At 68.7% G+C, this 57104-nt stretch carries 55 protein-coding genes and 2 pseudogenes (2 of these 57 only partly in view); 25 read left to right on the top strand and 32 right to left on the bottom strand.

Annotation, left to right across the window (positions count from 1 at the left end; translation table 11 throughout):
* Both IPN02_01420 and IPN02_01415 read left to right on the top strand, forming a co-directional pair.
* On the top strand, nt 1-163 hold the end of the coding sequence (locus IPN02_01420; GenBank protein ID MBK9295539.1) for a hypothetical protein. The gene continues 1748 nt to the left of window position 1, outside the view; the window shows 163 of its 1911 coding nt (coding positions 1749-1911); its start codon lies off the left edge, out of view; the stop codon is at nt 161-163.
* Nucleotides 164-225: 62 nt separating this feature from the next.
* Complete coding sequence (locus IPN02_01415) at nt 226-588, top strand: DUF971 domain-containing protein (protein ID MBK9295538.1); 363 nt, start codon at nt 226-228, stop codon at nt 586-588.
* Between the two features lie 125 nt (nt 589-713).
* On the opposite strand, the gene IPN02_01410 is transcribed toward IPN02_01415, so the two are convergent.
* Both IPN02_01410 and IPN02_01405 read right to left on the bottom strand, forming a co-directional pair.
* A complete protein-coding gene (locus IPN02_01410) occupies nt 714-2483 on the bottom strand; it encodes an alpha-galactosidase (GenBank protein MBK9295537.1) in 1770 nt (589 codons plus the stop codon).
* 116 nt (nt 2484-2599) lie between these two features.
* Nucleotides 2600-4684 carry a DEAD/DEAH box helicase gene (locus IPN02_01405; protein ID MBK9295536.1) on the bottom strand — a complete coding sequence of 695 codons (2085 nt, stop codon included), beginning with the start codon at nt 4682-4684 and terminating at the stop codon, nt 2600-2602.
* A gap of 613 nt (nt 4685-5297) precedes the next feature.
* On the opposite strand from IPN02_01405, the gene IPN02_01400 reads away from it, so the two are divergent.
* On the top strand, nt 5298-5657 hold the full coding sequence (locus tag IPN02_01400) for a pyridoxamine 5'-phosphate oxidase family protein (GenBank protein ID MBK9295535.1): 360 nt from the start codon (nt 5298-5300) through the stop codon (nt 5655-5657).
* Nucleotides 5650-6870, top strand: a complete 1221-nt coding sequence (locus IPN02_01395) for an AI-2E family transporter (protein MBK9295534.1) — start codon at nt 5650-5652, stop codon at nt 6868-6870. Before IPN02_01400 ends, IPN02_01395 begins: the two co-directional genes overlap by 8 nt.
* A gap of 128 nt (nt 6871-6998) precedes the next feature.
* Here IPN02_01395 and IPN02_01390 read toward each other — a convergent pair whose 3' ends face one another.
* Entirely contained in the window at nt 6999-7802 is an 804-nt protein-coding gene (locus IPN02_01390; protein MBK9295533.1) for a dienelactone hydrolase family protein, read from the bottom strand.
* A 134-nt stretch (nt 7803-7936) separates the two neighbouring features.
* Here IPN02_01390 and IPN02_01385 point away from each other — a divergent pair, with 134 nt between their 5' ends.
* The gene (locus IPN02_01385; protein ID MBK9295532.1) at nt 7937-9199 is read left to right on the top strand and encodes a cytochrome P450; all 1263 of its coding nucleotides are present in this window, start codon (nt 7937-7939) and stop codon (nt 9197-9199) included.
* Nucleotides 9200-9222: 23 nt separating this feature from the next.
* On the opposite strand, the gene IPN02_01380 is transcribed toward IPN02_01385, so the two are convergent.
* From IPN02_01380 to IPN02_01360, 5 genes and pseudogenes are all read right to left on the bottom strand, one after another.
* Complete coding sequence (locus tag IPN02_01380; protein MBK9295531.1) at nt 9223-9957, bottom strand: sulfite exporter TauE/SafE family protein; 735 nt, start codon at nt 9955-9957, stop codon at nt 9223-9225.
* Between the two features lie 32 nt (nt 9958-9989).
* Nucleotides 9990-10706, bottom strand: a complete 717-nt coding sequence (locus IPN02_01375; protein MBK9295530.1) for a carboxylesterase family protein — start codon at nt 10704-10706, stop codon at nt 9990-9992.
* A 127-nt stretch (nt 10707-10833) separates the two neighbouring features.
* A pseudogene (locus IPN02_01370) lies at nt 10834-11490 on the bottom strand (carboxylesterase family protein).
* 179 nt (nt 11491-11669) lie between these two features.
* Nucleotides 11670-12242, bottom strand: a complete 573-nt coding sequence (locus IPN02_01365; GenBank protein ID MBK9295529.1) for a thioredoxin family protein — start codon at nt 12240-12242, stop codon at nt 11670-11672.
* A 57-nt stretch (nt 12243-12299) separates the two neighbouring features.
* Complete coding sequence (locus IPN02_01360) at nt 12300-12704, bottom strand: hypothetical protein (protein MBK9295528.1); 405 nt, start codon at nt 12702-12704, stop codon at nt 12300-12302.
* Between the two features lie 189 nt (nt 12705-12893).
* Between IPN02_01360 and IPN02_01355 the strand changes: the two genes are divergently transcribed.
* The 4 genes from IPN02_01355 (at nt 12894) to IPN02_01340 (ending at nt 15808) form a co-directional block, all read left to right on the top strand.
* The gene (locus IPN02_01355; GenBank protein ID MBK9295527.1) at nt 12894-13355 is read left to right on the top strand and encodes an RNA pyrophosphohydrolase; all 462 of its coding nucleotides are present in this window, start codon (nt 12894-12896) and stop codon (nt 13353-13355) included.
* A gap of 122 nt (nt 13356-13477) precedes the next feature.
* Nucleotides 13478-13873 (top strand): PLDc N-terminal domain-containing protein, encoded by a 396-nt coding sequence (locus IPN02_01350; GenBank protein MBK9295526.1) that lies wholly within the window; start codon nt 13478-13480, stop codon nt 13871-13873.
* A 36-nt stretch (nt 13874-13909) separates the two neighbouring features.
* Complete coding sequence (locus IPN02_01345; GenBank protein MBK9295525.1) at nt 13910-14815, top strand: 5'/3'-nucleotidase SurE; 906 nt, start codon at nt 13910-13912, stop codon at nt 14813-14815.
* A gap of 120 nt (nt 14816-14935) precedes the next feature.
* Complete coding sequence (locus IPN02_01340; protein ID MBK9295524.1) at nt 14936-15808, top strand: mycofactocin-coupled SDR family oxidoreductase; 873 nt, start codon at nt 14936-14938, stop codon at nt 15806-15808.
* A 139-nt stretch (nt 15809-15947) separates the two neighbouring features.
* On the opposite strand, the gene IPN02_01335 is transcribed toward IPN02_01340, so the two are convergent.
* Nucleotides 15948-18491, bottom strand: a complete 2544-nt coding sequence (locus IPN02_01335) for an FtsX-like permease family protein (protein MBK9295523.1) — start codon at nt 18489-18491, stop codon at nt 15948-15950.
* Between the two features lie 275 nt (nt 18492-18766).
* Here IPN02_01335 and IPN02_01330 point away from each other — a divergent pair, with 275 nt between their 5' ends.
* Nucleotides 18767-19666: an SMP-30/gluconolactonase/LRE family protein gene (locus IPN02_01330; protein MBK9295522.1), complete on the top strand. Its 900-nt coding sequence runs from the start codon at nt 18767-18769 to the stop codon at nt 19664-19666.
* Between the two features lie 47 nt (nt 19667-19713).
* On the opposite strand, the gene IPN02_01325 is transcribed toward IPN02_01330, so the two are convergent.
* Nucleotides 19714-20493, bottom strand: a complete 780-nt coding sequence (locus tag IPN02_01325) for an FKBP-type peptidyl-prolyl cis-trans isomerase (GenBank protein MBK9295521.1) — start codon at nt 20491-20493, stop codon at nt 19714-19716.
* Nucleotides 20494-20759: 266 nt separating this feature from the next.
* On the bottom strand, nt 20760-21944 hold the full coding sequence (locus tag IPN02_01320; GenBank protein MBK9295520.1) for a phosphotransferase family protein: 1185 nt from the start codon (nt 21942-21944) through the stop codon (nt 20760-20762).
* A 200-nt stretch (nt 21945-22144) separates the two neighbouring features.
* Here IPN02_01320 and IPN02_01315 point away from each other — a divergent pair, with 200 nt between their 5' ends.
* Together IPN02_01315 and IPN02_01310 are read left to right on the top strand one after the other, a co-directional pair.
* Complete coding sequence (locus tag IPN02_01315) at nt 22145-22519, top strand: NrdH-redoxin (GenBank protein MBK9295519.1); 375 nt, start codon at nt 22145-22147, stop codon at nt 22517-22519.
* 589 nt (nt 22520-23108) lie between these two features.
* A pseudogene (locus IPN02_01310) lies at nt 23109-23309 on the top strand (hypothetical protein).
* A 149-nt stretch (nt 23310-23458) separates the two neighbouring features.
* On the opposite strand, the gene IPN02_01305 reads toward IPN02_01310, so the two are convergent.
* The 4 genes from IPN02_01305 to IPN02_01290 form a co-directional block, all read right to left on the bottom strand.
* A complete protein-coding gene (locus IPN02_01305; GenBank protein ID MBK9295518.1) occupies nt 23459-24370 on the bottom strand; it encodes an SDR family oxidoreductase in 912 nt (303 codons plus the stop codon).
* 143 nt (nt 24371-24513) lie between these two features.
* Entirely contained in the window at nt 24514-25326 is an 813-nt protein-coding gene (locus IPN02_01300) for an SDR family oxidoreductase (protein ID MBK9295517.1), read from the bottom strand.
* A gap of 64 nt (nt 25327-25390) precedes the next feature.
* A complete protein-coding gene (locus IPN02_01295; GenBank protein ID MBK9295516.1) occupies nt 25391-26629 on the bottom strand; it encodes an acyl-CoA dehydrogenase family protein in 1239 nt (412 codons plus the stop codon).
* 77 nt (nt 26630-26706) lie between these two features.
* Nucleotides 26707-27546 (bottom strand): enoyl-CoA hydratase/isomerase family protein, encoded by an 840-nt coding sequence (locus IPN02_01290; protein MBK9295515.1) that lies wholly within the window; start codon nt 27544-27546, stop codon nt 26707-26709.
* Nucleotides 27547-27643: 97 nt separating this feature from the next.
* Here IPN02_01290 and IPN02_01285 point away from each other — a divergent pair, with 97 nt between their 5' ends.
* Entirely contained in the window at nt 27644-29092 is a 1449-nt protein-coding gene (locus tag IPN02_01285; GenBank protein ID MBK9295514.1) for an NAD(P)/FAD-dependent oxidoreductase, read from the top strand.
* A gap of 183 nt (nt 29093-29275) precedes the next feature.
* Here the strand turns inward: IPN02_01285 and IPN02_01280 are convergent, their stop codons facing one another.
* Entirely contained in the window at nt 29276-31633 is a 2358-nt protein-coding gene (locus tag IPN02_01280) for a CocE/NonD family hydrolase (protein MBK9295513.1), read from the bottom strand.
* A gap of 209 nt (nt 31634-31842) precedes the next feature.
* Between IPN02_01280 and IPN02_01275 the strand changes: the two genes are divergently transcribed.
* Entirely contained in the window at nt 31843-32532 is a 690-nt protein-coding gene (locus IPN02_01275; protein MBK9295512.1) for a DsbA family oxidoreductase, read from the top strand.
* A 19-nt stretch (nt 32533-32551) separates the two neighbouring features.
* Here the strand turns inward: IPN02_01275 and IPN02_01270 are convergent, their stop codons facing one another.
* From IPN02_01270 to IPN02_01255, 4 genes are all read right to left on the bottom strand, one after another.
* Entirely contained in the window at nt 32552-33280 is a 729-nt protein-coding gene (locus tag IPN02_01270; protein ID MBK9295511.1) for a TlpA family protein disulfide reductase, read from the bottom strand.
* Complete coding sequence (locus IPN02_01265) at nt 33277-33771, bottom strand: disulfide bond formation protein B (GenBank protein MBK9295510.1); 495 nt, start codon at nt 33769-33771, stop codon at nt 33277-33279. Before IPN02_01265 ends, IPN02_01270 begins: the two co-directional genes overlap by 4 nt.
* Before the next feature lie 229 nt (nt 33772-34000).
* Entirely contained in the window at nt 34001-35152 is a 1152-nt protein-coding gene (locus IPN02_01260; GenBank protein MBK9295509.1) for an acetyl-CoA C-acetyltransferase, read from the bottom strand.
* A 202-nt stretch (nt 35153-35354) separates the two neighbouring features.
* Nucleotides 35355-36572: an ammonium transporter gene (locus IPN02_01255; GenBank protein ID MBK9295508.1), complete on the bottom strand. Its 1218-nt coding sequence runs from the start codon at nt 36570-36572 to the stop codon at nt 35355-35357.
* Nucleotides 36573-37118: 546 nt separating this feature from the next.
* On the opposite strand from IPN02_01255, the gene IPN02_01250 reads away from it, so the two are divergent.
* A complete protein-coding gene (locus tag IPN02_01250) occupies nt 37119-38825 on the top strand; it encodes a molybdopterin-dependent oxidoreductase (protein MBK9295507.1) in 1707 nt (568 codons plus the stop codon).
* Between the two features lie 49 nt (nt 38826-38874).
* On the opposite strand, the gene IPN02_01245 is transcribed toward IPN02_01250, so the two are convergent.
* Nucleotides 38875-39261, bottom strand: coding sequence for a nuclear transport factor 2 family protein (locus IPN02_01245; protein MBK9295506.1), 387 nt, complete (start codon nt 39259-39261; stop codon nt 38875-38877).
* 101 nt (nt 39262-39362) lie between these two features.
* Here IPN02_01245 and IPN02_01240 point away from each other — a divergent pair, with 101 nt between their 5' ends.
* Nucleotides 39363-39617, top strand: a complete 255-nt coding sequence (locus tag IPN02_01240; protein ID MBK9295505.1) for a hypothetical protein — start codon at nt 39363-39365, stop codon at nt 39615-39617.
* A gap of 173 nt (nt 39618-39790) precedes the next feature.
* On the opposite strand, the gene IPN02_01235 is transcribed toward IPN02_01240, so the two are convergent.
* The 4 genes from IPN02_01235 to IPN02_01220 form a co-directional block, all read right to left on the bottom strand.
* Nucleotides 39791-39991, bottom strand: a complete 201-nt coding sequence (locus IPN02_01235; protein ID MBK9295504.1) for a hypothetical protein — start codon at nt 39989-39991, stop codon at nt 39791-39793.
* 169 nt (nt 39992-40160) lie between these two features.
* Complete coding sequence (locus IPN02_01230; protein MBK9295503.1) at nt 40161-40379, bottom strand: antitoxin; 219 nt, start codon at nt 40377-40379, stop codon at nt 40161-40163.
* 93 nt (nt 40380-40472) lie between these two features.
* Nucleotides 40473-41522 (bottom strand): acyl-CoA/acyl-ACP dehydrogenase, encoded by a 1050-nt coding sequence (locus tag IPN02_01225; GenBank protein ID MBK9295502.1) that lies wholly within the window; start codon nt 41520-41522, stop codon nt 40473-40475.
* A gap of 60 nt (nt 41523-41582) precedes the next feature.
* A complete protein-coding gene (locus tag IPN02_01220) occupies nt 41583-42746 on the bottom strand; it encodes an acyl-CoA dehydrogenase family protein (GenBank protein MBK9295501.1) in 1164 nt (387 codons plus the stop codon).
* Nucleotides 42747-42940: 194 nt separating this feature from the next.
* On the opposite strand from IPN02_01220, the gene IPN02_01215 reads away from it, so the two are divergent.
* Together IPN02_01215 and IPN02_01210 are read left to right on the top strand one after the other, a co-directional pair.
* Nucleotides 42941-44203, top strand: coding sequence for a DUF4349 domain-containing protein (locus IPN02_01215; GenBank protein MBK9295500.1), 1263 nt, complete (start codon nt 42941-42943; stop codon nt 44201-44203).
* An 18-nt stretch (nt 44204-44221) separates the two neighbouring features.
* Complete coding sequence (locus IPN02_01210; protein ID MBK9295499.1) at nt 44222-44488, top strand: hypothetical protein; 267 nt, start codon at nt 44222-44224, stop codon at nt 44486-44488.
* Here the strand turns inward: IPN02_01210 and IPN02_01205 are convergent.
* The 7 genes from IPN02_01205 to IPN02_01175 are packed head-to-tail and all read right to left on the bottom strand — an operon-like array spanning nt 44466 to nt 50286.
* Complete coding sequence (locus IPN02_01205; GenBank protein ID MBK9295498.1) at nt 44466-45725, bottom strand: beta-lactamase family protein; 1260 nt, start codon at nt 45723-45725, stop codon at nt 44466-44468. The genes IPN02_01210 and IPN02_01205 overlap by 23 nt on opposite strands.
* 40 nt (nt 45726-45765) lie before the next feature.
* Entirely contained in the window at nt 45766-46314 is a 549-nt protein-coding gene (locus IPN02_01200; GenBank protein ID MBK9295497.1) for a hypothetical protein, read from the bottom strand.
* Entirely contained in the window at nt 46311-46652 is a 342-nt protein-coding gene (locus IPN02_01195) for a hypothetical protein (GenBank protein ID MBK9295496.1), read from the bottom strand. Before IPN02_01195 ends, IPN02_01200 begins: the two co-directional genes overlap by 4 nt.
* A 51-nt stretch (nt 46653-46703) precedes the next feature.
* Nucleotides 46704-47813 (bottom strand): nitronate monooxygenase, encoded by a 1110-nt coding sequence (locus IPN02_01190; protein MBK9295495.1) that lies wholly within the window; start codon nt 47811-47813, stop codon nt 46704-46706.
* Between the two features lie 22 nt (nt 47814-47835).
* Complete coding sequence (locus IPN02_01185) at nt 47836-48618, bottom strand: CoA-transferase (GenBank protein MBK9295494.1); 783 nt, start codon at nt 48616-48618, stop codon at nt 47836-47838.
* Nucleotides 48615-49478, bottom strand: a complete 864-nt coding sequence (locus tag IPN02_01180) for a CoA transferase subunit A (protein MBK9295493.1) — start codon at nt 49476-49478, stop codon at nt 48615-48617. Before IPN02_01180 ends, IPN02_01185 begins: the two co-directional genes overlap by 4 nt.
* 49 nt (nt 49479-49527) lie before the next feature.
* A complete protein-coding gene (locus tag IPN02_01175) occupies nt 49528-50286 on the bottom strand; it encodes an enoyl-CoA hydratase family protein (GenBank protein ID MBK9295492.1) in 759 nt (252 codons plus the stop codon).
* Nucleotides 50287-50462: 176 nt separating this feature from the next.
* Here IPN02_01175 and IPN02_01170 point away from each other — a divergent pair, with 176 nt between their 5' ends.
* From IPN02_01170 to IPN02_01140, 7 genes are all read left to right on the top strand, one after another.
* Nucleotides 50463-51293 carry an SDR family oxidoreductase gene (locus IPN02_01170; GenBank protein ID MBK9295491.1) on the top strand — a complete coding sequence of 277 codons (831 nt, stop codon included), beginning with the start codon at nt 50463-50465 and terminating at the stop codon, nt 51291-51293.
* A gap of 44 nt (nt 51294-51337) precedes the next feature.
* The gene (locus IPN02_01165) at nt 51338-52114 is read left to right on the top strand and encodes a DUF4349 domain-containing protein (GenBank protein MBK9295490.1); all 777 of its coding nucleotides are present in this window, start codon (nt 51338-51340) and stop codon (nt 52112-52114) included.
* A 120-nt stretch (nt 52115-52234) separates the two neighbouring features.
* Nucleotides 52235-52738 carry an OB-fold domain-containing protein gene (locus tag IPN02_01160; GenBank protein ID MBK9295489.1) on the top strand — a complete coding sequence of 168 codons (504 nt, stop codon included), beginning with the start codon at nt 52235-52237 and terminating at the stop codon, nt 52736-52738.
* On the top strand, nt 52735-53931 hold the full coding sequence (locus tag IPN02_01155; protein ID MBK9295488.1) for a lipid-transfer protein: 1197 nt from the start codon (nt 52735-52737) through the stop codon (nt 53929-53931). The genes IPN02_01160 and IPN02_01155 overlap by 4 nt, the downstream gene beginning before the upstream one ends.
* Before the next feature lie 57 nt (nt 53932-53988).
* Nucleotides 53989-55227 (top strand): 8-amino-7-oxononanoate synthase, encoded by a 1239-nt coding sequence (locus tag IPN02_01150; protein ID MBK9295487.1) that lies wholly within the window; start codon nt 53989-53991, stop codon nt 55225-55227.
* Nucleotides 55224-55964 (top strand): dethiobiotin synthase, encoded by a 741-nt coding sequence (locus IPN02_01145; protein ID MBK9295486.1) that lies wholly within the window; start codon nt 55224-55226, stop codon nt 55962-55964. Before IPN02_01150 ends, IPN02_01145 begins: the two co-directional genes overlap by 4 nt.
* A gap of 9 nt (nt 55965-55973) precedes the next feature.
* Nucleotides 55974-57104 carry the 5' portion of a saccharopine dehydrogenase NADP-binding domain-containing protein gene (locus IPN02_01140; protein ID MBK9295485.1) on the top strand. Its footprint extends 108 nt past the window's final position, so 1131 of the gene's 1239 nt are visible here — the first part of the coding sequence; its start codon is at nt 55974-55976; the stop codon falls past the right edge of the window.

Genomic DNA, 57104 nt, shown 5'->3' with positions numbered 1-57104 from the left:
GCAGCAACTGGTCGACGCATTCCCCACCGTGTCCAAGGCGTCGATGACAAACAAGGCCACCACCGTCCGAGCCTGGCTGAACGCCGACGGCTCCGGCCGATTCCGTTACAACCGGACGGCCGCCATGTTGGGTGGCGTCAGCCCCCCGGGTGAACGGCACTGACTTTCGGTACCGCCGACGCCCGTGGTCTCGCTACGGCGGGCGTTCCGCGAGAGGCTGGGGACATGACCAACCCCGACGCCGCGTCCGCAGTCGACAACATCGAGGTGGACAAGACCGAGTCGGTCACGCTCACGTTCGGCGACGGAGAGGTTGCGGTGTTCGAACTGGAGGACCTGCGCCGCGCATGCCCCTGCGCCGGGTGTCGCAGCCGGCGCGACCAGGGCCTGCCCGTGTGGCCGGTACCCGGCAGCCAGATGCCGTTGGAGATCACCGATGCGGCGCTGCATGGCGCTTGGGCGCTGACCTTCACCTGGAACGACGGCCACTCGGCGGGCATCTATCCCTTCACCTCGCTACGCCGCTGGTACGACGGCGAAGCCAGCTACCTGCCGGATTCCGGCCTCGGCGGCTCTCGCGAGGGCTGACGTATCAATTGGCCTCACGTTGGTGAAGTCATCGCCCCCAAGGTCCAGCTGGGTGCATTTGCTTCCACCTGTAGAAAGTAAACCCACCCGGTTCCGGCATGGGTGTCGTTACGACGGGAGGCAGGTCATGAGTCGGTACCGAAGCCAGTCGCCGTGCCGCCGAAGGATGGCACGGGCCGCTCGGGGTCGGCGGTCATCGACGCCCCACCGCCGGAGATCGAGGTGGGGCCGCCGGGACGCATCAGATCGTCGCATCTCGGCTCATCCGGCCCGAGCGACGCCGCGTCCGCCGCACGTCCAACCTCGATCACGCGGTCGAGCAGCGCCCGCTCCCGTTCGCCGAGCAACGCCAGGTCGTCCGACACCAGCGCCAGACCTCCCGACACGGCCACCGCTGCGGACCACGTGGCGATCTCCACGTCGGTCAGGTCGGTCTCGGAATGGCGCAACATCAGGCAGTCGGGGTCGTTCTGCCACAGCCGGCGGTGTTGCCAGGTGCGGCTTACCGTGTTGATGTAGGCGTTGCGCACCGACGGCGCCTGGTACTCGGTGCCCGGCTCCGGATCCCTTGGCAACCAGTACGGGGCGACGTCGGACCCGATGCGCATGGCGTCGACCAAGCCCACCGTGGAGGCCAACGGCGCCCCACAACCAAGGATGTAGGCATCGTCACCGGCGCCACGACGGATGGCGTCGTAGCCCATCCGCACCCGCTCGGCAGGCGTCTTGGTGGGGTCGAAATACGCACCGCGAAACGTCGAACTGAAGGTGAAGTCGAGCTTCAGGTAGGTAAAGCCGAGGCGCACCAGTTCGGCGGCGACCGACTCCAGGTGCTCCAGCACCTCGGGCATGGTCACGTCGAGCTGCCACACCATGCCGTCCCAAATTGGGTTGAACATGCCGACCAGTGGGTTGCCATCGGCGTGGCGGGGCACCCAGTCGGGGTGGTCCTTGGCCAGCTGCGAGTCAGGATGGGCTAGGAACGGGGCGATCCAAATTCCCGGGGTGAAGCCCGCTGCAGCGATCGAGGTCGCCAGCGGCGCCAACCCGGACGGAAAGCTGTCGTTGGTGGTCAGCCAGTCGCCGATGTGGGCCTGAAAGCCGTCGTCGACCTGAAACACGTCGAAGGGCCAGCCACCCTCTGTCGCCGCTGCCAGGTTGGAGGCGATGTCGTCCTCGGTCACCCGCTCGAAGTAGTGGTACCAGGAGCACCAGCCCACCGTGTATGCACCGCTGGTGAGGGCCCCCTCCGCAGCGCCGACCCGGTCGGCCCAGCCGGCCAGCAACCGGTGAGCGTCGACGCCGCTGGCCGTGGCGACCGGATGGAGGGTTCGGGTGGACCCGCCCGGTAGCTGCACACCCCCGAGCCAGGCCTCGGCCCGCAGGCGAACCGTGCCACCCTCTCGGTACAACCAGAAGGTGCCCTCGTGCGTGGTTCCGCCCAGAAACCCGAGCTGAACCAGCGGCTCACCCTGACCGAGATCGGCAACCACCACCTGCTCCGAGCGCAGCCACCCCTCGGGGGCCACACCGGGATCGGCGTGGAACGAGGGACGAACGTACTCGGTGCTGTCGGGCGCGTTGGTGTCGTCGCAGTCGACGCCGAGGCGTTGGCCTCGCGACGGCAGCCACGACTGGTAACCGTGACAAAACACGCTGACGTCTTCGCCGGCGCGCCCAAGCTCGATGTCGACGGCGACTGCATCGAGCTCGACGGGCTCCGACCCGGGGTTGTGCACCGACCAGGTCCAGCCATCGGCAGTAGCGTCGCAGCGGATCACAACGCCACCCAGAGCGATCGAATCGCCGTCCAACGCTGCTGCCGATTCGGCGACCCCGGGGCGTCGAACCACTACGCGGGCGCCCTCCAACCAACGCTCGTTCACAATGGCCATCCCGGCGTTCCCCCCTCGGTATCCAACGGAGCGCACGACGATAGCGATGCGCGTCGAGAAGCGTCGCTTCAGACGAACCTCACGGAAACCCGAGTGTCAGCCCGGTTGGGTGCGTCTCAGCCGTCTCGTCGCGAACGGGGCTTGCCGCCCCGATCGTCCCGTCCCTGGTAGCCGCCTCGATCGCCACGGCCGGAACCCCGATCGTCGCGCCCCTGGTAGCCGCCTCGATCGCCTCGACCGGAACCCCGGTCGTCGCGCCCCTGATACCCGCCACGATCCGGACGGTCGCCGCGGTCGCTCCCGCGACGATCCTCCCACTCGTCGGAGCCGGCCTTATCGAAGCGCACCGTCGGGGTCTCGCCCCGAATGGTGGTGGCTCGCAGCGCGGTGATCACCTCGCGAGCGTTGCGGTCGGGCACCTCCACGATCGTGAAGTTGGGCGCCACGTTGATCTTGCCGATATCGGGGCCATCGACCCGGGTTTCGTTGGCAATCGCTCCCACCAAGTCACCGGGGCGCACACCGTGGTTCTTGCCAACGCCAACAAAGATTCGGGCCATGTCGCCCGCTGGAGCACCCCGGCTGGAACCGCGATCATCGCGACCTCGAGGACCACCTCGGCTCTCGCGCTCTTCGGACCGGGGCCCGCGGGGCCCGCGCTCCCCAGAATCCCGCTCCCGACCACGAGGAGCACCGTCGCGCTGGTTGCGGCCCTTGCTCCGCTTGTCGCCTCGCGCCGACACGTCGGGGATCTCCTGGTCGTCGTCGACGACGCCGCTCACTTCCTGCACCAGCTTGAGCGCAGCGAGCAGCACCAGACGCTCCGAGTAGTCGTCGGCGAGCGCTTCGACCACCGGCACAAACCGCTCCAGCTCTGGCGTGTCCAGCTCACTGCCCTCAAGCGCCGATTCCACCCCGGCGTTCTCCAGGGTGGAGCGCAATGTTGCGGCCAGCTGCTCAAGCTTCCGGGAACGCCGCTGGGCGGCGCTGGGAACCTTGGCCACCTCCATGCGGCGACCGGTGAGGCGCTCGATGTTGTCGAGCTGGCGACGCTCGCGGGGCTCGGACAGCGTGATCGCCACGCCCTCGCGGCCGGCGCGCCCCACCCGGCCGATCCGGTGCACGTAGGTCTCGGGGGCCGACGGCACGTCGTAGTTGACCACGTGGGTCAAGTGGTCGACGTCCAACCCGCGAGCGGCGACGTCGGTGGCGACCAGCAGGTCGGCCACCCCGCCTCGGAGCCGACCCATCACCCGATCGCGCTCCTCCTGGTTCATGCCGCCGTGCAGGGCCTCGGCCCGGTAGCCGCGCCCGTTCATCGTTTCGGTCAGCTGGTCGACCTCCACCCGGGTGCGGCAGAACACCAGGGCGGCATCGGGCGACTCGACATCGAGGATGCGTCCGAGCGCCGCCGCCTTGTGCGCACGGTGCACGACGTAGACCCGCTGGGAGACCAACGGAGCGCCGCTCTCGGACGGGGCAGCATCGCCGATGCTGATCCGCACCGGGTTGCTGAGGTGGCGGCCGGCCAGGCCCTTAATGCGGGCGGGAACCGTGGCCGAGAACAGCACGGTCTGGCGGCTGCCGGCACTGCCTTCGAGCAGCTCGTCGAGGTCGTCGGCGAAGCCCATGTCGAGCATCTCGTCCGCCTCGTCGAGCACGACCATCTTCAGGTCGTTCAGCGCCAGCGAGCCCCGATGGAGGTGGTCGACAGCCCGGCCCGGCGTGGCGACGACGACGTCGACGCCCCCGCGCAGACGCGACAGCTGCCGCCCGATCGGTTGGCCGCCGTAGACCGGCAGCACCCGCACGCCCAGCCCTCGGCCGTACTTGTAGATCGCTTCCGACACTTGCACGGCCAGCTCACGGGTGGGGCACAGCACCAACGCCTGGGGCGTCTTGCGGGCCGCTGCATCCAGGTCGATGCGGCTGAGGATCGGCAGCGCGAACGCTGCGGTCTTGCCGGTGCCGGTGGCCGCCTGACCGATCAGATCACTCCCGGCCAGCATCGGTGGAATCGCCTCGGCCTGAATCGGCGTGGGCTCCTCGTAGCCCAGGTCGGCCAGTGCCTTCAGCAGCTCGGGCCGCAGCTCAAGGGCCTCGAAACCGCTCGGGGTGGGCTCGGCAGCCTTCGGAGCAGGCTCAGGCTCAACAGCAGCGGGCTCCGGCTCAGGCTCAACCTCAACAGCAACCGGCTCAATCGCAGTAACGGGCTCGGGATCGACCGGTGCTGGCGCCGGCTCAGGCTCGACAGCAGCGGGCACTGGCTCAGGCTCGGGATCATCAACCACCGGCTCCGGAGCAACAGCAGCGGGCTTCGGCTCAGGCTCGACAGCCACTGGCACGGGCTCGGAACCCGCAGGCTCAGCAATGGCTGGCACAGGTTCGACAACAACCGGCCCGACAGCAACCGGCTCGACAGCAATCGGCTCGGCGGCAACCGGCTCGGGCTCGGGCTCGGCGGCAATCGGCTCGGCGGCAGCCGGCTCGGCGACAGCAGCTACCGGCTCGGGCTCAGGGTTGGGATCGGAGGTCAACACAAGCTGGCGTTGCACGGACTCGGCCGGCGCAGTCGGCGCCGGAGGCGCGGAAGCCGCGGGTGCCGGGTTCGATACTTGTTCATCGACGGCCTCATCGGGCCCGGCGGTTTCGGGGGTCACAGGATCGTTCGACACAACTCACTCCATACGTGGCGACGAGCAGCAGCATCGCCCCAACGGCGACGGATGGCCCTATTCGCGAGAGCATCTATTGTACTCGGCCCAGCCGGCCCGCTACGAGCCCGGATTGTTGCGCTCCGGTAGCGTGCGACCCATGAGCCACCCCGTAGACCTCGACGAACTGGACGCTGCACTGCGTCGTTACGGGTCGCACGCCTTCCTCATGACCACCAGCGATGACCTGCGGCCCCACATCAGCCACGTCACCGTCGAGCTGGCAGGGGGCATGCTCACCTGCGGCGCCGGGCGCAAGACAGGTGCAAACGCAAGCGTTCGACCGATGGTCAGCCTGCTGTGGCCCGCCCCGGAGGAGGGCGAGTTCAGCCTGATCCTCGACGGCGACGCCACCCTCGACGGCGATGTCCTCCGGGTGACGCCTACCGGAGCCATCCGGCACCGCCCTGCGTCCAACCCCGACTGCACCGTTGACTGCGAGCCCCTCACCCATGACTGAGGGGCGCACGGGGTCGAACGCCGCCGGCACCGAACACCTCACCCCTCGTTGGCTCCGGCGGTCCTCGGCGTGGGCCTGGCAGCTCGGCCTGCTCCTGCTCCTCCTGATCGCCACGTACTGGATGGTCACCCACTTTCTAGTGGTCACGCTTCCGTTGATGATCGTCGCTGTGCTGTCGACCCTGACGATGCCGCCCCGGGATGCCCTGGTGCGACGCGGCATGAAGCCCAGCCTGGCCGCCACCACCGTCGTGCTCGGTTCGATCATCCTCCTGGTGCTCGGAGCCGTGGCTCTGGCGCCGAGCTTCGCCAACCAGCTCGGGGACCTGGGCCCGAAGATGGAGGACGGCTACGAGTCGGTGCTCGACTGGGTCGAGGAGGGGCCGATCGGTTACGACCGTGCCGAGCTGACGGACTTTGGCAAGAGCCTGGGCGACTCGCTGAGCTCGGGCAACACCGGCGTGGTCAATGGCGTGGTCAAGGGCGCCTCGACCGCCTTCGAGTTCCTCGCCGGTTTGGCGTTGCTGGTCGTGGTCTTGTTCTTCGTCACCAAAGACGCCGAAGACCTCATGAGCTGGGGAGAGGAGCGACTCCCGGCGAGCTACCGGCCGACGGCCGCAGCGCTGGCGGCGCGCGCCTGGACCGCGCTGTCGGGCTACGTGCGGGGCACCGCCACCATCGCGTTGATCGACGCTCTCGGGATCGGGTTGGCGTTGCTCATCCTGGGTGTACCGCTGGTGATCCCCCTGACCCTTCTGGTGTTTCTCGGGGGCTTCCTTCCGGTGATCGGCGCCTCGATCGCCGGGCTCATCGCCGTGCTCGTGGCGCTCGCCGACGGCGGGGTGGTCACGGCGCTCCTGGTACTCGGAGCCGTCGTGGCCGTGCAGCAACTGGAGGGCCACATCCTCCAGCCGGTGATCATGCGGCGGGCGGTGTCCTTGCACCCGATCGTCATCCTGGTCGCCCTCGCCACCGGCTCGGCGATGCTGGGCATCGTTGGGGCGTTTCTGTCCGTCCCGGCCGCCGCAGTGCTGTCGGCGGTCGGCAACGAGCTGCGCCTTCGCTCAGAGGCGGGTCTGTTGAGCGATGACACCCGAGGCGACGCACCGTCGGACCCGCTGGGCGGTCCAGGTGTTGCCGAAGCCGGCCTGGCCGCCCTGCCAGCGGCAGACCACGAGCCGGCCGATGGAGACCCGGAAAGCGACCCTGACTGACGACGGGCTTGCCGACGTTGATGCGACGCGATGCGCTGCGATGCGCTGCGCATCATGCTTCGCCCCGGCGTTGAGGCCACCGGTCGGCGAACTTTGCGAGGCGCGGCTTCGGCTCCGAGTGGGCTGCGCTATCCGGCGTCTGGGAGCAGCCGATCGGCGAGAAACTCCAGCACCTGATCGAGGGCGACCCTGGTGGGGTGGCCCGGTTCGTCGACGAGGTCCTCGGTCAGCACCGAGTGCGCCAGCCGACGGTTGCCATGAGGATTGTTCTTCGACGAGTCGATCTCGATGCCGATGAAGTTTTCGCCGAGCAGATCCTCCAACGCAGCGAACCGGCGGGCCGGCGACAGCGGATCGTCGGAGAAGCGGGCCCCGATCACGCACACGCCGGCGGCGGCCCGAGCCTCGACCGCAGCGCGGTCGACCGGTGACAGGTGGACGCTGGAGCTGCGCCGCTTACCTGGCCCGATCGGCAGCGACGGCTGGCTGAGCACCGGTGCGACGACGCTGGGCTCGGTCATCATCCCCAGCGCGAACCCGCCGGTGAAGCACATGCCAACCGCACCGACACCGGGACCACCGCAGCGTTCGTGCTCGGCGTTGGCCAGTGACCGCAACCAGGTGGAGATCGGAGCGGTCGAGTTGGTGGCGAAGGCGGCAAACTCCGAGGCCACGCACGCCTTGGTGATCGACCGAGCGATGTAGCTGGGGCTGATCGAGCGACCCGGCTCACCGAACAGCACCGGCAGCGTGACCGAGCAGCCCAGCGTCCGCACCCGGCGGGCGAAGTCGGCCACCGCTGGGGTGATCCCCGGGATCTCGGCCATAACGATGCAGTTGGGCCCCTCCCCGCTGCGGTACACCTCGCGTGTAAACCCGCCGCCGCTGTGCGAGCCCAGCTCGAAGTCGTCCAGCGGATCGTCGGCAGCCATCTCCCCAGTCTGACAGCCGGTGCGGACCGATCGCCCGCTGTAGGCTCTCCACCGCCACTTGACCGCACGGTCAAGTTGTCGGCCCGGGGGCACGCCTTGCCCCGAGGCATCGTTCGCCACGGCCGGGGAGGGCCATGACTTCGAAGACCGGATCCGCCACAACTGCGTCCCCCACGACCCCGCCAGCGGACGCCCAGCCGAGCACGGCCCAGCCCACCGGGCTCGACCTGCTCGACCCGGAGCTGTACCGCGGCAACCCGCAGGAGCTGTGGGCCGAGCTGCTCGCCGGCGACACGCTCGCCCGCGATCGCAACGGTCTGTGGGCCGTGACCCAGCACGCCCACCTGCGCGAGGCGGAGCGGCGCAGCGCCGACTTCACCTCAGGACCCGGGTACCGGTCCCTGCCGTCCGCGGACGAGAACAACATGATCGCCCTCGACGATCCCGAGCACCTGCGCCAGCGGCGCCTGGTGTCGGGGCGCTTCACCCCGCGGGCGGTGCGCACCCACGAAACCTGGCTGCGCGCCGCGATCGGCGAACTGCTCGACGCCGCCACCGACGCTGACACGGCGACCGGTCGTGGCGAGATGGAGGTCATCGACGAGCTGGCCTCCCAGCTGCCCTGCCGGCTGACCGCCCGGCTGCTTGGCTTCCCCGAGGAGTCGTGGCGCGACATCAAGGAGTGGTCCGAGGCGCTGATGCGAATCGACGAAGTCGAGCGGGACCAGCACGCGGCACTCGGCCTGTTCAACGCCGTCGTCGCCTTCAACGGCGTGTTGCAGCCGTTGGCCGAGCAACGCCGGGCCGAACCGGCCGACGACCTGGTGTCGGTCTGGGCCAACGCCGACGTCGACGGGTTTACCTACGATCCGACCCGTCTCTACCATGAGGTGGGGCTGTTCATCGCCGGGGGCGCCGAGACCACCCGCACCGCCATCGCTCACGGGCTGCGGGCGTTCTGCGACCACCCGGAACAGTGGGAGTATCTCGCCGCGCATCCGGAGGCCATCCCGACCGCAGTCGAAGAGGTGATCCGGTTCGTGACACCCCTCAACAACTTCTTCCGAACCGTCGACTGCGACACCACGCTGGCGGGCACCGACCTCGCCACCGGCGACCGCCTGATCCTCTTGTACCCGGCGGCCAACCGCGACCCGAGGGTCTTCAACGATCCCACCCGCTTCGACATCACCCGCTCGCCCAACCCGCACCTGGGCTTCGGGCAAGGCACCCACTTCTGCGTCGGGGCGAACCTGGCCCGCTACGAGCTGACGATCCTCTTCGAGGAGCTCACGCGCCGGATCCGTGACCTGACGCCGCTGAGCGAACCCGACGTCGAAGCCAACATGTTCGCCCGAGCCGTCCGGTCCTTCCGCCTGGGGTTCGCACTGCGGTAACCGCCCCGGCAGCAAGCGGGTGTCTAACCCAGCAGCGCTCCGTAGAGCGCCAGGCCGGCGCTGAGAACCACCATGACCAGCACGAGCGACCGAAAGCGTTCCTCCGGGACGCGCTCGTGGAGTCGGTTGCCCAGCCAGAACCCCACCGGGAGGGCGGGCAGGCTGACCACCGCCGCGATCAGCACCACCCGATCGATCTGGCCCGCCACCCCGAACAGCACGAGCGAGGTCAGGTTGACCGCGACGATCACCGTGGACGAGGTGGCCCGAAACGCGTTCTTGGCCAACCCACGGCCCTGCAACAGGATCACGATCGGGGGACCGCTGACACCCACAGACGTCTTGAACATCCCGGACACGAAGCCGACCCCGACATCGAGCGATCCGTTGGGCCTTCGCAACCGAATCCCGAGGGTGAGCACCCCGGCCGAGGCGAGCACCGCCAACGCAATCAGGATCTGCAGCGGCTCAGGGGCCATCCGGCTGAGCACGACGATCCCGACCGGCATGCCCAACAACGCGCCGCCCAACAACCGGTAGGCCACCGGCGCTTCGACGCTGCTTCGGCTTTTCCAGGCGACCGCTCCGGTACTGCCGACGCTCATCACCGCCGACAGCACCACTGCTTCCTTGGGTCCGACCGCCAGCGCCATCAGCGGGACGGTCAGCAGCGAGAACCCGAAACCGGCGGCGGCGTTGAGCGTGGCACCCAGCCCGACGCCGAGGACCAGCACCACAAACCCGGCGGCGCTGGGCATGGCCTAACCGCTCGGCGGGCGGAAGGGGCGGATCACGCTTCCCAAGCGGCGTCCACCGTGTCGTGTGCGTCGAGAATCGGCCGGCAGTGCTCGTCCAGGTCGATGGCGTTGTAGGCGTCGTGGGTCCATCGCTCCCACTGCGGGCCGCCGGGCAACGACGGGGTCCCTTCGGTGGCAAAGGCCACCCAGGCGCCGTGCACCGAATCAGCCAGCACCTGAGGCGCATCGGGCCCGACGAGCACCTCGATGCCGGGCATGTGGGCCAGGTCGAACACAAAGGGCAGTTCCATGGCATGCGCTGCACCCAACATGCCGCCCATCGACGGGCTCTGCCAGGAGAACCTGTAGGCGTACGTGGCACCGTGCGACGTCTGCGCATGCAGCAACTTGGCGGCAGGACGACGGAACAACAGGTCGGTGAACGCGTTGTTGAGGAGGTCCTTGGCCGGTGCATCCCCGCCCATCGTGCGATAGGCGTCGGCTAGAGCCGCACCGTTGCCGCTGACCATGTCCAGGCGTCGAACCAGCGTCTCGTCGTCGATCGGGGAGGCGTCCATCAGCGCGAACAACTTCCACTCATCGGCGTTGTAGCCCACCAACACGTCGACTCCGGGGGCGCTGCCCGACGCAATGGCGGCCAAGGGGTCGAGAGGCACGAGCCCCCCGTCGGTTACGGGGCGGAACGGCAGAAACGTCAGTGGGTCGCCGCCGGCCTCGATCGTCGCCTCGACATCGGCGAAGCGCTCCATCAACACCTTGGACTGCACCGCCATCAGGTCCTCGACCGGGAGGGCGAGCAGCCCGGCGACGTCGTCCGCCCCGGACTCGGCCAGGTACTGGGCGGCCAGGGGTCTCGGCCGCCTCGGCGGTGGAGGCGGCGTTGACGCCGCCCGACTCGCAGATCGCCCGGCGGAACAACCCGGTGGCAGCGTCGGAGGCCAGCAGCAGGCTGACCGACATCGAGCCCGCCGACTCGCCGAACACGGTGACGTTGCCCGGGTCGCCACCGAAGACGGCGATGTTGTCGCGCACCCACTCGAGGGCACAGATCTGATCGCGCAGGCCGTTGTTGCCGCTCCCGGCATAGTCGGGGTCGATGGCACCCAGCTCCATGAAGCCCAGCTCGCCCAGGCGGTAGTTGAGGCTGACCAGGACCACTCCGTCACGGGCGAACGCCTCGCCGTCGTAGATGGGCGAGGAGCCCGAACCGATCTGAAACCCGCCGCCGTGGATCCACACCATCACCGGTCGACTTCCCTCGGTGTTCGGGGTCCACACGTTGAGGTACAAGCAATCTTCGCCCGGGGTCTCCGGCTCTGCGCCGGTGATCGCATCCATCATCGACGGGTTCTGAGGAGCGATCGGACCGAACGAATCGGCGACGCGAACGCCTTCCCACGTCGCTGGCGCAGCCGGCGGTCGAAACCGCAGTTCGCCCACCGGCGGGGCCGCATAGGGGACGCCCAAGAACTTCCACCCGTGATCGGTGGCGGTGCCGCGCAGTGCGCCCTGTGTGGTGCTGACCTCGGTCATCGAACGCTCCCCGGAATCGTGTCGAGCGGCCGCCCGGTGCTGCGAGCGGCCCAGGTGGCAAGTGTGCCACGACATGGCTGTGCTGCAGTACAGCCGGCGTAGGGCGGCTCTGTTCGACCTGTTCAGAAGTTCGGTGCTGTCCAGGCTTCCCGGCCGGTGGTGGTTCCACCCGCCACCGTTCAGGAGGCCGTCGGCCCGGAACCGATGCCGTGATAGGGGCGCCCGGCCGCCTCCCACTCGCCGTACAGCTCGAAGAACGAGCCACCAAACGGGTCATCGTTCACCAGCGGCATGGCGGCCCGGCGAATGGTGAAGTCCAGCGGGGCCAACTCACCGGCCCGGGCGAACAACCGCCCGGCCGCCTCGTCGTCGCCGTTGCGTCGCAGCTCGACGGCCAGGCGAAACCACAACCGGGCCGACTCCTCGTCCTCGCTGAGATCGCCGATCACCGACGGGTCGACCGCCAGCTCGGCGGGCACCACGTCGCTTCGCACCCAGGTACGGATCGCATCGAGCGCCGGGCCGGACTCCAGCCCGTGAAACTCGGTGAACAGATCGTTGGAGAAGGCCACCCAGTTGGGCACGACGATGCGGTCGGCCTCGTCAACCCACACGACGGTCGGCACGTTGGAGACCGCCAGCGTCTCGCTGAGCACATGATGGCGATCCAACAACACCGGCAAGTCGATGCCCTCGGCGAAGGGCTCGACGTCGGCGGCTGAGTCGTCGAAGGCCACGGCGATGAAGGCCACGGCATCGCCCAGTTCATTCTGCAGTGCCTGCCAACCTGGCAGGTCGTAGCGACAGCCTCACCAGCTGGCGAAGACCACCAGCACCTTCTTCTTGTTGGCCCATGTTGACGACGGCATCGGATCGCCATCCAGGTCGGGCAGCTCGAAGGGCGGCAGCTGCGCGTGCATCAGCGCCAGTGCCCGCTGGGATCGCCGCTCACCCAGCACAACCGCCGGAACCTCCGGGTCGACGATGATCGGTGCGTCGAGCGCAACAGCCAACGCAGTGACGTCGACGGAGCCCTCGGTCCCGAGCCCGACGCTGTCGGGCACGCACAGGTCACCGCGACACAACCCCTCCTCCTTCAACGTCCATCCGGTGGCGTCGGCCAGAGCGGCGACCTTGAGCTGCAGCGAGTCACCATCCCAGGCAGCATCGACCACCGAGCTTCCGCTCGGCGTGATGAACGTGGTGGCAACCATGAAGCCCTCCCCAGGAGATGATGTGGCGAAATCCTACCGCCCGCCCCCGGCAGACCTGTTCGGGCCGCGCGTGCCCCCAAAGAACCCCGAGTGCTCGTCGTGGTGTGGAGCTGTGCCCCTCACTACCGATGGCGCAGCTCCACACTTCCGTCCGGTCACCCCCTGCGTCTCTCCGATACCGTCGTCGTCGTGTCCAAACCAGCAACGTTCAGAGCCAACGTCGGCATCGTGGTGACCCGGGGCGACGGCCAAGTGGCGTGGTTCGAGCGCATCGATCACCTGGGCAGCTGGCAATTTCCCCAGGGCGGCATCAACCGCGACGAACCTCCACGCAGCGCTGCGGCCCGTGAACTGCTCGAGGAGACCGGACTGGGCGACGAGCGCATCGAATGGGTGGCCGAGCTGGACGAGTGGCTGGCCTACACCTTCCCCGCCGAGCACTCCGGTCGTCATTTGGGACAGATCCAGCGATGGTTTCTGGTGCGCACGGTCGGCGACGCTGAGCCCGATCTCGACGCGGCCGCCGACGACGAGTTTCGATCCTGGCGCTGGGCCGATCCCGAGGCCTATCTCGATCGGGTGGTCGACTTCAAGGGGGCCGTGTACCTCCGGGTGATCGACTGGCTTCGAAGCGAGCTCGATCTTGCCTGAGCCGGGTCGTATCGAAGCCCCGTAGTCCGCCTGACGTGAAGGCCACACGCAACGCGATCTGGATTAGGTTGCCGGGTCGGCGAACCGACTGGCGGAACGCCCTCTAACGAAAGACGTGCGCGATGCAACTCGCAGCCGAGTTTGGTACCGGTCAGGTTCTCTGGTCGATCATCTGGTTCTTCCTCTTCTTCATCTGGATCATGTTGATCTTCCAGGTGTTCGGTGACATCTTCCGCAGCCACAACTCGGGTGTCAGCAAGGCCCTGTGGACCATCGGAATCATCTTCCTGCCCTACCTGGGCGTCTTCCTCTACCTCATCGTCCACGGCTCGGGCATGGCCCAGCGGCAAGCGCAGAGCATGCAGAAGAACGACGAGGCAATGCAGGCCTACATCCGTGACGCGGCCGGCACCGGCACCACCGCCGACGAGCTGGCCAAGCTGGCCGAGCTGCACAACTCCGGCAAGCTCGATGACACCGAGTTCGCCGCCGCCAAGGCACGCCTGATCAACGGCTGACGTCAGCCCGTGCCCTGACTGGCTACGGTGCATGACGTGCGCATTCAGGTAACCAACGACGACGGCATCTCCTCGGAGGGGCTTCAGGAACTCGTGCGGCATCTCGCCGCCACCGAGCACGAGATCGTGGTGATCGCTCCCGACGCCGACTGGAGCGGAGCGGGCACCTCACTGGCCAGCTCGGGGGAGGGCTACGTCAACCTGGGCGAAATTCGCTCCGAGCGGGTGACGATCGACGGGGCGGAGGAGGTCGAGGCCCACGCCGTGGCCGGAGCCCCGGCCTACACGGTGGTCGTCGCACGTCTCGGCGCATTCGGCCCCCCACCGGACTTGATTGTCTCCGGCATCAACGCCGGTGCCAACACCGGCCGGGCCGTGCTGCACTCGGGCACGGTCGGAGCGACCCTGGCCGGCCAGAACTTCGGCTTGTCCGGCCTGGCGATCAGCGCGGCCGAGACCTCCGACGGCCATCCCTGGTTCTGGCCGACCGCAGCGGCGCTGGCGGTCGAAATGCTGGACCTGGTGATCGAGGCACCCCAGCGAACCGTGCTGAACCTGAACGCCCCGGCGTGCGACCTCGAGGACTGCCGCGGCGTTCGGTGGGCACGACTGGCCCCCTTCGGCACCATGCGAGCCGCCATCGCCACCGACGACGACGACCGCCGGCAGTTCGAACTTCAGCCCAGTGGCGCCGTGCCGCCACCCGACACCGACGTGGCGCTGCTCCTCGATGGCTTTGCCACGATTACCACGCTGGTCGGGGTGACCGAGGCGTGGACCGACACGACCCTCGACGAGGAGGTCGACACCGACGACCTCGTCAGCAGCGTTCGCCCCGGGGCCGACCTGCAACCGGTGCACCGGGTGCCCGACGCCTCGTCACCCCACGTGCTGCGCCGCCCCGACACCGCCGAGGACCCGACGGGCTCCGCCGTATCGTAGGGCCCCTCCGTGTCATAGGGGGCAGCACATGTCGTAGTGGGCGGCATGTCGGTCCGGGCCATCGAATTGCCGCCGGCGGTGACCAACGATCATCCAGACAACGAACACCAGGGGGAACAGATGACAACGACGACCGGCGACAACGGCGGGTCAGCAACGCGCCGACGCTTCGACGGCAAAGTGGTGCTGATCACCGGCGCCGCACGGGGTCAGGGGCGGGAGGAGGCGGTTCGCTTCGCCGCTGAAGGCGCCAACATCATCGGGGTCGACCTGGCCGCTCAGCTGGACTCGATCCCCTATCCGATGGCGACGCCCGAGGACCTGGCCACCACGGTCGCGATGGTTGAGGCGGCCGGTGGGGCGATGGTGTCCCGCGCCGCCGATGTGCGCGACCTGGCCGCCCTGGAGGGCGCCGTCGCCGAAGGGCTCGACCGCTTCGGCCGCCTCGACATCGTCGTGGCCAACGCCGGCGTGATGGCCACCTCGCTGTTCACCGAGCTGTCCGAACAGGCCTGGGACGAGATCGTCGGTACCAACCTGACCGGGGTGTGGAAGACGGTGCGCGCTGCTGCCCCGGCGATCATGGCCGGCGAGCGGGGCGGCTCCGTCGTGATCACCTCGTCGATCGCCGGCCTGAAGGGCATGTGGGTGTCGGCGCCCTATGTGGCCTCGAAGCATGGCGTAACCGGGCTGATGAAAACGATGGCCCTGGAGCTGTCACCGAACAACATCCGGGTCAACAGCATCCACCCGTCGTCGGTGCGCACGCCGATGATCGAGAACGACTACTTCGCCAACATGATGCGCGGCGACCTGGACAACCCCACCTTCGAGGACACCGCCAGCGTGCTCAACCCGATGCAGGCGTTGGATCTGCCGTGGCTGGAGAGCTCCGACATCGCCAACGCCGTGCTGTGGCTGTGCAGCGACGAGGCCCGGGGCATCACCGGCGTCAGCCTGCCCGTCGACGGCGGCAACATGTTGATGGGCTGAGGCAGCCCCGCTTCCGACCAACCTTCCCCCAACCCTTCCCGAACCGGGGAGCCCACAGCGCGGTCTGACGTACCTCTGGGCTCCCGACTTCGCACTCTCAGCCACTCGAGCGGCCGAGTGCTGCCGGTCAAGACGCCTGTCACAAGGCGTCGAGCGGCCCGCCTGCGTTCTGACGACGGGTTGCCAGAGCCGCCGACACGGCCCCGATCGTCAGCGCAGCGACGCCGACGACGCCCAAGGACAGCCACGGCACCACCGGATCGGCCGCGAACTCTGCAGGGGCGCGCCCAACCGCCACGACCGCCGTCACCACGCCGGCGCTCACCCCCACCAGGCCGGCGAGGCCACAGATCACGAGGGCCTCGGTGCGCACCAGCGAACGTACCTGGCCGGCGGTAGCGCCGACCGCCCGCAGCAGCCCCAACTCGCGCCGACGCTCCATCACCGACAACGAGATGGTGTTGGCGGCACCCAGCGCCCCCACCAGCAGGGCTCCCGAGAGAACCACCAGCGCCAGCCGGGTCACGGTGTTGGCCACACCCACGTTCAACGCTGCAAACTCCTCCGGCGTGTGCACCCGCAGTTTGGGAAACCCGCGCAGGTTGCGCCCGAAGTAGCCCGCTGCATCCGCGACATCGAAGCGGTCGGGCACATCGACGGCCGCCACCTCGAAACTGCCGTCGGCGGCAATGGCCTCAGCATCGGCGCGCTCGACCACCGCTGGGCCCACGAACGCAGTCCCGCGGTACGTGCCGACCACTCGCAACGTTCGCTCTCGCCCGGATACCGACCGCAGAGTCACGTCTCCACCGACGCCGACGCCCAACGTCTGAGCGGCCCCATCGGACAGCATCGCCCGCCCGACGTCGGTCTCGCCCTGGGTCCCGGCGTCGGCGTCGTTGAAGTCGGCGATCGGCGGAGCCGGCCCTTGGGGAAACGCGCCGCCACTGAGCCCCAGGTCGAACAGGCGGGGCACCGCATCCAGCCGCGAGGCCGACACCTGGTCGATGGTGCCCGACGGGCCACGCAGGCTGCCGTCCACGGCCAGCACGGACACCAACCCGGATTCGACACCCGCCGCCGCCAGGCGCTCGTCCACGGCGTCGCCGCTGATACGCACCAGGCCCCGCCGTTCCAGGTACAGGTCGGCCGACGAAGCGTTGACGAACTGGTCCTGGGTGGCCGCACGGATGGAGGCACTCCCGGTGAGCACCAGCGAGATCAGCCCCAGCCCGACGATCAGGGTGACGGCGGTCGCCCCCGATCGGCGCAGGTCCCGCCGGGCGTTGTCGACGGCCATGCGAACGCTGGTTGTCGGCGACAGTGCACGGGCCGCTAGCAACAGGGGTGTCATCGCCCAACCCACGACGCCGCGTCGCTGCGCAGAGTCCGCAGCCACCAGGGCGGCCAGGGGCGGCACACGCGAGGCACGAAACGCCGGAACGATCGCAGCGACCATCGTGACCCCCACCCCGACGAGCACTGCGGCGCCAACCATCTGAGTGGTCACCAACAACCCCACCTGGGCGCCGGGCTGGATGAACGAGGCCCCCACCATCGACAGGGGAATCCCCAGCACCAGCCCCAACGCTGCGCCAGCGATCCCCACCATGGCCGCCTCCAACATCACGATGCGTCCAGCCTGGGCTGTGGTCAGCCCAACGCAACGAAGCAACGCCAGCTCGCGGTTGCGTTGGGTGACCAGGATGGCCAGCGTGTTGGACACCAACAGGGCGGCCACCGCCGCAGACAAGGCCGCAAATGCGAACGTGGCCGTGGCGACGCCCTCGGAGATCACCTGGACGGTCTGGGCCGTGACAGCGGCGGCGTCCTTGGCCGAGCTGACCTCCAGGTCAGCGGGCAGTGAGCTGCGCAGCCGGGCGGCGAGCTCGTCCAGGTCGGTACCAGGCACCGGGATGGCCGTGATGCGGTCGAGGCGACCCTCAGCGTCCAACAAGGCCGGCAACACCCGAGGATCGATGACCACCCGGGCATCGATGACGCCGATCGACATTGCACCTGTTGCCCCGTCGTTCACCGGGGACGACACCTGCCCGACGCTGTCTGCGCCACCATCGCCGGCCGGGCGAACCAGTCCGACCACCCGAGCCGACACACCACCGATGGGCGTCTGAAGCTGGATGCGATCGCCCAGCGTGGCGTCGGCGGAACGCTCACCCCCGGCGTCGAGCGCTATCGGCAAGTCTCCCCCGCTGGGACGGTCGTTCAGCGTCGGCGCCTCGCCCTCCACCACGCGCCATCGGTCCGAGCTCCACGCCGACGTGAACACCAGGCCCCGCAACACGACCGGCACGTCGTCCTGCGCACCGGATGGCAGGCGCACGCCGATTGGCTGGTCGTAGCTGCCGCTGGCCTCGATCACCCCAGGGACGGCCCGCACCCGCGCCAGGAGGGACTCGTCGACGGCGGTCGTCTGGGTGGCCCCGCCCGCCGGAGCTGCGATGACCACGGCCCCCTTGGGGATCGCATCCGTCGCCTCCGCCGCCTGGTCGGTACCCGCACCGACGAACCGATCGAACTGGGCGGCCACCCCGAACGCCGCAACGGTAAAGCCAACCGCGACGGCCAGACCGAGGATCGTGGCGGCGATCCGGCTGAGCCGGGCACGCAGCGAGCGTCGGGCCAACACCAGCACGGCCGATGCTGCGGGCGAGTGGAGCACCCGATCAGTCTGGGACGCTGCGGCCGAATACGTGGTGCGCCCACCGGAAACCAGGGAGCAGTCACAGCGCGCCCGGGGGTCTAGTCACCCTTCCCGAACTGGGGAGCCCACAGCGCGCCCTGGCGGTCGTTTCGGCTCCCGACTTCCCAACCCTTCCCGAACTGGGGAGCCCACAGCGCGCCCTGGCGGTCGTTTCGGCTCCCGACTTCCCAAACCCTGGTCGGAAACGAACAGAGCTCAAGGCGGCCGGCTCTCCGGAGTTCTATCGTGCCCTCATGGCACGCGAACTCACCACCTTGACCACCGGCGGCAGGTTTTTTGAGGGCCCTCGGTGGCGCGACGGCACCTGGTGGGTGTCGGACTTCTACCGCCACTCGGTGTACCGGGTGGCTCCCGATGGCCGCCAGACCCAGGTGCTCGAGGTCGACACCCAACCGTCAGGCCTTGGCTGGCTGCCCGACGGGCGTCTACTGGTGGTGTCGATGAAGGACCAGCGTGTGCTGCGGCAGGAGCCCGACGGCTCGGTGGTCACCCATGCCGACCTGTCCGGGCTGCTGACCGGGGTGGCCAACGACATGGTGGTCGACGCAATCGGCAGGGCCTGGGTGGGCGGATTCGGCTTCGACCTGATGGCGGGAGAGGATCCGGTGGCCAGCCCGCTGATCCGGGTCGACCCGGACGGCACGCTCAGCGTGGCGGCCGCCGAGCTGATGTTCCCCAACGGCTCCGTCATCACGCCAGACGGTTCGACGCTGATCGTCGGCGAGACGATCGGCTGTCGCTACAGCGCGTTCACGATCGAGGACGACGGCACGCTCTCCAACCGGCGGGTGTGGGCCGAGCTGGCGCCTACGCCGACGCTGGGCACGTTCGACGAGACGATCGGCATGGTCGCCGTCGGCCCCGACGGCTGCACATTGGATGCCGAGGGTCAGATTTGGTTTGCCGATGCGATCGGTTCCCGCTGCGTCCGGGTGGCTGAAGGTGGCGAGATCACCGACGAGATCGCCATGCCCGAGGGGCTGGGAGCGTTCGCATGCATGCTGGGCGGCGAGGACGGCACCACGCTGCTGATCTGCGCAGCACCCGACTTCTTCGAGCACCTTCGCGCAGAGGCGACCGAGGCGGTGCTGCTGACCACCACCGTCGACGTGCCCCACGCCGGCATGCCCTGAAACCCACGCCGGGCAGGCGGCATCGAGCAACTCTCGGCGCCGACCGGTCAGCCGATGCCGACCAGGTCGACGACGAACACGAGCGTCTCGCCTGGCTTCATATCCGACCCTGGCGGAGGCGTGTCTCCGTACGCCTGCTCCGGTGGGATCACCAGCGTGCGCCGACCGCCAACCTTCATGCCGACCAGCCCCTCGCCCCATCCGGGAATCACCTCGTCGAGCTTGAACGTGACCGGTTGTCCGCGCTCCCAGGACGAGTCGAAGATGGTCCCGGTCGAGGCGCTGGCCCCCGCGTAGGAGACGGTCACCTCGTCGCCCTTCTTCACCTCGTCGCCGGTGCCCTCAACATCGTCGGTCACCGTCAGCTCGGTGGGCAGGGGATCTGGAACCTGGATCTTGGGTTCGCCTCGCTCCTGGGCGGCGGCCTGGGCCTTCGCGTCGATTGCGGGGCCGGGATCATCGATGCGCACCAGGTCGATGACGAACACCAGCGTTTCGTCCGGTTCAATGCCCGACCCCTCGGGCGGCTGATCGCTGTAAGCCTGGGCTCCCGGGATGATCAGCTCTCGCCGACCGCCCACCTTCATGCCGACCAGGCCCTCGGTCCACCCGGGGATCACCCCGTCGAGCGAGAACGTCGCCGGCTGGTCCTGATCCCAGGACGAATCGAACTTCTTGCCGGATGCCTGGCCGACGCCGATGTAGTGCGCGGTGATCGTGGCGCCGGGGCCCACCTCGTCGCCGGTTCCCTCCTCCAGGTCGATGACCTCGAGTTCGGTGGCCGGCTTGTCCGGCACCTCCACCTCGGGTGCGCCACGCTTTTCGATGGCGATCAGCGTGGCGTCCTTGGGCGCGGCATCGGAGGCGCCGGCATCGACGGCGGCCGGCTCGGCGTCAGCGGAGGATTCGTCGCCACACGAGGCGAACAGCAACACGGAAATGACGATGGCACCGAAACCGATGCGCCGCGAGAGGGACCGTCTGGGGGAAAGCACGGAACCACGATACCGGTGTTCCCAAGACGACCGGCGACACCTGGCGGAGCGCTCAGCCGATTCGAACCGCCAGGCGGTCACCCTGGCAAGCGCCCCCCCTAAAACCCGACGTCGTCCCAGTAGGTGCCGTCGAGCATCGACCGCAGCGTCGCCCCATGGATGATCAGATCGTCGATCGACTCGGGGCGCACCGCCTCACCGAAGTGGATCGACCGCTCGGTGACCCGGCGCATGATCACCCCGTGGCGCATCGCCGCATAGGCCATGTGCCAGCGCAGGTCGCCCACGGTCCGACCCGAGGCCGCCTCGTAGGTGGCGACCACGTCGGCCGGGCGCATGAACTGCCGCATACCCTCGGCCCCGAGGTCGACGGTGAGGTCGTCAAAGAACCGATGCAGGTAGGTCATCCAGCCGAGGTCGACCTCTGGCGGGGCGATCGACGCCATCTCCCAGTCGAGTACGGCGGCCACCTCGAAGTCGACGAACATCATGTTGCCGATGCGGGCATCCCCCCAGCTGAGGCGGGGCGGGCCGGTGTCGATGCCCTCGGCCGGCAGGTTGGCTCGAAGCCAGGCGAAGCACTCGTCGAGCAGGGGCGAACGCTCGTCGTGGGTGGCCCAATCGAGGTAGTCCTGCCACGCCGCCAGGTGGCGTTCGAGGGACGTCTCGCCCGGTCGCTCCGGGGCGAGAAAGTCGAGGTCATGGGTCTCGGGGCCCAGCTCGTGCAGTGCGGCCAACGCCTCGACCGCCGACCCTTGCAGGCGAGCCTGATCGACGGTCGACGCCCCGTTGAGCCAGCAGCTGTCCGGAAACGTGTACGGCATCACGTCGGGCGGCACGTCTCCTGCGGAGCGCGCCATGACGAAGAACGGTGCGCCGATCACCGAGCCGTCGCCCTCGAACCACAGCACCTCGGGCACGGGCACGTCGGTGGCACCGCCCACCAATGCCATGACGTCAAACTGCAGCCGCAGGTCGTAGGAGGAAAAGACCGGCACCTTGTCGAGTTCGGGCTGGATGCGGGCCACCAGGCGCCGCTCGACCACATCGGCGCCGTCGCGCCAGCGGGCGCTGAACAGCAGCGTCTCCGACGACATGCCGTTGCCTTCCGGCTTGGAGACCTCAAAAACCGTTGGGTTCGACCCCTTCCCAAGCTTCGTCCCCAACCAGTCACCGATACGGCGTCCGAGCTGATCCGGGTCGCGCGTGGTCGTGGTGAACTTGTCCGCCGACAGCTTGGCGGCACCTCCGATCCGGTCCTGATCGATTGTCCCGTCGCCCATCGCGCCCCCTCTGCGTCGCTGGCGAGGACTCCCCATCATCCCCGCGCCCGTTTTCTAGTCGATCGGTGTCCCGGGGGAAGCGCTGACGGGAATGTCGGGCGTTCCGATCGGGTTACGTTGACCGCACGCTTCAAGCCGCGGTCGGGCGCACCGCTGCTCGCGGCGACCGCCGGCCGAACCCCTACCTCGAGGACTCTCAGATGACCGACCGTCACCACACCGACCACTCCGAGACCGCGGCGGCCGAGCCGGACACCGGCGAGGTGGCCGGCCGGGTTGTCGAGTTCTACTGGCGACCCGGCTGCCCCTTCTGCATGTCGCTGAAGCACTCGCTCGACCGGGCCGGCATCGCCATGGATGCGCTGAACATCTGGGACGAGCCGGGCGCCGCCGCTGTGGTGCGCCGGGCCACCGGGGGCAGTGAAACGGTACCCACCGTCGGCTTCGGCGGTGACTACCTGGTCAACCCCCGCCCGGCCCAGGTGCTCAATCTGATCGCCACCCACAATCCGGAGTGGGCTCGGACACTGGTTGAAAAACAGCCCCCGAAGCGACGCCGGTTCAGGCGGAACTGACCTACTCACCGCCGTCAGCGGCCCATCGGTTCGACTCCCGCTGACCAACCTGTCGCTACGAGATTTGATGAATACATTTCAGACGTCGCGTCCGTGTCGGATAGGCAAGGATGGATGCAGCGGCCATCGCGTACTGGCCAGATGGAACGGAGCGGACGTGTCCAAACTCCCCGGAGATTCAGGTGTCCCCCCGAGTGGCAGGTCGTCCCACCCATCGTTCCAGGCGCCCAGGACGGGCGAGCCGGCGGTCGATCCCGATCCTGACGCCGAACTCGATGGCGAGGTCGTCAACCTGGTGTTGCGCGAACTCGACGGTCTGGACGACGACGTCGACTCAGATTCGGCAGACGCCAGCGTCTACTCGTTCGACGCCAAGTCGCACGAGCATGAAGCGACCGAGATCTACGACTATGAGGGCGACGGCCTCAGCCGGGCCGAGGCGCCCAGCGAAGCCGACGGGCCCGCAGATGACGCAGGGCGCAGCTCTGTAGGACGTCCGCTTGCGGCCAGCGGGCCGTCCGCTCGGCCCGGTGGCGCCGAGCCAACCGGCAGAGGGCCCTCCGATGGGTCCGGACGCTCCTCCGGGTCGATCGCGTCGATCGACTCGGCGGGATCCATCGCCACCACCAGGTCGGTCGGTTCGATCGCCAGCGCCCTATCCGCCGGTTCGATCGCCAGCGCCCTATCCGCGGGCTCGATCGCCTCGCTGGTGTCGGTCGGCTCGCTGGGATCGATCTTTTCGATCGGTTCCTACCGCTCCATCCTGTCGATTGGCAGCCGCAACTCGATCCTGTCGATTGGCGCCGAAGACGGGTTTCTGACGATCGGTCGAGGCCCGCACGCCAGGTCCTTCGGCGGCGCCTGACCCGCCATCTGAGGCCAGATGTCGAGGGCCGGATGTCGAGGGCCGGACCCCGACGACCCAATCCCGATGACCGGCTACTGCGCGCCGTAGACCGGCGTCGGGGTCTCCGCCGCAACGAGCAGCCGAGCGATGACGTCGCTGAGCTCGGCGGCTTCCCAGCGGGCTCCCTTGTCCTCGGACGGGCCGTGGCGCCATCCCTCGGCGATGCCGACCTTGCCGCCCTCGGACTCGAACACGCGACCGGTGACGTCGCCGGAGAGATCAGAGCCCAACCAGGCGACCAGCGGGGACACGTTGGCCGGGTCCATGGCGTCGAAGCTGGCATCGGTCGGGGCGGCCATCATCTCGGGAAAGGCCTCCTCGGTCATGCGGGTGCGGGCCGACGGGGCGAGCGCGTTGGAGGTGATGCCGTAGCGACCCAGTTCGGCCGCCTGCACCAGCGTGAGGGTGGCGATTCCGGCCTTGGCGGCCGAGTAGGCGGCCTGGGCGACCGACCCCATCAACCCGGCACCCGACGAGGTGTTGATGATACGGGCCGCCCGCTGGTTGCCCTCCTTGGCCTGGGCCCGCCAGTAGTTGACCGCGTGGCGGGCAGGGGCGAAGTGGCCGCGCAGGTGAACGTGCATGACCGCGTCCCACTCGTCGGGCTGGGCGGACACGAACATCCGATCGCGAACGATGCCTGCGTTGTTCACCAGTGTGTCGAGGCCACCGAAGGTGTCGACGGCGGTGGCGATCAACGCCTCGGCGCCGTCCCAGTCGGCGACATCATCGGTGCTCGTCACAGCTCGCCCACCGGCAGCGACGATCTCGTCGACCACCTCTTGGGCGGGAGTGGCGCTGGGATCGGACCCGTCCTGGGCCACCCCGACGTCGTTGACGACCACCGCCGCGCCTTGCCGAGCGAACTCCAGAGCATGGGCCCGGCCCAGCCCTCGGCCCGCACCGGTGATGATCACCACTCGTCCCTCACAGATACCCGACATGGTGAAACCCTCTCGATCGACCGACCTGACGACCCGTCAGATTAGGACCTGCGAGCAGTCAGGTCCGATTTCCCGGGCGGTTTGTCCCTCACGCGCCTGCCGCGGCCCGCCAGGGCAAACCTCACACCCACTTCGAAGCCAGATCAGGTGAGCCCGGGTATCCAATGGCCGCAGTTGACCGGGATGGCGGCGCCCGTGATCGGCTTGGCCAGCGGCGACGCGAGGAAGACGACCGTCCCGGCGATCTCGGCAGGCGTCGGGAGGTAGCCGAGAGCGGTCTCGGAGGCCATCTCGGCGTAGACGTCCTCTGGGGTGACCCCTTCGCCTCGAGCCTCGGCCTGCATCTCGAAGTAGATCCGCACCGAGTCACCGTAGATATAGCCCGGATGCACCGAGTTCACCCGGATGCCGCGAGGCCCAAGCTCGCGGGATATCACCTGGGTCGCCCCGGCCAGCCCCCCCTTGGATGCCGCATAGGCCCCAGAACCAGCCTGGATGCGCTGGATCGACATCGTGTTGACCATGATGACCCGGGCATCGTCGGATTCGTCAACCGCCCGGTCGAGCAGCGGCAACATGGCCTGGGTGACGCTGAGCCCGCCCCACAGGTTCACCTCGGTGATCTTGCGCCAGCGGTCCAGATCGGCGTCGGCGAACGAGGTGAAGTCGCCGCTACGGAACGCCGAGTTGACCAGCACATCCACCCGCCCTTCGAACGCCTCGCCCACCTCGTCTACCATGCGGGCGACGTCGTCGGTGTCGATGATGTTGGCCGACACGGTCGGTGCCCGGCGCCCCATCGCCTCGATCTCGGCCGCCACTTCGGGGGTCACCCGCTCGGAGCGGGCCACCAGCGCCACGTCGGCGCCCTCCCGCGCCAGGCCCAACGCCATCTCGGTGCCCAGCCCCGGCCCCACGCCGGTCACCACCGCCCGCTTACCGTCCAACATTCCCATGTTCAACCCCTCTCTGTGTTCACGCTGCGCCGTGCGGGCCGGTGTCAACACCGCACCTCGGCAGTCAGGACCTCGTTGTTTGCGACCAGGGCACGTCCAGGTCGCTACGTTGTTCCCGTGGCAACCCGAGCGCCTGCTCGGACAGGTTGTTGCGGTGAACCTCCTCGGTGCCGCCGCCGATGCGGGCAGCAAACTGGTTGAGGCACTGGTACTGCCAGAACCCGTTGCCCTCCGCGTCGTCCCACAACATGCCTTCGGCCCCCTCGAGGTCGACGGCCAGGGTGGTGCGATGTGCCAACGCCCGGGTGAAGGCGTTCTTCAGCAGCGAGCCGTGCAGCATGTCGCCCCAACGTTCGTGCGTGATCGCGCTCTGCAGACGGAGCTGCAGGTACTTCAGGATCGCCTCGTTGCCCCAGACGCGCGCCAACTCCTGGCGCACGACCGGGTCGTCGGTGCGGCCCAGGCGTCGGGCGGTGGCCAGCACGTTGGGGAAGGTGTTGGCCTGTCCGCCGCCCGAGATCATCTGCGACTCGTTGCCCAGGGTGGTGCGCGCCACCTTCCAGCCGTTGCCCACCTCCCCGACGAGCCCCTTGGCCGGCACACGAACGGCGTCGAGAAACACCTCGTTGAAGTGGGCAACGCCCTGGGCCTGAATCAGGGGTCGGATGTCGATACCGGGCGTGGCCATGTCGACGATGAAGAAGCTGATGCCCCGGTGCTTGGGGGCATCGGGATCGGTGCGGGCCAACAGGATGCCGAAGTCGGCGTGCTGGGCGCTCGAGGTCCACACCTTCTGACCGTCGACGACCCAACCGTCCGCCGGGTCGTATGCCGGAACTGCCCGGGCGGCCAGGTTGGACAGGTCGGATCCGGCGCCGGGCTCGCTGAACAGCTGGCACCACACCTCGTCACCACGCAGCAGCGGCCGAACGTACCGCTCCTTCTGTTCGTCGGTGCCCCACTTGATGAGCGTTGGGCCCACCAGCGACTGAGCGGCGCCGATGAAGCCCGACGTCACGTCATAGCGGGCCGCCTCCTGGCCGAAGATGATCTGTTCGGTGCGGGTACCGCCCCGGCCGCCCCACTCCTCGGGCCAGGTGATCCCGGCCCAACCGTTGTCGTACAACGTGGCCTGCCAGTCTCGGCAGCGGCGGCGGTACTCGGTGGCGCGGGCGTCGTCGGTGGTTGCCCCCCAGCGCGACCAGTCGCGGTCATCGCCCCGCTTCAGTTCGGCGTGCTGGTCGAGAAACGCCCGCACCTCGGTTCGTGCCGCCGCCTCGGCTGGAGAATCCTCAAAGTCCACGCCGACAGATTAGAACACGTTGTTATTTTGGCTCTATCCGTGTTCCTGCGGTCGAGCCAAGATGGATGAACAATCGTTCAGTAGCCGCTCCACACCGGGTCGCGACGCTCGCGGAACGAGGCCATGCCCTCGGCGAAGTCTTCGGAATGGGTGTTGAGCTCCACGGCGAGGGATTCGTTGCTCATCATCGTGTTGCGGTCCACGTCGAAGCTCTGGTTCAACAGCCACTTGGAAAGACCCAGGGCCTTGGTCGGCCCCGAAGCCAGGCGACCGGCCCACTCGCTTGCGGTCGCAGCCAGCTGGTCCCGGGGCACGACCTTGTTGACCAGACCCAAGCGCTCGGCCTCGGCCACCGGCAGGTCATCGCCGAAGAGCACCAGCTCCTTGGCCTTGTGCAATCCGATCGTGCGGGGCAACAGGTAGGCGCCGAGTGCGTCGACCACCAGACCGCGACGGCTGAACACCTCGATGAACTTGGTGCCCTCGGCGGCGATCACCAGGTCGCATGCGAACGCCAGGTGGGCGCCCATGCCGGCGGCGGTTCCGTTGACCGCGGCGATGATCGGCAACTCGGAGTCCAAGATGGCGGGGAACAGGGTGTACTGGCCCTCGAGCATCATCCGCCGGGCATCGCCGACCACCCGCTCAGGCACGCCCTCGGGGCGCTCCGACGGGACCCGATGGCTCAAGTCGGCGCCGGGACAAAACAGCTTCTCGCCGCTGGCGGTCAGCACGATGGCGCGGGCGGTGTGGGCGCCGTTGAGGCCGTTGATCAGGTCGCGGATGCGGTTGCGACACGGTGGCGAGAGGGCGTTGCCCTTCTCGGGCCGGTCGATCGTGATCCAGGCCACCTCGTCGACGATCTCAAACCGAACCTGCTCGTCCAGGGGCCGATCGGTGGGGGTGGTCTCGGACACGGAGGATCTCCTCGGTAGGGGGCTGGGCAGGCGGGTCGAGACGCGCCTGCGACGCTGACGTTGTATCAGGAATGTCGCTGTGCGTGTATCGGCGGCGATGGCCGGGCACACTGGAGACGTGGGTACATCTTGGGACGCAGTGGTGGTGGGCTCGGGCCCTAACGGGCTGGCTGCAGCGGTGACGCTGGCCGAGGCCGGTCGCAGCGTGCTGGTCCTCGAGGGCAACGCCACCGTCGGCGGCGGCACGCGCACCGAAGAACTGACCCTGCCCGGGTTTCACCACGACGTCTGCTCGGCGGTGCACCCACTGGGCGGCGGTTCGCCGGCGTTCTCCCGCTGGCCGCTGGAGCGACACGGGCTGCGCTGGTTGCATCATGAGATCCCGCTGGCCCACGTCCTCGACGGCGGACGGGCGGCGCTGCTGCGCCATTCGCTCGGCGAGACGGCCGAGGGCCTGGGGGCCGACGCCGACGCCTACCGCACCCTGATGGGGCCGTTGAGCGGCAACTGGCCCAAGCTGGCCGACGCCTTTCTGGGCCCGGTGCTGCGGGTGCCTCGCCATCCTGTCGTGCTCGCCCGGTTCGGCCTGGCCGGCATCACACCGGCCACGATCGTCGCTGACCGCTACTTTTCCACCGAGGAGGCGGGTGCGTTGCTGGCCGGCAACGCCGCACACTCGTTCCTGCCGCTCAACCGGCCGTTGACCACCGCGCTGGCCTTAGCGCTGATGGCGCCGGCCCACCAGAGCGGCTGGCCGATCGCCGAGGGCGGCTCGGCGTCCATCTCGGCTGCGCTCGTCAGCTACCTGCGCCACTTGGGGGGCGAGGTCCGCTGCAACTCACCGGTGCGGACCTTGGGCGACCTGCCCGATCATGGGGTTGCGGTGTTCGATACCGATGCCGCCGCGCTCGCCGCTATCGCCGGGGGCTCGTTGCCCCGCAGGGTGCGGCGGGCGTTCGCCGGTCGCCGTCGGGGGCCGGGCGCATTCAAGGTGGACTGGGCGCTCGACGGGCCGGTGCCATGGACCAACCCGGACGCCCGGCGGGCATCGACCGTGCACGTCGGGGGAAACGCTGCAGATGTGGCCGCCGCCGAGGCGATGTCGGTGAAGGGGAAGAACCCCGAGCGCCCCTTCGTGTTGGTGGCGCAGCCATCGAACGCCGATCCGACCAGAGCGCCGGAAGGCAAGGCGACGCTCTGGGGGTACTGCCACGTACCTTACGGGTCGACCGAGGATCGCACCGACGCCATCGAGGCCCAGATCGAGCGCTTCGCACCCGGGTTTCGCGACCTGATCCTGGCCCGCTCCGTTCGACCCCCGGCCGAGATCGCCGCTCACAACCCCAACTACCCCGGTGGTGACATCACCGGGGGCTCGATGGCCGGGCTGGGACTGATCGCCCGCCCCCGACTGACGCTTCATCCCTACGCCACCGGCAACCCGCGCATCTGGCTGTGTTCTGCATCGACCCCGCCCGGTGGGGGCGTACACGGCATGTGCGGATGGAACGCAGCCCGGGCCGTGTTGGCTGGCCCGCTGGCCTGAGCCCAAACCTGCGGCGGCTCAACCCTGCGGCAACTCGGGAGCCCAGAGCGCGCCCAGACAGCAGTGTGCACTCCCCAGTTCGGAGAGGGCTTGGTACTCGGGAGCCCAGAGCGCGCCCAGACAGCAGTGTGCACTCCCCAGTTCGGTCTGGGGAGGAGGGGGGGGTGGGGTCGAAGCGGCGGGTCAGTCATCGCCGGCCGGGGTGTTGGTCACCTCGACGAAGTCACGGCACGGCTGGCCGCGCAGCGTGTTGCAGGCGGGCAGCCCGTCGGGGATCTCCACCCCATCGATCGTCGGCATCACCAGGCCGGTCGCATGCTTGCCTCCGCGCCCGATGACCACGTCGGTGCCGGCGGGCACGTCCGGGCTTTCGAACGACCACAGCGGGCGGCTGCGGCCGGGGCTCTGCACGCTCACCCGCAGCTGCGACCCCTTGCGGAAGATGTGGGTTGCCGCCTGCATCGGCACCCGGCGGTGCACCCACTCGGCGGGTTCGAGCACCTCGCGACCCTCCTCGGTGAAGGTGTATTCCACCTGATACTCGTCGCTGAGCTGTTGGTACTCCTCAGCATGCTGCAGCTCGTGCCAGCCCGACTGCACGTAGGTCTCGGATCCGTCGGGCCGCACCTCGGTCAGGTCGACCTGCACGGCGCCGTTGTCAGAGCCGGGCTTTACCCACAGGTCGAGGTACCCCGGCCCAGCGATGATCACGTCCTCGGTCAGCTCCGGCGTGGCATAGGCAACCAGGTTGCCCTCGTCAGGCTGCTGGTAGTCGATCTCCAGATCCTTCTGAGAATACTGGAAGTCGGTCGAGTTGGCGTCGGTGGTGACGATCTCTCCGGCCTTGGGCTCGAAGGCAAAGCTGTCGGCGGCTTCGTCGGCGGGTGCCTCGTCAGCCAGGGTGCCTTCGGCGTCGAAGAACCACTCGGTCTTGGTCGCTTCGGCCGGCGGGAACTGATCGAAGTCCCAGCGCACCCGCTCCCCGGCAGCGCCCGCCGGGTCGGTGTCGGCACCGGACTCGACCAGCACCTGCACGGCCGCCTCGTCGTCATACGCCGCCTTGGCGCCGTCGAAGTCGTCGGGCAGGTACTCCGCAAAGCGATTCTCGCCAAAGCCCTGGTCGATGCCGAAGTTCTCTTCGAACACCGCCGCCGACGCCTGACGCAATCCGTCCGGGATATCGGGAATCTCCCCGGCGACGTAGAACGACAAAAACTCGTACCAGTCCGTGACCACCATCGGGCTGTAGCCGTCGGGGTGATGTCCGTTGAAGATCTTGAACCTGGTGAAGACGTCGTCGTCGAACTTGTTGAACAGGTAGGGGAAGCGACCGCCGGTCTGCTCGTCCTGATAGGCCCCGGTCAGGTAGGTGGGCACCTCGATGCGGGGCACCAACAGCTGTAGGAACCGGGCAGCCGCCGAGTCGGAGAAGTTCTCGAGTGCTCGCCCGAACTTGCCAAAGTCCAGGTTCTGGCTTCGGATCGACTGGTTGGCCTCGCAGACCTGGTCGCCCTCGGCGATCAGCTCGCCGTCCCAGCTCTGGCCTCCAGCCTCGGCCTGGTTGGTGCGCTCCTCGAGCCACTGCCTGGTGAACCCGTCGTTGTAGAGCCCACCGGGCCACTGCTCGCGCCACGGGTCATCGATCACCGACAGCGGCGCGATCGCCGACAGGCTGGGTGGCTGGGTGGAGGCCACATACAGCTGTGCGATGCCCGCATAGGAGAGCCCCACCATGCCGACCTTGTTGTCCTTCACCCACGGCTGGGCTGCGATCGCCTCGATCGCGTCATAGCCGTCGGCGTGCTGGGCCGGGTTGAACACGTCGAAGACCCCGCCCGAGCAGCCGGTGCCGCGCATGTTGACCCCGACGGTGGCAAACCCGAGGAAACCGGCGATCATCGAGCCGGGCTGGGGATCGTCCGGCTTCGACGGGCTGTAGCCGCTGTATTCGACCAGCGTTGGATAGGGCCCGTCCTCGACCGGGCCCGGCAGGGTGACGTCGATCGACAGCTTCACCCCGTCGCGCATCGTGACGTAACCGAAGCCGTCGTCGATCTCCTGGGAGTTGTAGAAGGCATCGCCGGCTACGTCGTCGACCCCGAGCACCCGCACCTCGTCGCTGGTGACGCCACGCGCCCGCAGCCGGTAGGTGCCCGGGGCCAGCGTGGCGCCGTCCACCGTGGGGAGTTCGCCATCGCCACCGGTCTGCTGGGTCAGCGGCTTGTCGGGGATGTAGGCGAAGTGGGCCTGTCCCTCCCCGTCGGCGAGCAGGGTCAAGAGGACGTCGCCCTCCTCGTTCTCGAGGACAAGCTCCTCGGACTTGTCGGCGCCGGTGACGGTCAAGGTCTCGACGCCGCCGGCGATGGTCAGGCCGGTCGCCGCATCCTTCTTGGGGCCCAGCTCATCCGCCGTGGGCGCATCCAGGCCCGGCGCCGTTCGCACGAACTCGGCAAACGGCTCCGTAGCCCGCTGGGCGCCTGCCACCTCGGTGTCGTCACTGGCCGCCTCCGCACCGCTGCACGCGGACAGCCCCGAACCCAGCAGCAGGGGTACGGCCACGATGGTCGCCAATCGGCGTCTGCGCAACATATCGATCCCCCCGGGATGCGAAGCCAGCCCGCAACCGTAGGGTGGGACGGCAACTCGTTCCACCCTACGATCCCAGGGAAAATTCTATGGAATCCCACTCACCCGACCCAGCTGTGGGGCCGGACGCGTCCCGGACCGCCCCTCCCGACGAACCGGCACCATTGCGGGTTCGGATCTACTCGGACGTGGTGTGCCCGTGGTGCTACATCGGCAAGCGACGCTTCGAGGCGGCACTGGCGCTCCCCGAGGCGCCACCGGTGAGCGTGCGGTGGCTTCCGTTCCAACTCGACCCAGGCGCGCCGGTGCCGGGTGGGTCGGTCACCGAGGCCTACGCCAAGAAGTTCGGCGGCGAGGCCCGAGCCGCCCAGATCATCGCCCAGGTGACCGAGGCCGCCGCCGCAGAGGGGCTGGGGTTTCGCCTTGACCGGGCCGTTCGATCCAACACCTTCGATGCCCACCGGCTGTTGTGGTGGGCAGATCAGGAGGATCGGGCCGTCGGCGGCGAACCGGCCGACGGGGTTTTGCCGAATGGCCTGCTCGACGGATGCCAAAGTGCGCTGAAGGAGTCGCTGCTCGCCGCCTACTTCGTCGAGGGGTTGGACGTCTCCGACCACCGGGTGCTGGTTGCCAGGGCAGCAGCGGTGGGCCTGGACGCCGACGAGGCGACCGAGGTGTTGGCATCGGGGGCCGGCGTATCGGAGGTGCGCTCAGAGATCGCCGGCGCGGTGTCTGCCGACGTGACCGCCGTCCCGACGTTCGTGCTCGATGGACGCCTGGCCATCCCTGGCGCCCAGGACCCGGCGACGATCGCCCACCACCTCAACCGTATTGCCGCCCCCCGGGACCGCTGAGGACCTCCGCCCGATCGGGCTACGTCGCCGGCGGAGCGATGTCGGACAGGTACTGCTCGACCTGCTCGCGAGGCAGCGCACCGGATGCACGGTGGACCACATTCCCGTCACCGTCGACGAACACGAAGAAGGGAAAGCCGTTGAGCCCGTAGGCGGTGGCGGCTTCCTTCTTGTCACTGTCGACGAGCACCGGCTGATCCCAGCCGGTCGAAGGGACCCACAGCGATGGCGGGTCGGCGCCGGGGCCCTCCTGGGTAGCGGTGGACACCAACGTTGCCGTCACCCCGGTGGGCAGCAGCCCGTCGTCGAGCCACTGGGCCACCTGGGGCACCTCGGCCTGGCAGACGTGGCACCAGTGAGCCCCGAAGACCATCATGGCGGGGCCTTTGGGGGCCGAGACCGGCTCGTTGACGAAGTTGGCCCCCTCGAGCTTGGGCGCCGCCATTCCGATCGCCGGGTCGTTGGCGGGATCGGCCAGCTCAGGCAGCGCCTCGCCAGTCACGGTCACCGCTCGGAACTCCGACGTCGGCTTGTCGCCGTAGGCATCGGACAGCACCTCCGTGCTGCTCTTGCCGTCGGCGGTCTCTTCGTCACCGCTCGCGGAGCCGATGGCAATGGCCCCGGCGATCACCACCACGACGGCGACGATCGCCACGATGCCCCACACCGGGAAACCGCCGGACGATTCGGACGACTGGGTGTACCCGGGAACCGGGGCGCGTCGGTTGAGTTTCGGACGGTTACTCATGGTGAGGTCCTTTCGGGAGTCGAACTCTTCGAGACTTCATCGGTGCCGGCTGCCGAGGTGTGGGCAACCTCGGTCCGCTCGCCGTCCGCACGGGCGATGCCGACCAGGACTGCGATCAGGGCCATCGTGGTGAGGGCCATCATCGGGATCGAGATGTAGTGCAGCTTCCAGATCCACAGCACGGTGCAGGGGGCAACCGGGTCGCAGCTGGCACCGACCGCCTCGGGCAGGCGTTCGTGGACGTAGTGCCATATGGAGATCGACGCCCCGATGGCGGCGAGCGGCCACACCGTGAATCGCACCGCCACATCACGGCGTAGCGCCGCCACGCCGCACACGATCACCAGCGGGTAGATGGCGATGCGCTGGTACCAACACAGCGTGCATGGGGTGTACCCGGCGCCGAGCGACAGCTGCAGGCTGCCCACCACCGCCACCGCGGCGACGAGCGTGGCCAGCCACAGGGCCACCGGGGCGAGCGACGCCGACACCTGGTTCCACCACGGCGTGCGGCCCCGTAGCAGCCACAGAACGGCCACCGTGACGAGCGCCAGCTGACCGGCGACGGTGAGCAGGGCATAGAAGGTGTCAAAAGCGTCCTGGTTCACGTCGGTTCAGCGCGCTTTCGGTCGGGGAACTACCCCACAGTGTGTCGGATGGAGCCTGGATCCGCTCATCGGCGGGCCGGCGGCCATGAACATCCTCAGCCTCCGGGCCTGCTCACCCGAGACGCTCGATGATGGTCACGTTTGCCTGCCCACCGCCCTCGCACATCGTCTGCAGGCCGTAGCGGCCGCCGGTGCGCTCGAGTTCGCCGAGCAACGTGGTCATCAGCCGGGCACCTGTGGCGCCGAGCGGATGCCCGAGCGCAATGGCCCCGCCGTTGACGTTCACCTTGTCGTGAAGAACGTCCAGTTCCTTCATCCAGGCGAGCACCACCGACGCGAACGCCTCGTTGATCTCGACCAGGTCGATGTCGTCCATCGTCATGCCGGCCTTCTTCAGGGCATGGCGGGTGGCCGGGATCGGAGCGGTCAGCATCCACACCGGATCGTCGGCCAGCACCGACAGGTGATGGATGCGGGCCCGCGGCGTCAGTTGGTGCTCGGCGAGCGCACGGTCGGAGGCGATCAGCAGCGCGGCGGAAGCGTCGGAGATCTGGCTGGCGACCGCAGCGGTGATCGTGCCGCCCTCCTCGAGCGGCTTGAGGCTGCGGATCTTCTCCCAGTTGGGCTCACGGGGGCCCTCATCCCGGGCAACGTCGCCCAGTGGGGCGATCTCGGCGTCGAAGCGGCCCAAGTCCCGGGCCCGGATCGCCCGCTCGTGGCTCTCGACGGCGAACGCTTCCATCTCGTCGCGGCTGCACTCCCATTTGTCGGCGATCATCTGCGCCGAGCGGAACTGGCTGACTTCCTGGTCCCCGTAGCGCTCCTGCCAGCCGGTCGAGCCGGTGAAGGGGTCGGGGTAGCCGAACTGCTCGCCGACGAGCATCGCCGAGCTGATGGGGATCGTCGACATCTGTTGCACGCCGCCGGCGACGATCAGGTCGGACGTGCCCGACATCACCGCCTGGGCGGCGAAGTGCACCGCCTGCTGGGAGGAGCCGCACTGGCGATCGATTGTCGTACCGGGCACGTGATCGGGCAGACCCGCGGCCAACCAGGCGGTTCGGGCGATGTCGCCGGACTGCCCGCCGATCGTGTCGACGCACCCGAAGATCACGTCCTCGACCGCGCCCGGGTCCACCCCGGTGCGTTCCATCAGCGCCTTGAGGCTGTGCGCCCCCAGGTCGGCGGGGTGGACCGCCGAGAGGCCCCCGCCCCGTCGCCCCACCGGGGTGCGAACTGCGTCGACGATGTAGGCCTCGGCCATCGGGTCCTCCAGGGTTTGGCCGGCGCTGTGCCCGGCTACTGGTTCCAGTCTGACGCTGCGTCAGATCGCGGGCCAATGGCCGGACCGCTCGATGCCCCAACGCGGTCACGCCCGACACGTCGATGCGGCGCTGCATCGCGGTGTCGGGCGTGACCGAATCGGGGCGGTCCGGGGTTGGGTCCCGACCCGAGTTCACCCCCTGCTACCCCTCGGTTGCCCCCGTGACGCCAGCTCCGGTGAGCATCTGGGGCGAGCGGGCGGCGCCGTAACCCGGGGCGCCGTGCTCTTTGACGTCGAGGCCGGACAGTTCCTCCTCCTCGGTGACACGCAGGCCGACGGTTGCCCTGATCACCCGGAAGAGCACTCCGGTGGTCAGCGCCACAAAGGCGGCGATGGCCACCACGCCGATCAACTGGCTGACCAGCTGGCTGACGCCGCCGCCGTAGAACAGGCCCTGCTTCCAGAACTCGGTGTCCTCGGTGGCGAACAGGCCGACCGCCAGGGTGCCGAAGGCGCCGCACACGCCGTGCACCGAGATGGCGCCGACCGGATCGTCGATCTTGCGCCGGTCGAAGAACAGCACCGACTCGACGACGAGCACCCCGGCGATCAGGCCGATGACGATGGCGCCGATCGGCGACACCGCAGCGGTTCCCGCGGTGATCCCGACCAGCCCGGCCAGCAGCCCGTTGGCGGTCATGCCCACGTCGGGTGCGCCGGTGCGGATCCAGATAACCGCCATTGCCGCCAGCGCACCGCACACCCCGGCGAGGGTGGTGGTGAGGGCAATCCCACCGATGGCGGCATCGGCGGCCAGCTCGGAGCCCGGGTTGAAGCCGTACCAACCCACGAGCAGGATCATGGTGCCGATCACGGCGAAGGGGATCGAGTGGGGCGGCAGCAGCCGGGGCTTGCCGTCGGCGCCGTAGCGGCCGATACGTGGCCCGAGCGCCTTGGCGCCCATCAGGGCGGCCACCCCGCCGGTGAGGTGCACGATGCTCGATCCGGCAAAGTCGTGGTAGGGCGTGGCGAGCGTGCTCAGCCAACCGCCGCCCCACAGCCAGTGCACCACCACCGGGTAGATAAACGCCGAGATGACGATGCTGTAGATGAAGTAGCTCTTGAACTTGGTGCGCTCGGCCATGGCGCCCGACACGATCGTCGCCGCCGTGGCGGCGAACGCCACCTGGAAGATGAACCCGACCGGCAGCGTCAGCGAGCCGATCGTGGCCGCCCCGTCACCGAGAAAGAACCCGGCGTGGCCGAACAACGCGTTGCCGTCGCCGAAGGCGATGGCGTACCCGACGACGTAGAACGCCAGGGCACCGGCGCAAAAGTCCATCATGTTCTTCATCATGATGTTGGCCACGTTCTTGGCCTGCGTCAGCCCGGCTTCGACCAGGGCAAACCCGGCCTGCATGAAGATCACCAGCACGGCGCTCAACAGCACGAAGACGTTGTCGAGGTTGGTCTGAACATCGCCGGCAGTGATGTCCTGGGCGCCGGCCGGGGATGCAAACGCCAGGAGGGCCGCGCCGCAGAGGGCTGCGCCGGTGATGCGTCGCAGACCGCGGGAGGACACGATCGACAGCAAGGTGCCGCGGTCGATCCCCGGTAGTCGGTGCCTGGGTTCGATGGTAGGGGAGCTGGTGGGTAACACGTTGGCCTCCTCAGGGCGCCGTCGTTTGGGTGACGGAAGCGAACCTATGGATGCCGGTTTTCGGGCCTGTTCCCGCAGCGTCAACGCTCGATGACCGGCTGATCAACGCTTGACGACGGCCGTGTCAACGCCGTGTTTCCTGGGCCCGGATCTCCTGCGGCCCCGTGCGCGTCTCTCAGCACACGAATCGGTTGACCGTTCGGACTAATCGGCCGACGATGGTTCCCAGGGGTGATCGGCTTGGCAGCACGGCACGCGTCCGGCAAGGCAACGGTTGCGGCACAGGCCGACGAGCTTCATTCGAGCTTGACCATCGGCGAGGAGTCGATCGATCCCACCACCTGGGCCGGGTCGATACCCCAACAACACGGCACCGCACCCCACGTGCGCTTCGGGCGCAGCCGGTGGTTCAACCTGCTCTGGCTGATACCGGTTGGCTTCGTCGTGCTCATCAGTGCGGTGGCCGTCGCCAAGGGCCTGCGAAACAACCCGTCGGTCGAGCGGTTCATCGCCCGTAATCCGGGCACGACCCTCACTCCCGAGGCACTTGAGAACCAGGGGTTTCCGTGGTGGGTTGGCGCCCAGCACTTCCTCAACATGTTCCTGATGATCTTCATCATTCGCTCCGGCGCCCAGATCCTCGCCGACCATCCCCGTCTGTACTGGACGCGTCACTCCACGCCGGGCAAGGAGTGGTTCCGGGTCCAAAAGGAGGTGCCAAACGTGCCGCTGTGGACCGCCAAGGAGGATTCGGTTGGTCTTCCGAGGCAGGTGGGTCTGCCCGGGTTGCGGCACACGATCGGGCTCGCACGGTGGTGGCACCTGGGAACCGACGTGGTATGGCTTCTCAACGGTGCGATCTTCTACGTGTTGTTGTTCACGACCTGGCAATGGCGCCGGGTAGTGCCCACCACCTGGGACATCATTCCGAACTCGGCGTCGGCGCTGCTTCAGTACCTGTCGCTCGACTGGCCCACCGAACACGGATGGGTCGCCTACAACGGCCTCCAGATGACCGCCTACTTCATCACGATCTTCATCGCTGCGCCGCTGGCGCTGGTCACGGGCCTGGGCATGTCACCGGCGCTGTCCACCCGATTCCGTCGGGTGAGCAAGGTCCTCAGCATCCAGGCGGCGCGCTCGATGCACTTTCTGGTGCTGTGCTGGTTCCTGTTCTTCATCGTGATCCACGTGACGCTCGTGTTCACCACGGGGCTGCTGAAGAACCTCAACCACATCTACGGCGGCAGCGATTCGAGCAGCTGGCTGGGCTTCGGCGTCTTCGCCGCCACGATGGTGCTGGTCATCGTCGCCTGGGCGGCGGCGACGCCGTTCACGCTGCGCCACCCACGGACGGTTCAGCGCGTGGGCTACGCGCTGATCGGCCCGGTGCAGCGCCTGTTCGAGCACGTCGACACAAGGCCCGGCGAATACTCCGAGGGCGACATCTCCCCCTACTTCTGGCACAACGGGCAATACCCCGATACGTCGGAGCAGTACAACGCGCTGCGCAAGGGGGACTTTTCCGACTACCGCTTGGAGATCGCCGGACTGGTCGACAACCCGGTCGAGCTCTCCTTGGCCGACCTGCGGGCCCTTCCCCACCACGAGCAGATCACCCAGCACTTCTGCATTCAGGGGTGGTCGGGCGTTGCCAAGTGGGGCGGGGTCTCCATGGAAACGATCCTTGAACTGGTCCGGCCCGGCCCGGAGGCGCGGTGGGTGGTGTTCTACTCCTTCGGCGAGGGGGCGGACGGCGGCACCTACTACGACGCCCACCCGATCGAGCAGATGCACTCGGAGCTGGCGATGGTCGCCTACGACATGAACGACGAGCCGCTGCCCTACGGACACGGCGCGCCGTTGCGGCTGCGCAACGAGATTCAGATCGGCTTCAAACAGGTGAAGTGGATCAGGGCGATCGAGTTCGTCGCCGACTTCGAGGCGATCGCCGGCGGCGAGGGCGGCTACAACGAGGACCACGAGTTCTTCGGCTACCGGCAGTCGATCTGAGGCCGGCGCTCTCCGAACCAACCTACGGGGCTCGGGCGAGCGGCCCGCTTCAGTCGTCGGCGGGGCGCATCTCGGCCATGTCGAAGTAGGCCCTCAGGGTGGTGATCTTGGCGTCGTCGTCAAACGTCATCACGTCGATCGCCGTCATCGTCATCGCCTGATCGCCCAGCATCGGCCGGATCTCCATGAAGAACGCCGCCTCGCCGCCGCACACGTTGGCCTTGGTCAGCCGAAGCTCGATCTCGGGGGCCAGCTCGCGGGAGCCGTCCCAGAACGCACCGATGGCCTCGAGCCCCTCGTGCTTGGGCGAACCCACCGGGTCTTCCACCCAGGCATCCTCGGCGAACAGCGACAGGTAGCCCGCCCGGTCGTTGTTGGAGAAGTGTGCGATGTAGTTCTCGACGGTGGCGTGGATGGCGGCGGTCTCGGCGGTCATGGCCCAGACCGTACCCGGCCCTCCCCCTCTGCTACCCGGCCCCCCTACCCGGGCCTCACCGACCCATTGACCGGTACTACCGGTAGTATTACCATCGCCACATGGCCGTGACGAAACGATCCGTGTCCTTGGACGATTCCGTGGCGGCCCGGGTCGAACGGGCCGCCAGAACCGACGGGATGTCCTTTTCCGCTTGGCTCTCCGCAGCCGCCGAGCGCGCGCTGCTCCTGCGCGAGGGGCTACAGGGGGTCAAGGAGTGGGAGGCCAAAGTGGGTCAGCTCACCACAGCTGAACTCGCCGCTGGAGACGCGCTCCTCGACCGCCTCCTGGGCGACCCGGTTGCAAAGACCGCGTGATGGCCAACGGGCTGACCTATGACACCGGCGCATTGATCGCAGCTGAACGCGACGATCGGCTGATGTGGGCACTCCACCGGGCCTCGCTCAGCCGAGGGTTGGTGCCAACAGTTCCGGTCGGCGTGCTGGCCGAAGCCTGGCGTGGGGGCCCGCAGCATCACCTGACCCGGCTGTTAAAGGGCTGCCAGGTGGAGAACATGCTGGAAGTCCAGGCTCGACAAATCGGCACGTTGATCGCCCGGAGCGGTCTCCCCGACATCGTCGATGTCGCCGTCGCTGAAGGTGCCATGCGTCGCGACGACGCCGTCGTGACGTCCAACAGGGGCCACATCGAACAGGTTGCCGACGCGCTCGGGCGCCGACTCGCGGTTCACGACGTGTGGGGGGGGGGGGGGGGCGCCGCGCCGCCCCCCCCCCCCCCCCCCCGCGCCGCGCCGCCGCGCGCCCCCCCCCGTTGGGGGCGCCCCCCCGCCCGGCCCCCCCCCCCCCCCCCGGCGCCTCGACTGGGATCGAGATCCACCCACCGGATCTCACCGCGACGCATCAGGCAAGCCCATCGGCGGTCGCTACGTCCCAGAGATGGTCATCCTCACCGTCCACCCACTCGCTCCACGCCTCGTCATACGCAGCGCCGAGCTCTGAGGCGCGGAGCAACCGCACCGCCTTCTGAATCGCTGCGGACCGGGAGCCCAGCCGCTGCTTTTCCGCGTAGGCGTCGAGGTACTCGACATCGCCCTCGGGCAGACTGACGCTGAGCTTCATACCACGATGCTACCCCGAGTAGGACCGTCGGGCTACCAGCGCACGGGGCCTCACGACCGGCAACCGGCGATCTGGGGGGCCGGCACGGTCTCTCTACGTCAGCGGATCCAAGCCAAGGGCGGCCGCCACCCGGCGGCGGTGCCAGCGGGCATCACCGAAGCGGGAAGCCAGGGCCCAACTGCGCTTCAGGTACAGGTGCAGGTCGTACTCGGTCGTGTAGCCGATCGCCCCATGGCACTGCAGCGCCTGCTCGCCAACGAACATGACAGCCTCCGAGGCCATCGCCTTGGCCATCGACACGTGGCGATGCGCGTCGGGATCGCCGTTGGCCAGGCTGTGCGCCGCACGGTGCACCATCGGAGCCGCGAACGACAGCTGCAGGCGGGCGTCGGCCAGGTGGTGCTTGACCGCCTGAAACGACCCGACCGGCACGCCGAACTGCTTGCGCTCGGAGACGTAGCCGACCGTCATGTCCAGCATGGTCTCGCCCAGGCCCAGCAGCTGAGCGGCGGTGCCGAGCGCCGCCCGGTTCCAGCCGTTGCGGATCATCGCCCGGGCGGCGTCGCCATCGGCCAACAGCGTGTCGGGGTGGGTCTGCCACTCGACGCGCGACAGCTTGCGGGCGCCGTCGACCGACCGCTCCGGCGACAGCCGCACCGACGAGGGGTCGACGACGTGAAGCTCGCCGTCTGCGTACCCGATGATGACGTCGGCCGAGTTGGCGAAGGCCACCGTTTTGGCGGCCGGGAACGCCGGCACGGCGGTGGCGCCGCCGGGCAGCCGCTCCAGCCACGTGGTGGCCAGCTCGACCGCGCCCTCGGGCGGGTGCTCCTGACCGATCACCTCGGCCAGCATTGGGGCCACGACCATGGCGGAGGACAACACCGGGTCGGGCAGGGCCACGCGGCCGCACTCGGTGAGGGCGAGCACCAGCTCCTCCTCGGACAGGCCAAAGCCGCCGTGGGCCTCGGGAACCATCAGCCCCAGCACGCCCATGTCGGCCAGCTTGGCCCACACGTCGTGCAGCCGACCGTCGTCCGAGTCCCACGCCTCTCGTACCCGACTGGCCGGCACCTCACGGATCAGCAGGTCCCGAACCGCGTCGGCCAGTTCCAGTTGCTCGTCCTCAAATGCGAACCGCATGGCGAAGCTCCCTGTTGTTGCTCAGTGCTGATGTGGCCGCTGCGTCGATCACCCCGGCGCTCACTTGCGGGGCAGGCCGAGCACGCGCTCGGCGACGATGTTGCGTTGGATCTCGTTGGTGCCGGCGTAGATCGGCCCGGACAGCGCAAACTGCCAGCCCTTCATCCAACGGCCGTCGTCGACGGCACCCGGCGAGCCCTCGTCGAGTTCGGCCTCCGCACCGGCCAGCTCGAGGCCCACCCGGTGCAGCTCGACGTCGAGCTCGGACCACCACAGCTTGTTGAGGCTGGAACGGGCGCCCGGCGGGCGGCCCTCGGTCACGTCGGTGACGTCGGCCAGGGTGTAGAGCTGGTAGGCCTCGGCGGCCATCCACGCCGTGGTGACCCGGTCGGCGAGCACCGGATCGAGATCGGGGCACTCTTGCGCCCGGGCGACCAGCCGCTCGGCGGTCGCCATGAACCGTCCCGGCGACCGCAAGGTGAGCCCCCGCTCGGACGAGGTGGTCGACATGGCGACCGACCAGCCGGCGTCCACCCCCCCCAGCACCCACTCGTCGGAGACGAACGCGTCCTCGAAGAACACTTCGGCAAAGCCCTCATCGCCGTCGAGGCGGGTGAAGCCGCGCACGGTGATGCCCTCGGCGTCCAGAGGCACCATGAAGTAAGTGAGGCCACGATGGCGCTGCTGATCGGGGTCGGTGCGGAACAGCCCGAACAGGTGGGTACAGAACGCCCCCCGGGTGGTCCAGGTTTTCTGGCCGGTCAACCGCCAGCCGCCAGCTGCCTCGTCGCGCACCGCCTTCGAGGTGATCGCCGCCAGGTCGCTGCCGGCGTTGGGTTCGGACCAGCCCTGGCACCACAGGTCGTCGGCCGACGCCATGCGGGGGAGGAACCGATCCTGTTGTTCCTGGGTGCCGTACTCAAAAATGGTGGGCGCCAACAGGAAGATGCCGTTCTGGGTCACCCGCTGGGGTGCCCCGGCCCGGTAGTACTCCTCCTCGAAGATCAGCCACTCCCACAGGGTGGCCTCCCGGCCCCCGTAGGCCTCGGGCCACGAGACGACCGCATAGCGGGCCTCGAACAGCGTGCGTTCCCAATCGAGATGGGCGGCAAAGCCCTCGGCGGTGTCGCCGGAGGGCAGCGGCTCGGCGGGCACGTGGTCGGCGAGCCAGCCGCGCACCTCGACGCGAAATGCAGCCTCGCTGGGGCTGTCGAGCAGTTCCATCGGTCCTCCGGCGGGTCGGGATGGATGAAGGTACCAGTCCGATGAGCGCAGCCGATATCCGGCCTGCGAGAAGCGACGCCCTGCCGCCCTCCGGCGCAGGAACCGAAACAATCCTGAGCATTCGGGAACTCGCGGGGCAGCTCGGAACGTCTCATCTCCACACCCACGGCTACACCATGACCTGAGGAGCGCCGATGAGCACGATGATCACCCCCACCCGTCCGCCACACGACGCAACGGCGCCCACCGACGACGAAGGACACCGGCGGTCCGAACGGAGCGGGGACGTCGATGCTGCGGCTGACCGGACCGACGGGCCACCTTCGGCGGGTCCCGGCGACCGGTCCGGCGCCCCGCCGTCGAGCACTCGACTCCGTCGCTTCGGCGGCTTCTTCGGCCGTCACCGCTGGTTGGCGGCGTTGGCTGTGATCGTGGCGCTCGCCGCCCTGGCCGGACTGGGCACGGCGCTGCAGGGCACCGGGGCGGGCGACGCCTCGACCTCGGGAGCAACCGGTGCGGCACTACCCGACCCCGAGGTGGCAAGGGCAGAGCCCGACGGCGGGGTCTCGACAAAGGGGGCGCAGCCGGCTGCCGGCGTCCCCAACGCTGACCAGTCGGGCGCAGCTGCGGAGGTGACCACCGACGAGGTGACGCCCGGCATCCCCATCGGACCGACCGAGACCCCGCAGGTCACCGGGGTGGACCGCGATCTGGTGCGCACCGCCACCCTCGACCTCACCGCCAAAGAACCGGACACGGCGGCGGCCAAGGCCCGCTCCCTCGTCGGCGCCCTGGGTGGCCGGGTCGCCCAGGAGCAGACCAGCTTTTCGGGCAACTCGTCGGTGGTGCTCACGCTGGCGATCCCACCGAAGAACTTCGATGCGGCCATGGAGCAGCTGTCCGAGCTGGGCAAGGTAACCAACCGCAGCGTATCGACCGACGACGTCACCGGCACGGTGACCGACCTGGAGGGTCGGATCACCACGCTCAAGGCCTCGATCACCCGGCTTCAGGGCTTTCTGGCCGACGCATCGGATGCCGGCCAGATCGGCATGCTCGAAAGCGAGCTGCTGCGCCGGGAGACCGAGCTGGAGGGCATCCAGGGGCAGCTGCGAACGATCGAGGCCCAGGTGGCCGAGTCGACGGTGACCCTGACGATCACCGAGACCGGAAAGCGCCTCGACCCGGTGATCGACGAGGACGACGGCGTCGGCTTCATCGACGGGCTGACCAGCGGCTGGCAGGCCTTCACCGCCGTCGTGAACGCCATCGTCGTCGCCGTGGCCGCCATCGCCCCGTTCCTGGCCATCGGGCTGCTCGTGTGGTTGGTCGTTCGCCTGGTCCGTCGGCGCCGCGGCGCCGGGCACGCAGCCGCACGGTTGGCCTCGGCGCAGGGTCCTCCGACGCCCGGTGACGACAGGACCGTCGATATGGTTGCCCCATGGGGAGATCGTTGATGGAACAGCTCGTTCGGGGTGGCCGAGCAGATCGGCGCCAACATCGACGGCGCAGTCGCGGTCGTCGATGCCATCGATGGCCGCATCGAACCGCTCCAACAGTCGCTGGACCGGGTCCTTCCCGATGTGTTGCGCCTGGTGGAGGTGGTCGACGGCAAGGTGCAGACGATCGGCGCCGACGTCAGCGAGTTGTCCGAGGCGCTGATGGTGGCGCTTCGGTTGATCCCCGGAGTTCGCAAGTCGTCCCGGGCGGCCGATCAGCTCAGGCGAGGATCGCCTGGCTGACCAGCTGGGTGAGCTGGCTGCGCAGCGGCCACGTACTCGACGGCAGCAGCTGGGTCATGAACAGCGCTGTGACCTCCTCGACCGGGTCGACGTAGAAACCGGTCGAGGCGGCCCCTCCCCAGGCGAACGTTCCCGGCGAGGTGAGCACCTTGTTGGCCGCCGGGTCCACGACGACGGAGAACCCCAGCCCAAAACCGACCCCGGCGTAGGCGGTCTCGGCGAACATCGACCGGGCGTACCCGGCCAGGTCGGACCCGCCTGGCAGGTGGTTGCGGGTCATGTAGTCGACGGTGCGGGGGCTGAGCAGACGCACCCCGTTGCGCTCACCCTGGCGCAGCAGGAAGTCGCAGAAGCGCAGGTAGTCGTCCGCTGTCGACACCAGGCCACCGCCGCCCGACAGGAACGACGGCACGGTGCGGCTGACCGGCGCCAGCTCGTCGAAGCGCACCGCCTTCCTGGAGGCCGGGTCGGGCACGTGCAGCGCCGCCAGCCGGCTGCGCTGGTCCTCGGCCAGCCCGAAGGCAGTGTCGACCATGCCGAGCGGCCCCAGGATTCGTTCTGCCAGGAAGACGTCCAGGCTCTGCCCGCTGAGCACCTCGACCAGGCGGCCGAGCACGTCGGTGGACACCGAGTAGCACCAGGCGGTTCCCGGCTGAAACGCCAGCGGCAACCCCGCCCAGGTCTTCACTGCGTCGGCCAGGGTGACCCCGGCGGGGGCACCCAACTCGTAGCCGGCGTCCCGATACAGGGCGTCGGTCGGGTGGCTGCGCTGAAAGCCGTAGGTGAGGCCCGAGGTGTGGGTGAGCAGGTGCCAGATCCGCAGCGGCTCGGTGATCGGCTCGGTGACCGGCGCCGTGCTGGAACCACCCCGCCACACGCGGGTGTCGGCAAACTCGGGCAGGTAGGCCTCAAGGGGGTCGGTCAGCTCGAAGCGACCCTCCTCGTAGAGCATCATCGCCGCCACCGACGTGATCGGCTTGGTCATCGAGTAGATGCGAAAGACGGTGTCGTCGGTGACCTGTCGCCCATCGGCGGGGTCGGCGGCGCCGTAGTTGGTTCGGTGTACCAGCTGGCCGCGCCGGGTGACCGCAATGGTCCAGCCGGGCAGGCGGCCATCGTCGACGTAGGCCCGGAAGTGGTCGTCGATGCGGGCCAGACGTTCGGCGTCCATGCCCACTTTGGCGGGATCGGTCAGCTCTCGCACCTTCAGCACTGGTCCCCTGCGCTCAGGCAGCATCATCGTGTAGGCATCCTCTTCTGAGCTAGTTTCAGCACCGTCAGCGCTCCCTGAAATCGGAACGACGGACCGTTATGAGGGTGAAGAGCGCTTCTCGGCTGGCTGCGGATGCAGCTGCGAGCAGCTCCCGCGACCGGGTCGCGTCCCGGAGCGCAGACAACAACGTCAGCTTGTCGAAGGACGCATCATGGTCGTAGTCAGCCAGATGTCGTCGCCCCTGAAGTTCGCTGAACAGTCTGAGCGCCTCGACCAGCGCCACATCCTTTGCAGCCATGTCTACGAGGGGCCCCCATGCCTGAGCGGGCTTTGGGAGTTCTGCGTGCGGGTCTCGCTTAAGAACGTTGGAGCGCTCGTCGATCATGTCAGCTGCCGCCGCCAGTTCTCCGTGCGACCAAGTGCGACGGATCTTGTTCTGGTCGAGCTGGGGTGCCGAACCAATAAGGTGCCGAGCAGCTTCGTCAGTGAGATGTTGAAAGACGGCGTAGTAGGCAGCGCTCGTGCCCCGCCGCAAGTCAACTTCCTTTGGACGCCCGCGTCGCGACGGAAGCAACGCCCGGGCGTGGTCCAACAGATCGTCGGGGCGGATCATTGACGGCCAGCACCGGCTTTCGTACCAAGGGATACCAACCACCGCCAACGGTCCATGTCGGTACCGGCGACCTTCGCTCGAAGCGCAGACGCCAAGACCTGCAGCTCATCCATCGGGTACTCCTCCGACGGAAGGTCGTCCGCTAGGTCGACATTGAGCTGAAACACATAGAGAGGCTGGTCATCTCCCCCGATCGTCCGATGGACCGAGACTTCTGGGGCCAGATCGACGCGTTCGTAATCCTTGTTGAATGCCTCTGCCAGCTGCCGAGCCAATCTGTCGGCCTCTCCCAGCGCAAAGTCCTCTTCATTGAGGTCAGTCGAAGTGTGACGGCCCATGGAAAACCCTACCTGACCTTTTCGGACTGCGGGTTGGCAGTTTGGCACCGCTCAGCCGGCGAGGCGCTCCAGGGTGGCCTCGGCCTCGGTGACGATGTCGCCAAGCACCTCGGCGACCGTCGGCAGCGAGTCGATCACGCCGACCACCTGACCGGTGGGCAGGATTCCCACCTCGGCCTGGCCGTCAACCATCGCCGCCTTGGTCATCATCGGGGCGTTGGCCGCCATCGCCAGCTGCGCCCACGTGAGATCCTGGTTCTTGCGCATCGCCAGCCCGGTGGTGACCAGGTCCTTCATCGAGGTGCCGGTCAGCGCCCGGAACTTCAGCGCGTTGCGCAGCGCGTTGGCCACCCGCACCGGGGCGATGCCCGACTCGAGCGCCGCGATGACGTCGGTGGCGATCACCCGCTGGGGCGCCCCGTCGATGGCGGTGGTCCGCACCGTGCCGGTCACCGGGGTCTTGAGGTAGATCGCCTTGATCTCGTCGGGCACGCCCGACTCGGCGGTGAGCAGAAAGCGGGTGCCCATGGCGATGCCGTCGGCCCCCTGGGCCAGCGCTGCCACCAGGCCGCGACCGTCCCGATAGCCGCCGGCGCCGAGCACGATGACGCCGTCGCCGGTCGGGCCGGCCGTCGTGCCTGCCCCGACCGCGTCGGCCACGTCAGGCACCAACAGGCTGGTGGGCACCGCACCGGTGTGGCCGCCGCCCTCGCCTCCCTGGGCGATGATGCAGGCGACCCCGAGGCCGGCCATTTTCTCGGCGTGTCGGCGGGCGCCGACGGTGACCATCGTGTGGATGCCGGCGTCGTTGAGGCGGGTGACCACCTTGGCCGACGGTGGCCCGGCAAACGACGCAACCGCCACGCCGCGCTCCTCCATCAGGCCCAGCCGCTTGTCCAGATCGGCCTGGACCGGAAGCAGGTTGACGCCGAACGGGGCGTCTGTGGCGGCCGCAACGCAGGTGATGGCGTCGTCGAGCTCGTCGAAGGTCATCGTCGCCGAGGCGAGGATGCCGAGCCCGCCCGCATTGGCGGTCGCTGCGGTGAGCGTGGCACCGCTCACCCAGCCCATGCCGGTCTGCACCACCGGCAGGCGTACGCCGACCAGCTGGCAGAACCGTGTGGTCAGCGCAGCGTGCGGGCCGTTTGGCACCTCACTCATTCGGGACGGGGCCCCTGATCCCTCACTCATTCGGGACTTCCCGTCCGGCGAGACCATCGGGATCGATCTGGTTGCGCAGCAGCGCCACCTCATCCGCGGTCGGAGCACGGGACTCGGGGACGTCGTCGGGTAGGGCCAGCTCGAAGCCGGTGGCGGCGACCACGTCGTCGACGCTCGACCAGGGGTGCACCGAGCGCAGCCGGGCGCAGTGCACGCCGGTGGCGTCGGTGGCCTCAAAGTCGATGACGCACAGGTTGGTGACCACCCGGCGAATCTCGTGGAACCGCGAAGTTTCGGGGCCCAGCTCGGCGGCCCGGTCGTAGCCCACACCCGAGACGACGTCGACGGCCTCGACCAGCGACTTGGGCGAGTGATTGCCCACGAAGTAGCTGGTGGTGTGACTGATCGTGTTGCCCGGCGCCCCGCGGAAGCCCAGCAGCTGGGCCTTGGGCTTGTGCCAGTCGCCGATGGCGGCCAGGTTCTGGTTGCCGTAGCGGTCGACCTGGCTGGCGCCCATCATCACGTGGCGTTGCCCGTTCCAGAGCAGCTCAAACATGCGGCGGTAGGGATTCCAGTGCTCGACGACGCGGTCGGGGTCGGGCCGTCCGACCGCGGGCGTGTTGGCGGTCAGGGTGGCCAGCCCGTCGGTGATCGCCAGGTCGGGCTCGAAGGAGGCCCGCGCCAGGCGGCCGCCGATCAGCGGCACGTTGCCGATCGGGTTGCAGAGGATCTCGCCGTCGCCCCGGAACGCCTCGGCGATGGCGACGGCGCAATAGTCGGCGCGGGTGACATCTTGGTTGCTCATCGGGTGGCCTCCTGGCTGATCTGACGGCTGGGGTTGGCGATGAACGCGGCAAGCCACTCGTCCCACGTCTCGTCGCTCTTGGCGGTGGCGACGTAGGCCCGCTGGGCATCCTCGTCGCGTTCGTAGTCGGGCAGGCACTGGGTAAAGCCGGCGCCACCGGGGGCCTCGACGACGGCATCGGTGTTCAACCGGCTGACCAGCAGGGTCTGCACCGGCCCCTCGTCGAGAAACTCGGCCGTGTCGACCAGGCGTTCGCAGCTGACGATCGCCCGGTCGGCTGCCCGCACAAACAGGTCATCGAAGAACGGGTCCTCGCCGAGCAACTGGGCGTTGCCCTGGGCGTCGGCGCGCTGGGCGTGAATCAGGGCGGCGTCCAGGTGCAGCGCCGGCACGGCGAGCAGCTCCTCGGGCTCACCGCCGTTGCGCCCGGGGTAGGGGCTGGTGACCATCTTCAGGTCTGGCATCACCCGGGGCACGTCGGAGCCCAGGCCACCGCGGGTGGGCAGGAACGGCAGGTTCCAGCCGGCGGCGTTCAGCCCGAGCAGAATCATGCCCTCGTCCCACTCTGCCGCCTCGATCGACCCGGTCTGGCGGGCGATGCGGTAGTGGGGCTCGAGCGGGATCGTGTCGAGGGTGACGAACCCGGAGATCACCTTGGCCACCTTGCCGGCGCGGCACAGGATGCCCACCTCGGGGCCGCCGTAGGCGACGACGGTCAGGTCGGACAGGTCGTCGCGGGCGACCAGTTCGGCGATGAGCGCCAACGGCTTGCGCCTGGCCCCCCAGCCGCCGATGCCGATCGTCATTCCCGAGGTGATGTGCGAGGTCGCCTCGGCCGCTGTGGTGAGTTTGTTGGCCACGTGGGCCCTCCTTGTTGAAGCTGGTGGTGCCTTGCGCTCGCCGGTGGGGTCAGCGCTTGTAGGTCGGATCGCGTTTCTCGACGAAGGCGTCGCGGGCCTCGTCGGACACGCCGGACAGGTTGAGCTCAAACGTGAAGCCCTGCTCCATGCGGTAGCTGCGGCGCACGTCGACCGGATCGATGGCGTTCAGCGACTCCTTGGCCGCCCGGATCACCAGGTTGCTGTGGCGGGCGATCTGCTCGGCGATGCGCTCGGCGGTGGCCAACAGCTCGTCGCGTGGCACCACCTCGGCCACCGACCCCCACTCGTGCAAAATCGAAACGTCGATCGGCTCGGCGGTATAGACCATCTGGCGCATCCGGTGGGGAGGCACCAGCCGGGACAGGTGGGTGGCGGCGCCGAGCGCACCCTGCTTCACCTCGGGCAACCCAATGGTCGTGCCCTCGGCGGCGACGATGACGTCGGCGTTGCCGATCAGGCCGATGCCGCCGCCGAGCACGAAGTCGTGCACGGCACAGATCACCGGCACTTCGCAGTCGTAGATGGCGCCGAAGGCCGCAGCACAGCCACGGTTGGCGCCGATCAGGGCGTCGAAGCCCTCGGTGTTCTGCATCTCCTTGATGTCGACACCGGCGTTGAAGCCCTTGCCTGCCGCCGAGAGGATGACCACCGCCACCTCCGGGTCACGCCCGGCCTCGGTGAGCAGGTCGGCCAGTTCGAACCAGCCGGCGACCGTCAGGGCGTTGACCGGAGGGTTGTCCATCACCAAGTGGCGGATCCCGTTGGTGGTCGTGACTTCAAAGCCCATGGTGTTCGCCTCCACGCTGTGAGTGCTCGGAGCCATGGTCACCCGGCTCGAGCCTGCGATCGCGGCTCGCTCCCTGCGCCGGGACGACCCGTTCCCACACATCTGACGACGCGTCAGATTCTTGTGGCAACGTAGTCCAGCCCGCAGTTGAATTCGATCTGAGGAGAGGATCCCCCATGACGAACGCCCCCAACCCCCGCCCCACCCCGGTTGGCGATGCAGCCGACCCGTTGGACTTCTCCGGATCGGTCGTCCTGGTCACCGGCGGCTCGCGTGGCATCGGGCGGGGCATCAGCGAGGCCTTCCTCGGCCACGGTGCCGACGTGGTGATCTGCGGGCGCAACGAGCCGGACGAGCTTCCCTCCTCCGGGGGGCGGGAGGCCCGCTTCGTCGCCGCCGACGTCCGCGATGCCACCGCCGTCGACGCCTTGATCTCCGACATCGAGGCCACCGAGGGACGCCTGGACGTGGTCGTCAACAATGCCGGGGGCGCCCCGCACGTCGATGCCGCCGAGGTGAGCCCCAGGTTCCACGAGGCGATCATCGCACTCAACCTGACCGCCCCGCTCCACGTCGCCCAGCGGGCCAATCGGGTGATGCGTACCCAGGACACCGGTGGGTCGATCATCAACATCGCCTCGGTCTCAGGCGTTCGGCCGTCGCCGGGAACCGCCGCCTACGGCGCGGCCAAGGCCGGATTGATCGGACTCACCCAGTCCCTCGCTGTGGAGTGGGCCCCCAAAGTGCGGCTCAACGCCGTCGTCGCCGGCCTGATCGAGACCGAGCAGGCGCACCTGCACTACGGCGACGAGGAGGGCGTCGCGGCGGTGGCCGCCACCGTGCCGCTCGGGCGCATGGGCACTCCGACCGATCTGGCCAACGCCTGCGTCTTCCTGGCGTCCCCGCTAGCGTCCTACGTCACCGGGTCGACCCTCACGGTGCACGGGGGCGGCGAACGGCCAGCGTTCCTCGAGGAGGCCCAAGTTGATCACGAAGATTGCAGCTAGGCCGGTGCCACAGCGGGCCCTCCCCCGTCCCTTCCGGCCTGATCATGGTCGCTAACCCCCAACCCAAGAAGTCCCCAATCAAAGCAATCGTCATCGCAATCATCGTCGCCACAGCGACACTGCTCCTCGCCGGCGTGTTCCTCGGGGCCCGCGACTGGAACCCCGGGCCCGGCCCGAAAGGCGAGTACAACGCGAAGCTCAACATCGAGACGTCGGACGTTGCCGAAGCGCACGACGACGTCCGCGTCATCATTCAACGAAGCCATCAAGGTCAGCTCGAGAAAGAAAACACCGACTTCCCCCCCAAGGCGTTCGGGATCATTCCCCGGCGGGCCGAGACGGTCATGACGTTTCGTGTCCCGGCCGCCCAGTTCGACGCTGCGTTGGCCGACCTCAACACGGCTGGCGTGGGCACCGTGGTCGACCAGGAGATCAGGGGCCGCGACGACATCGAGCGCCGGAGCGAACTCACCGAGATCGCCCAGATCCTTGACGAACGTCTGACGACGGAGCTCACGACCGACGCCAGCGACCAGGAGGCGGTCGAAGCCCAGAAGAAGCTTGAGGAACTTGCCGAGACGGCCAACTTTCCCGTGATCGTCGTGCAAATCAATCAGGGTCGGGGAATCGTCGGTTCGATAACCTGGCTGTTCGTCAGCCTGCTGACGTGGATACTGATCGGTTTCGGCCTCGGGTTTGTCTGGATGCGGCGCAAGACCCACACCAAGCTCAGCCCGGTGATCGGCCCGGTTGAGGACGACCCCCGCCAAAACAGCCCGGAGAAGAATCCTGGCGTGCAGGATTGGGGTCAGACGACCTGACCCGTTCGACGCTGTGGATCGGGATCTGACAAGGTTTGTCTCAAGATCTGACGCATCGTCAGGTTTGGGCCCGCACCCCACCTCGATCGTCTGCCCCGCACCGGACCCCAGGAGAACGCCATGAGCGCTCAGCAGTCCACCAACCCGACAGCGCAGCTTGCCATCGAGGGCTGGTTCGAGACCGATCCCGAGCCGGCGTTGATCGGCTCGCGCTGCATCGGCTCGGGCACCTACTTCTTTCCGCCCACCGACACCTCCCGGGCTCCGGGCCACGCCGGCGGCGCCACCGAGCCGGTTCGGCTGAGCACCCGAGGCACGCTGTGGAGCTACACCTCGGCCGGCTATCAGCCGCCGGCGCCGTACATCGAACCACCGGGCGGTTTCGAGCCGTTTGCCATCGCTGCGGTCGAACTGGCCGAGGAGGGGCTGGTCGTACTCGGCCAGGTGCCGAGCGACGTCGGCATGGCCGATTTGAAGGTGGGAATGGAAATGGAGCTCGTCATCGACACGCTCTTCGTCGACGATGACGGCGAGCGGGTGGTGTGGAAGTGGCGCCCGGCCGCCAACACCACAGCATCGAGCAACGCAACGGCATCGGGCCCGGCCGAGGAGGCAGCGCAATGAGCAGCACCAACGAGGTCGCCGTCGCCGGCGTCGGCATGCACCCGTGGGGCAAGTGGGGTCACAACTTCGTGACCTACGGCGTCCATGCCGCTCTTGCTGCGCTGAGCGACGCCGGTATCCCGTGGGAGGACGTCGGCTTCGTGTCCGGCGCCGACACGATGCGCAACGGCTATCCCGGCTACGTCGCAGGAGCGACGTTCGCCCAGGCACTCGGGTGGACCGGCGTGCCGGTGACGTCGAGCTACGGGGCGTGTGCCTCCGGCGCCATGGCGATCGAGGCCGCTCGAGCCCGCATCCTGTCGGGACGCTGCGACGTTGCGTTGGTTGTCGGTGCCGACACCACCCCCAAGGGTTTCCTGGCCCCGCAGGGCGGCGAGCGCACCACCGATCCGGACTGGCTGCGCTTTCGCCTGCTCGGGGCAACCAACCCCACCTACTTCGGTATGTACGCCCGGCGCCGCATCGACCTCTTCGGGGCGACCGTCGACGACTTCACCGCGGTGAAGCTCAAGAACGCCAAGCACGGCCTCAACAACCCGTACGCCCGCTACCGCAAAGCGTTCACGGCTGAGGACGTCGCCGCCTCGCCGGTGGTCGCCGATCCCTTGCACCTGCTGCACATCTGCGCCACCTCTGACGGCGGCGCGGCGATGGTGCTCACCTCGATGGAGTACGCCAAGAAGCGCGGTCTTGACCGCCCGGTGAGGGTGGCGGCGGTGTCGACGACGACGCCGACCTACCCCAACACGGTCATCGAGATGCCGCACTTCGCCACCGACTCGACGGTGGGCTATCCCCTGCCGGAGCGCACCTTCAAGCAGAGCATCGGGCACTCCGCCTACGAGGAGGCGGGCCTCGGTCCCGAGGACGTCGACGTCGCCGAGGTGTACGACCTGTCCGCCGCCTTGGAGCTCGACTGGTACGAGGACCTGGGCTTCTGCGAGCCCGGCGAGGCCGAAGGGATGATCCGAGAGGGCGCAACCACGCTGGGCGGACGCCTGCCGGTCAACCCGTCGGGCGGCCTGGCCTGCTTCGGCGAGGCCGTGCCCGCACAGGCGATCGCTCAGGCCTGCGAGCTCACCTGGCAGCTGCGCGGCGAGGCGGAGGGCCGTCAGGTCGAGGAAGCCAAGGTGGGCATCACCGCCAACCAAGGCCTGTTCGGCCACGGATCCTCGGTCATCCTGACCCGCTGAGCCCTGTCCCGACGGTCGCCGCCGCTCCGGGGTGATCAGCCCGCTACCGTCGCGCCGGTGAGCCGATCCCCGCGGGAACACGAGATACCCGGTGCCTCAACGGCTGATCGCGCCCGGGGATCGGGTGCACGCCCGAGCAGCGACGCCCCGAGACCCGAGGGACACCCCAACCGCAGCGCCTGGGCCGATCACCTGGCGGAGCGAACCGAGTCGATCCGCGCAGCTGGACGGTGGCGGACGACGCGCACCTACGACGCGCTCGGCCCCCGCGGGACCCTCGATTCGGCCGCCACCCCGATCGTCACGTTTGCCTCCAACGACTATCTCGGTCTGAGCGCTCACCCGGCGGTGATCGAGGCGGCGGTGACGGCCACCCGGCGCTGGGGCACGGGGGCGGGTGCGTCCCGGCTGGTCTGCGGCACACGGCCGGTTCACGACCAGCTCGAGGCCCGGCTTTCCCGCTGGAAGGGCACCGAGGCGGCGCTGGTGTTCCCGACCGGCTTCGCCGCCAACCTCGGAGTGCTCAGCGTGCTCGGTGGCCCCGGCGCCCGGATCGTCTCCGACGAGCTCAACCACGCCTCGATCATCGATGGCGCACGGCTGGCCGGCGCCGACGTGGCGATCTATCCCCACCTCGACCTCGCTGAGGCGTCCCGGCTGATCTCCGAATGGCCGGGCAGGTCGGTGCTGGTCACCGATGCGGTGTTCTCGATGGATGGCGACGCCGTCGATCTGGCAGAGGCGCTCGAGCGCTGCGCCCGGCACGACGCTGCTCTGGTCGTGGACGAGGCCCACTCGGTATGGGGCCCTCATCTCCCCGGCACCACGGGGTCGGACGGTCCTCCGGTCGTCCGGGTGGGCACGCTGTCGAAGACCCTCGGTGCCTTGGGGGGCTTCGTCGCCGCCTCCAGGTCGGTCATCGACCTGCTGGTCAACGCCGCCCGGCCATTCATCTTCTCGACCGGGCTCTCCCCCGGCGACGCCGCCGCCGCCCTCGCCGCGCTCGACGTCCTGGGCTCACCGAAAGGCGAGGATCTGGTGGCGCGGCTCCGGGCCCACACCGACCGGCTGGCCCCCGATCACCCCAGCCCGATCGTGCCGATCATCATCGGCGACGAGCGCCGGGCGGTGGCGGCCTCCGAGGCGCTCCTCAAGCTCGGCTACTGGGTGCCGGCCATCCGGCCGCCAACCGTGGCGCCCGGCACCAGCCGCCTGCGCATCACGTTCTCCGCCGCTCACAGCGACGAGGACGTCGATGGGCTGCTGGCCTCGCTCGCCCGGCTGGGCCTGGGATGAGCGAGCCCAGCATCGACGGTGCGGTTCGGCCGAACCTGCTCGTCGCCTGCGTCGGCACCGCCACCGAGGTGGGCAAGACCTGGGTGGGGGCCCAGGTGGTCGAGTCGTTGCGCCATCGGTCCATCGACGTGGCGGCCCGCAAGCCCGCCGAGAGCTTCGCCGGCCATGGGCACGACCCGCTCGACTCCACGGTGCTCGCCCACGCCAGCGGCGAACCCATCGACCACGTCACCCCACCCCATCGGCGCTACGGCGTTGCCCTCGCACCGCCGATGGCGGCCAAGCAGCTTGGCCTGCCGCCTCCGCTCCTTGGGGCACTGCTCTCCGAGCTGACCTGGCCCCGGGGGTGCCGCGTGGGCTGGCTGGAGACGGTGGGCGGGGTCCGTTCGCCGGTGGCGGCCGACGCCGACTCGCTCGCGCTGTGCGCCGCCGTCGCCCCCGACGTGGTCGTGCTGGTCGGCGATGCTTCGCTGGGGGCGATCGGGGCGGCCCGATCGGCCATCGACTCGATTGCGCTCGGTGCGCCGGCGCTGGTCGATCGAACCGTCGTGCTGCTGAACCGTTTCGGCCCCGCCGACGCCGACCATCGAGAGAACCAACGCTGGCTGGCCGCGCACCTGTCCCAGCCGGTCCTCACCGACGTCGCAGCGCTGGTCGAGCATCTCGCCGTCCCACTACGGCGCACCGGCGGCTCCTCGGACCTGGATGGGGAAAGCGCACGGGAAGACGGTCGTTAGCCTGGCCCAATGCCGACATCAGATCCCGCCGATCGCCCCTACGAGGTGGTGCTCTTCGGAGCGACCGGCTTCGTGGGCCAGCTCACCGCCAGGCATCTGGCGGCCCACGCCGACGGCTCGACCCGAATCGCGCTCGCCGGTCGCTCCCTGTCCCGCCTGGAGCAGGCCCGCGCCAAGCTTGGCGGGGCCGCCGCCGACTGGCCTTTGATCGTGGCTGACGCCGACGAGCCCGACACGATCACCGCTCTCGCCGAACAGACCCGGGTGGTCGCCACCACGGTCGGCCCCTACGCCAGGTGGGGTCTGCCACTCGTCGAGGCCTGTGCCCGGGCGGGTACCCACTACGCCGACCTCACCGGCGAGGTGCTGTTCGTACGCGACAGCATCGACCGATTCCACGACACGGCCGTCGCCTCGGGAGCTCGCATCGTGCACTCCTGCGGGTTCGATTCGGTGCCCTCCGACCTGGCGGTCATGATAGCTGCCCGCGAGGCAGACACTGCCCACGGCGATCCGTTGAGCGAGGCCACTCTGGTTGTCGTCTCGGTCAAAGGCGGCGTGAGCGGTGGCACGATCGACTCGATCCGCAACCAGGTTGCGGTCATGGCTGCCGACCCGTCCAAGCGTCGCATCGGGATGGACCCCTATGCGCTCAGCCCCAATCGGGCAGCCGAGGCCGACCTTGGGCCGCAGCGCGACGTGGGCCCGCCCCGCTACGACCGCCGGCTGGGCATGTGGGTGGCACCGTTCGTCATGGCGCCGTACAACACCCGGATCGTGCGGCGCAGTAACGCGCTACTCGACCACGCCTACGGCCGCCGGATGCGCTACTCGGAGGTGATCGGCTTCGACTCGCCGATTACCGGGCCGTTCCTGGCCACCGGCATCGCCGCCGGCACGGTCGCCGGTGCGGCCGCCATGGCATTCGGTCCCACCCGCTCGCTGCTCGACCGGGTGTTGCCCTCCCCCGGGGAGGGGCCCGACGCCGAGACCCGCGCCAACGGCCACTTCCGCGTCGATGTGCATGCCACCACCGCCGGGGGCCGTAAGGTGGTCTCGACGGTCGCCGCCGACGGCGATCCGGGCTATGCAGCCACCGCTGTCATGTTGGGCCAGAGCGCCTTGGCTCTGGCCCTCGAT

The organism is Candidatus Microthrix subdominans (assembly GCA_016719385.1).
GTDB lineage: Bacteria > Actinomycetota > Acidimicrobiia > Acidimicrobiales > Microtrichaceae > Microthrix > Microthrix subdominans.
The sequence above is the reverse complement of the archived record's forward strand: the minus strand, read 5'-3'. Positions and strand labels throughout refer to the sequence as shown.

Coding starts and splice junctions, on each gene's coding strand:
- IPN02_01315 (MBK9295519.1), top strand. CDS start 22,145: ATGACCGACCGTCACCACACCGACCACTCCGAGACCGCGGCGGCCGAG.
- IPN02_01205 (MBK9295498.1), bottom strand. CDS start 45,725: ATGCTGCCTGAGCGCAGGGGACCAGTGCTGAAGGTGCGAGAGCTGACC.
- IPN02_01160 (MBK9295489.1), top strand. CDS start 52,235: ATGAGCGCTCAGCAGTCCACCAACCCGACAGCGCAGCTTGCCATCGAG.
- IPN02_01165 (MBK9295490.1), top strand. CDS start 51,338: ATGGTCGCTAACCCCCAACCCAAGAAGTCCCCAATCAAAGCAATCGTC.
- IPN02_01225 (MBK9295502.1), bottom strand. CDS start 41,522: ATGCGGTTCGCATTTGAGGACGAGCAACTGGAACTGGCCGACGCGGTT.
- IPN02_01285 (MBK9295514.1), top strand. CDS start 27,644: ATGGCCGGGCACACTGGAGACGTGGGTACATCTTGGGACGCAGTGGTG.
- IPN02_01270 (MBK9295511.1), bottom strand. CDS start 33,280: ATGAGTAACCGTCCGAAACTCAACCGACGCGCCCCGGTTCCCGGGTAC.
- IPN02_01320 (MBK9295520.1), bottom strand. CDS start 21,944: ATGGGCGACGGGACAATCGATCAGGACCGGATCGGAGGTGCCGCCAAG.
- IPN02_01215 (MBK9295500.1), top strand. CDS start 42,941: ATGAGCACGATGATCACCCCCACCCGTCCGCCACACGACGCAACGGCG.
- IPN02_01330 (MBK9295522.1), top strand. CDS start 18,767: ATGGCACGCGAACTCACCACCTTGACCACCGGCGGCAGGTTTTTTGAG.
- IPN02_01375 (MBK9295530.1), bottom strand. CDS start 10,706: ATGGAGCGCTTCGCCGATGTCGAGGCGACGATCGAGGCCGGCGGCGAC.
- IPN02_01200 (MBK9295497.1), bottom strand. CDS start 46,314: ATGATCCGCCCCGACGATCTGTTGGACCACGCCCGGGCGTTGCTTCCG.
- IPN02_01145 (MBK9295486.1), top strand. CDS start 55,224: ATGAGCGAGCCCAGCATCGACGGTGCGGTTCGGCCGAACCTGCTCGTC.
- IPN02_01220 (MBK9295501.1), bottom strand. CDS start 42,746: ATGGAACTGCTCGACAGCCCCAGCGAGGCTGCATTTCGCGTCGAGGTG.
- IPN02_01385 (MBK9295532.1), top strand. CDS start 7,937: ATGACTTCGAAGACCGGATCCGCCACAACTGCGTCCCCCACGACCCCG.
- IPN02_01305 (MBK9295518.1), bottom strand. CDS start 24,370: ATGTCGGGTATCTGTGAGGGACGAGTGGTGATCATCACCGGTGCGGGC.
- IPN02_01155 (MBK9295488.1), top strand. CDS start 52,735: ATGAGCAGCACCAACGAGGTCGCCGTCGCCGGCGTCGGCATGCACCCG.
- IPN02_01340 (MBK9295524.1), top strand. CDS start 14,936: ATGACAACGACGACCGGCGACAACGGCGGGTCAGCAACGCGCCGACGC.
- IPN02_01245 (MBK9295506.1), bottom strand. CDS start 39,261: ATGACCGCCGAGACCGCCGCCATCCACGCCACCGTCGAGAACTACATC.
- IPN02_01175 (MBK9295492.1), bottom strand. CDS start 50,286: ATGGGCTTTGAAGTCACGACCACCAACGGGATCCGCCACTTGGTGATG.
- IPN02_01240 (MBK9295505.1), top strand. CDS start 39,363: ATGGCCGTGACGAAACGATCCGTGTCCTTGGACGATTCCGTGGCGGCC.
- IPN02_01350 (MBK9295526.1), top strand. CDS start 13,478: ATGCAACTCGCAGCCGAGTTTGGTACCGGTCAGGTTCTCTGGTCGATC.
- IPN02_01230 (MBK9295503.1), bottom strand. CDS start 40,379: ATGAAGCTCAGCGTCAGTCTGCCCGAGGGCGATGTCGAGTACCTCGAC.
- IPN02_01360 (MBK9295528.1), bottom strand. CDS start 12,704: ATGGTTGCCACCACGTTCATCACGCCGAGCGGAAGCTCGGTGGTCGAT.
- IPN02_01390 (MBK9295533.1), bottom strand. CDS start 7,802: ATGGCTGCCGACGATCCGCTGGACGACTTCGAGCTGGGCTCGCACAGC.
- IPN02_01185 (MBK9295494.1), bottom strand. CDS start 48,618: ATGAGCAACCAAGATGTCACCCGCGCCGACTATTGCGCCGTCGCCATC.
- IPN02_01410 (MBK9295537.1), bottom strand. CDS start 2,483: ATGGCCATTGTGAACGAGCGTTGGTTGGAGGGCGCCCGCGTAGTGGTT.
- IPN02_01415 (MBK9295538.1), top strand. CDS start 226: ATGACCAACCCCGACGCCGCGTCCGCAGTCGACAACATCGAGGTGGAC.
- IPN02_01380 (MBK9295531.1), bottom strand. CDS start 9,957: ATGCCCAGCGCCGCCGGGTTTGTGGTGCTGGTCCTCGGCGTCGGGCTG.
- IPN02_01395 (MBK9295534.1), top strand. CDS start 5,650: ATGACTGAGGGGCGCACGGGGTCGAACGCCGCCGGCACCGAACACCTC.
- IPN02_01170 (MBK9295491.1), top strand. CDS start 50,463: ATGACGAACGCCCCCAACCCCCGCCCCACCCCGGTTGGCGATGCAGCC.
- IPN02_01255 (MBK9295508.1), bottom strand. CDS start 36,572: ATGCAGGCCGGGTTTGCCCTGGTCGAAGCCGGGCTGACGCAGGCCAAG.
- IPN02_01195 (MBK9295496.1), bottom strand. CDS start 46,652: ATGGGCCGTCACACTTCGACTGACCTCAATGAAGAGGACTTTGCGCTG.
- IPN02_01260 (MBK9295509.1), bottom strand. CDS start 35,152: ATGGCCGAGGCCTACATCGTCGACGCAGTTCGCACCCCGGTGGGGCGA.
- IPN02_01300 (MBK9295517.1), bottom strand. CDS start 25,326: ATGGGAATGTTGGACGGTAAGCGGGCGGTGGTGACCGGCGTGGGGCCG.
- IPN02_01400 (MBK9295535.1), top strand. CDS start 5,298: ATGAGCCACCCCGTAGACCTCGACGAACTGGACGCTGCACTGCGTCGT.
- IPN02_01190 (MBK9295495.1), bottom strand. CDS start 47,813: ATGAGTGAGGTGCCAAACGGCCCGCACGCTGCGCTGACCACACGGTTC.